We start from the raw sequence: 56,255 nt of genomic DNA on the forward strand, positions 1-56,255 counted from the left end.
GCTGACCGTCGCGCTCGAACCCTGGTTCGCCCGTACGACCGACCGGATCGTCTTCGATGCCGACGGCTGGACGATCCGCTCCGCCGACGGCTCGCGCACGGCCCATTCCGAGCACACGGTGGCCATCACCGAAGGCGACCCGTTGGTACTCACCCGTCGCGAGCACGAGATGACGGCCGCCTCGGGGCAGTGACCAAAACTCCGAATACGGCCCGTGATCGATACCCGGCCGTTAGAGTGAACAGTCGCTGTAGTCATCACCCTTGAGGAGTAGCAGTTCATGATCGCCGAGAGCGCGAACCAGCAGAGCGTGACCTTCCCGCAGGAAGCTACGCCGATCTTCGACCTGGTCGCGAAGATGGTGTCGCGGACGCAGACCGAGGACGAGCACGACTTCGACCGCGAAGCAGGTCTTGCGACCTCGGTGTAGCTTCCTGCGCGGCGATCCGCCGCGGAAGCTCATTCAGGGGGCGTTCCGGCGTGGCCGCGCAGTTCCGCGGCCGTGCGGCGGGCGTGGGCCAGGCCGTCGAGGATCCATTGCGGGGGCTGCCGGTCGTTGGTCGCGATCCGCTCGTAGGCGGCGACGAGCCGTTCCGCGATCTTCAGCCGGGCGTCCGCGGCCGCCGGCTCGGGGGCGCCCTGCTCGGCGGTGACCAGGGCGAGGTGTCCGGCCGGCGAGCGAGCCGCCGACTCGGCGGGTGCGTCGGGTCGCTGTTCCAAGGTGGGCAACTGATGAAGACGGAAGGCTGTCTGCTCGGTGTGCCCCGGCATCCCCTCGTGACGCGAACCCTGCGCGGGGAAGGGGTCCGCCCGGAACCGCGCGACCGAGGGCCAGTACCGGGATCGCGCGGACTTCGGCGTCTCCCCGTCGAGCCCGCGCGCGATCTCCTGCCAGGTCTTTCCGCCGAGCCGCGCGGCGACCACCGCCGCTTCGACGATCTGCTGTGCCATCCCGATCAGGCCGGAGTGGTCCGGCGTGGAGCACGCGTCCACCCTGGCGGCGTTCGCCGCGAGATCGGCCAGTTCCGCCGCGTGCGCGGCGAGGACCAGATGGGCCCGGGTGGCCGCGGCGGGGATGGAGTGGCGCGTGGTCACCGTCCGCTCCTCGCGGCAGGCCGGGGGTTCGACAAGAGGCTCGCGGAATCCCGCATGCCGTGACTCACAGGTGTACTCACCTTCCTGATATGAAAACTTGCATAAATATGCAATTTTTGGCTGTGCGACGGTGTCAAGAACCGCGAGTCGTGCCCTGATCGGGTGCGGTCGCGACCGTTCTGTGTGAGGTGACGTTCGGCGGCCCTTGTCGTCCGGCACGATCAGGGAAGTGCGGACGGCCGGCTCTGCGGGGAAGGGATGCCGATGAACAGCCCCCTGTATCAGGCGACGGCGGAGTTCTTCAAAACGCTGGGGCACCCCGTCCGGATCCGGGTGCTCGAGCTGCTCGGCGAGCGGGACCATCACGTCTCGGAGCTGCTCGCCGACCTCGGGATCGAGCCGGCGAACCTGTCTCAGCAGCTCGCCGTCCTGCGCCGGGCCAACCTGGTGATGCCACACAAGGACGGCACGACCGTGTCCTACTCCCTGGCCAGTCCGTCGGTCGCCGAACTGCTGGCCGTCGCGCGCGGGATTCTGACCGGGGTCATAGCCGGCCAGTTGGAGCTGCTCGACGATCTGCAGAATTCCACCGGTGCGGATTCACCCGAATCAGGATAAAAGTGCCGATCGGCTCATTTTCGATATTCATGACCCCGCGGTGATCGTCATTTATTTTCCTTGCCGGAATCGGCGTTCCGCTCGCTCAATTCGGAATGGTCTTCGCCGTCCCGGGGGAGCGCGCCATTTCCGGAGGCCGCCCTCCGCGTCTCCTCGACCAGGGAGTCGAAGATGGGGGTTCCGCACAGCTCCACATGGTCCTCCGTCGCGCCGGTCCTCGTCCGTCGATCATCTTGCCCTGGAACGGCTTCTTCGATCCAGTTTCGCTGGGCAATGCACTCGAATGAGCTCACCCTCGGGGGTGAGCTATTCGCCGAGGCGAAAAGTCGGAAATAGTTATTCCGCTTTCACTGCAAGCGGGAGAAAAGGATTGCCCGCTCGCCTCGTAGCTGGTCAGCGCGGGGCGGAGAACTCGATGCGGTAGCGGGTCGGCGTCGTGCCCAGCGCGGCGGCGAAGTGCTCGCGAAGTCGTGCGGGCGTGCCGAAGCCGGACTGCGCGGCCACGGCGTCGACGCCGAGCGCGGTCGTCTCGAGAAGGTGCCGCGCTCGCGCGAGCCGTTGCGCGACAAGCCAGTGGTGGACGGTGGTCCCGGTGCGGGCGCGGAACGAGCGGGTGAACGTACTGCGGCTCATATGCGCACGGGCGGCGAGGCCGTCGATGCTGTGCTGCGTACCCAAATGGGACCGCGCCCAGCTCATCACCTCGGCGAGCGGATCCTCGTCCGCGGCGGGCACGGGAAGCTCGATGAACTGGGCCTGACCGCCGGGCCGGTGTGGCGCCGCGACGATCCGGCGGGCTACCCGGTTGGCGACGACCTGGCCTGACGTGCGGGCGAGCAGGTGAAGGCAGGTGTCGATCCCGGCGGTCGCGCCGGCGCCGGTCACGACGTCGCCTTCGTCGACGTACAGCTCCTCTGGGCGCAGCTCGACCGAGGGGAAGCGCCTCCGGAACGTCTCGACCCATTTCCAGTGGGTCGTCGCGGCGCGGCCGTCGAGGATGCCGGCGTCCGCGAGGGCGAAGACCCCCAGGCAGAGCCCGGCGACGAGTGCTCCGCGTTCGTGCGCGGCCCGCAACGCGGCGGACACGGGCGCGGGTGTCGAGGTTTCCGGGGCGGACCACCACGGCACGACGACGATGTCGGCTTCCGGGAGGGAATCGAGCCCCGCGGGGACGTCGATCGTGTATCCGGCACTCGTGCTGAGCCTGCCCGGTTCGACGGAGACGACCGTGAGCGGCCACGGCTCCATGTCGCCCGCCGGGGATTCCGGACCCCAGACGAGCGACGGCACGGCGAGGTGGAACGGGCTGATCCCCTCGAACGCCAGCACGGCCACTCTCGGAGCACTCATCGATCCCTCTTCCCGCGGATGTCGGCCGATCTCGACCATGGCTGACCCGAATCCGTATCTCGATATCGAATCGGGTCAGCCAGGATGGTAACCGTACCGACGGAAAGCGAAGGAAACACGATGGCCAGCACCACTCTCCGCGAAATCAGCTCCCTGCCGACGACTCCCGCGGCGCTCTCGGACGCGACGGTGATCCTCGTCGACTACCAGAACACCTACACGCGCGGCGTGATGGAACTCGACGGCTGGGAAGCGGCGCTCGACGAGGCGGCCACGTTGCTGGCGCGCGCCCGGGCGGCGGGCGCGACGGTCGTCCACGTCGTGCACGACGGTGGCGAGGGCAGCCCGTACGACCTCCAGCAGGACATCGGCCGGATCCACGAGCGGGTCGCCCCCGTCCCGGGTGAGGAGGTCGTGGTGAAGACCGCGCCGAACTCGTTCGTCGGAACCCGGCTGGGGGAACTGGTCGACGCCGCCGGGCATCGGAACGTCGTCGTGGCCGGGTTCATGACCCATATGTGTGTCACGTTCACCGCGGAAGGCGCGTTCCTGCGCGGGAACGCCCCGACCGTGGTGGCCGCCGCCTGTGCCACGCGGCCGCTCCCGTCCGTCGCCGGCGCGGTGAGCGCCGCGGAACAGCACCGTGCGGCGCTCGCCACGATCGGTGATCTCTACGCCGTCGTCGTCGGCTCCTCGGCCGAGCTCGGTTAGGACCTGCGCGGCCGCGCTCGCGCGTGGATCATGAAGGTGTTCCCGCCGCCGCAGCATCGAAGGGGTCCTGATGGCCAAGCCCAACGTCGCCGAGCAGTTCGTGCAAGTCCTGGTTCAGGCCGGGGTCGAGCGGATCTACGGCGTGGTCGGAGACAGCCTCAACCCCATTGTCGACGCCATCCGCCGTACTCCGGGCATCGAATGGGTCCACGTGCGCAACGAGGAGGCAGGCGCGTTCGCGGCGGCGGCCGAGGCCCAGCTGACCGGACGGCTCGCGGTGTGCGCCGGTAGCTGCGGTCCCGGCAACACCCATCTGGTGCAAGGACTTTACGACGCGCACCGCACGGGAGCCCCGGTGCTCGCGCTCGCCTCGCATATCCCGTCCGGTCAGATCGGGACCGGGTTCTTCCAGGAGACCCATCCTGAACGGCTGTTCGTCGACTGCAGTGGCTATTGCGAGCAGATCAGCAGGCCCGCCCAGATGCCGAGGGTGCTGAGGATCGCCATGCAGCACGCGTTGTCCCGTGGTGAGGTGTCGGTGCTGGTGTTGCCTGGGGACGTCGCGCACCTCGACGCCGTTTCGCCCACCGGGAACGGGGCGCCGGTCACCGAGCACGGGACGGTCGTGCCACCCGAGTCGCAGGTGGCCCGGCTCGCCGAGTTGATCAACGACGCCGAGACCGTCACCTTGTTCGCCGGTGCGGGGGTGCGCGGCGCGCACGCCGAGGTGATGGAGCTGGCCGGGACCGTGCAGGCGCCGGTCGGCCACAGCCTGCGCGGCAAGGAGTGGATCCAGTACGACAATCCCTTCGACGTCGGAATGAGTGGTCTGCTCGGCTACGGCGCCTGCTACCGGGCCATGAACGACGCGGATCTGCTGATCCTGCTCGGCACCGATTTCCCTTATGACTCCTTCCTTCCCCAGGCGCGGACCGTGCAGGTCGACCACGACGCGACCCGGCTGGGCCGTCGCACCCCGCTGGAACTGGCGGTGCACGGCGACGTGCGGGAGACCTTGCGTGCCGTCCTGCCGTTACTGCGGCGCAAGTCCGACCGCACGTTCCTGGACCGGATGCTGCGTGATCACTGCAAAACGCTGGAACAGGTCGTCGACGCCTACACCCGCAACGTCGAACGGCACGTGCCCATCCACCCGGAGTTCGCCGCGGACCTCCTCGACGAACTCGCCGCGGACGACGCGATCTTCACCGTCGACACCGGTATGTGCAACGTGTGGGCGGCCCGGTACCTCACGCCCAATGGGCGCCGCCGGGTCATCGGGTCGTTCCTGCACGGCACCATGGCCAACGCCCTGCCGCACGCCATCGGCGCGCAGTTCGCCTATCCCGGGCGCCAGGTCGTCTCGATGTCCGGCGACGGGGGACTGGGCATGCTGCTCGGCGAACTGCTCACCGTGGCGTTGCACGACCTGCCGGTCAAGATCGTCACGTTCAACAACTCGTCGCTCGGCATGGTGAAGCTGGAGATGCTGGTGGACGGCCTTCCCGACTACCAGACCGACCATCGCCCGGTGGACTTCGCCGCCATCGCCAGTGGCGCGGGGCTGCGCGCCGAGCGGGTGACCGACCCGACCCGGCTGCGCGCGGCGCTCAAGGAAGCACTGAGCCACGACGGCCCCGCGCTGGTGGATGTGGTGACGGACGCGAACGCCCTGTCCGTCCCGCCGCATATCACCGCCGGTCAGCTGGGCGGATTCGCCTTGGCCGCGAGCAAGGTCGTGCTCGAAGGTGGGGTCGGCCGGATGATCGACCTCGCGCGGGCCAACCTCCGCAACATCCCGCGGCTGTGAGACCGCCCGCTCAGCGCAGCGGGCGGAACGTGGCGCGCAGGTCTTCGATCCACGCCTCAGGGTTCTCCCACGGTCCGAAGTGGCCGCCCTTCTCGTGGACGTTCACCTGCCGCACGTCCGCGTAGACGGGACCGGCCGCTTCCTTGAACGCGGCGACGCGGCGTTCGCGGTCGTGGGCTCCCGGCGGCGCGGCGTCGCCGAGGTGGAAGGTGAACCCGGCCGGCGCCTCGACGGCCGGCGTCCGGTCGTGCGAGGGCCGCCACGGATGCCGGTTGACGTTCTTGTAGGCGCGGATCGACGAGCCGATGGCTTGGTTGACCCAGTAGATCGTCGCGTTGGTGAGGATGTGGTCGACCGGATAGGAGTCCTCGAAGACCCCGTTCTGGTCGCTCCACTTCTTCCACCGCTTGAGGATCCACGCGAGCATCCCGATCGGGGAGTCGTTCAGGCCGTGCGTGATCGTCTGCGCGTCGAGCATATGAGTCGCGACATGGGAAACGTAGGTGTCGACGAAGTTGACCATGTCGGCGCGAGGACCCGCGGGCAGGTCGTCTATCGGCGCACCGCCGGTGAGATCCCAGTTGCGCTCGCCCTGGAAGATCGTCAGCGGCATCTCGTTGCCGAGGTGGATGCCGTGGAGCGAGCCGGCGTACTTGTGGCCGAGTTGCGCTCCGACCAGTGCGCCGTAATCGGCCGCGCCGACCCCGAAACGCCGGTGGCCGAGCACATCGGTCATCAGCGTGTGGAACCGGTCGGCCATGCTGACGAAGTTCTCCTTGCCGTTCGTCAGCGGAGTGGAGAAGGCGAAGCCGGGCAACGAAGGGACGATGACGTCGAAGGCGTCCGCAGGGTCGCCGCCGTGCGAGGCCGGGTCGGCGAGCGGACGGATGACCTTGCTCCAGTCCCAGAAGGTCCACGGCCAGCCGTGCATGAGCAACAGCGGGATCGGCGCGGGACCTTTCCCGGGCTCGCGGATGAAGTGCACCGGAGTGCCGTCGACGTCGACGCGATGGTGCGAGTACTCGTTCAGCCGGGCTTCGACGGCTCGCCAGTCGAAACCGTCGGCCCAGTACTCCACGATCGGCTTGAGATAGGCGGTACTCAGCCCGAAGGCCTCGTCTTCGTTGTCCGGATCGGGTGCGAACCTGGTGGCTTTGAGTCGTCTCCGGAGATCGTCGAGGACGTCCTGTTCGATGTCGATGACGAACGGGTCGAGGGTCATGGTCGGTTCTCCTTGTCCGAGGTGGTCCAGTCCAGGCGGAGCCTGGTGATGCGTAGTTCGGTGATGAGCCAGCGGCCGTCCGAGCGGGTGAAGCGCACCCGGTAGTGGCCGTAGCCGTGCATTTCGCCGTCTTGCGGTGTGGTCACGATGTCCTCCATGGCCCAGACACCGGCCGCCGAATCCGCCGACTCGATGTCGATCTCGCTGGAGAACAGGTGGTGTATCAGCACGGAATCGGGTTCGTTGTGGGCCTTGAGCCGGGCGGCGATCTCGGCGCGGCCGGTCATCCGCGCCTGGATCGCGCCGTCCACTGTGGAGGCGACGAACGGCGCGTCGGGCGTGAACAGGGCCGCGAGGTCGTCCCATCGATGATGGTCGGCGCTGTAGACGTAGCGAGCCATCACGCGTCGCACGTCCTCCACCGCCACCAGCCGGGCGAGGTCGTCCATCGGCTTTCCTTCGTTCGGTGAGGTTGACCCGGCCGAGGATGCCGCCGAAAAAATGTACCGGCAAGTACAGTCTTGAGGGTAAGGTTCTGTACTTGCCGGTACATTTTGTCCGACCTACGTTGCCCTCATGCACGCGATCCACATCAGCGAATACGGCGGCCCGGAAGTCATGACCTGGACGGAGTTCCCGGACCCGGTGCCGAAAGACGGCGAGGTCGCCGTGCGGCTGGGCGTGGCCGGGGTGAACTTCATGGACACCGGCGCCCGCAAGATGCCGCTGCCCACTTGGTCGGTCCCCACCGTGCTGGGTGTCGAAGGCATGGGCATCGTCACGGCGCTGGGGCCGGGCGTCGAAGACTTCGCCGTCGGCGATCGGGTCGCTTGGCGCTACCACAAGGGCAGCTATGCCGAACGGCTCGCCATCCCGGCGCGGTCACTGGTGCGGGTGCCCGGCGACATCGACGACGAGACCGCGGCCGCCATCCTGATGCAGGGCTTGACCGCGAACCATTTCACGACGGAGACGTACGCGATCCAGCCGGGCGACACGGCCGTCGTGCACTCGGCCGCGGGCGGGGTCGGAGTCATCCTGACCCAGCTGATCAAGGCTCGCGGCGGCACCGTGATCGGGCTGGTGTCACGCGAGGAGAAGATCCCGGTGGCGAAGAAGGCCGGCGCGGACCATGTGCTGGTGTCCGCCGGCAGTGGCTTCGAGCGACAGGTTCGAGAGCTGACCGGCGGCGAAGGCGCGCAGGTCGTGTACGACGGCGGCGGCTCGGCGACATTCCACTCGTCCCAGCTGGCACTGCGCCGCCACGGCGTGCACGCCTACTACGGCGTGGTGAACGGCAATCCCACGTTCCGTCCGGCGGATCTGCCGAACAGCATCCTGCTGTCCTATCCGTCCGTCGTCGACCACGTGCCCACCCGTGAGGCACTGGTGCGGCGGGCGAACGAGCTGTTCGAGTTCGTCAGGAAGGGGCAGGTAACGCCGTATGTCGGCGGTCGTTACGCCCTCGCCGACGCGGCGCAGGCGCATCGCGACATCGAGTCCCGTCGTACCTCGGGGAAGCTGCTGCTGATGCCGTGACGACGACTCGGGTCGGACGAGAGATAATGGACCGCCGAGTACATTCCGGGAGGCTTCCGTGCTCACGAAGAAGGGCGCCGCGACGCGGCAGCGGATCATCGAAGCCGCAGCGGACGAAATCCGTGAGCACGGCGTCGCTGCGGCGACCCTCGACGACATCTGCCGCCGTAGCGGAACGGGCAAGAGTCAGCTGTTCCACTATTTCCCCGAAGGCAAGGAACAACTGCTCGTCGCCGTGGCCGAATGGGAAGCCGGGCAGGTGATCGAGGATCAGCAGCCCTACCTCGGGCGGTTGACCTCGTGGGAGGCGTGGAGGAAATGGCGTGACGTGGTGGTCCGTCGCTACCGGCGGCAGGGGGTGCACTGCCCGCTCGGGGTGCTGATCACCGAGATCGGCAGGCACACTCCCGCCGCGCAGGCGGTCACGAAGCAACTGCTGGAGCAATGGCAACGTCAGGTCCAGGCCGGCATCGAGGAAATGCGGGAGAGCGGGGACATCGGCCGTGACGTCGACCCGGTCCGCGCCGCGGCCGCGTTGATCACCGCGATCCAGGGCGGGGTGACGATCCTGATGTCCACCGGCTCCGCGGATCATCTCGAGGCGGCGCTCGACCTGTACCTGGACTACTTGCGCGGCTGACGCCGTCCACTGTGGATGGTCAGGCTCGGTCGGTGCCCATCCCGCGCCAGAGCAGATCCAGGAGGCTCGCGACGTCGCGCCGCCATTCGCCTTTCGGGTCGAGGTAGAGCAGGCCGCCCAGGCCGCGCAGGACGGTCTCGGGTGCCAGGTCCGCGCGGACGATGCCCGCCTCGACGTTGGCCCGCAGCAAGGTGGAGACCGCGCGGACCATGTCCTGATAGGCCTCCGCCGGCAACTCCGGGCGTGAGGCCGTCGCGGCGCGCAAGGCGTCGGCCAGTCCGCGTTTGGTCATCATGTAATGCGCCAGGTGGTCGGTCGTCCACACTCGGAACGCCTGCTCCGGCGGGTACTTCGCGAGCAGGGTGGGCACGATCTCGACGAGCTGGCGCACCTCGCGCCGGTACACCGCGAGGATGAGGGCTTCCGGGGTGGGGAAGTGCCGGTACACCGTACCGACGCCGACCTCGGCCTGCTTCGCGATGGCGTTGAACGAGACCTCGCCGGTGCAGGCCAACGACTTCGCCGCGGTGGCGAGGATGCGCTCATGGTTGCGCCGGGTGTCCGCACGCCGGGGATTGACCGAGCCCGTCGTCATCTTCCCTCCTGTCCGCCGATCCCGTGCTCCAGTGAATGTAGCCGAGAGAACCGGGGAAACCTGGAGCGACTCCAGGGGCAGGATCGACCTTGCCGGACGGATCGTCATCCGCTAGCTTGAATTGAAGCGGATGAATATCCGCTTCAATTCGCGAACGGACTCCCACCACCACAACCTACGCCGTCGGGGCCACGGCGCGGACGATCTGCGGAAAGAGATCCAGTGGACATCTCATTCGAAGTCAATGGCAGGACGGAACACCTGAGTGTCGATCCCGGGGTGACCCTGCTGGACACGCTGCGGGAGCGGCTAGGCGTCACGGGGCCGAAGAAGGGCTGTGACAGGGGGCAGTGCGGCGCCTGCACGGTGCACGTCGGCGGACGGCCGGTGCTGTCCTGTCTCACCTTGGCCGCCACCGTGAAACAGCCGGTGACCACGGTCGAAGCACTGTCCACTGAGGATGGTCTGCATCCGGTTCAGCAGGCGTTCGTCGATCAGGACGCCCTCCAGTGCGGATTCTGCACCTCCGGGCAGATCATGTCGGCGGTCGCCGCCGTCGAACAGCGTGTCGAGGACGTCCGCGAGTTCATGTCCGGCAACCTCTGCCGGTGCGCGGCGTACCCGAACATCATCGCGGCGGTCGAGCAGGCGAGGAGGGCCGATGCGTCCCTTTGAGCTGCTCGCACCCGAGACCGTCGAAGACGCGGTCGCTTCGCCCGGCACGTTCCTCGCGGGCGGCACCACCCTCGTCGACCTGATGAAACTGAACGTCCTGACACCGCAACACGTCCTGGACATCAACGCGGTACCGCTGCGTGGTATCGACACCACCGACGGACTCCGCTTCGGCGCGCTTGAGCGGATGGGCGACATCGCCGGACACCCCGGTGTGTACCCGGTGATCTCCCGGGCTCTGCTGCTCAGCGCCTCCCAACAGATCCGGAACATGGCCAGCATCGGCGGAAACCTCATGCAGCGCACGCGCTGCTCGTACTTCCGTGACGTCGCCATGCCGTGCAACCGGCGGGTGCCCGGCAGCGGCTGCCCGGCGATCTCGGGCGCCAACCGGATGCACGCGGTGCTGGGCACGAGCGATTCGTGCGTGGCGACCCATGCCAGCGACGTCGCCGTCGCCCTGGTCGCTCTCGACGCGCGGCTCCGGCTGGTCAGCGAGACCGGGACCCGCACCGTCGAGCTGGCCTCGTTCTATCGGCGGCCCGGCGACACTCCCGATGTCGAAACCGATCTGCGGCCCGGCGAACTGATCGCCGAGGTGGAGGTCCCTCGGCTGGACTGGGCGTCGAACTCCACCTACGTCAAGGTCCGCGACAGGCAGTCCTACGAGTTCGCGCTGTGTTCCGCGGCGGTCGCGCTGCGGGTCGAGGACTCGCGCATCGTCGACGCCCGGGTCGCGGCCGGCGGCGTGGCGACCGTGCCGTGGCGGCTGCCCGCCGTCGAAGAGGCCCTGCGGGGTGCGCCCGCGACCGTCACCGCTTTCGAAGAGGCGGCGTCGCTCGCCGCCGAGGGCGCGCGTCCGTTGGCCGGGAACGCGTTCAAGCCGTCGTTGCTGCGGCGGACCATCGTCCGCGCGCTGCTCGAACTGACCGAAGGGAGCCGCTCATGACCAGCAGGGTGGACGGACCGCTGAAGGTCACCGGCCGGGCCGAGTACGGGGCGGACCACACCTTTCCCGGACTGGTCCACGGTTACGTCGTACTGAGCACGATCGCCCACGGCGAGATCGACACGATGGACGTCACGGCGGCGAAGGGCGCACCGGGCGTGATCGGTGTGTACACGCCGTTCGATCCGCTGGAGCTGCGCGCCCCGGCCTCGCCGATATTGGGTGACACCTGGGTTCCCTTGCAGGACAAGGAAGTCACCTACTACGGCCAGCCGATCGGCTTCGTGGTCGCGGAGACGTACGAGCAGGCGCGCGACGCGGCGATGCTGGTCGAGGTCTCCTACCTGGCCCGGCCTGCCTTGACTTCGCTGCAGGATGGCCTCGACTCGGCCGAAGAACCGCCGGCGGCGAGGGACGGGGGCCCCTCGGCCCTCGCCATCCTCGCCCCGGGTGTCGAGTCCATCGAGGACGCGCTCGCGGAGAGCCCGGTGGTCGTCGAGGCCACGTACACCACCGCGGCTCAGAACCATGCCGCGATGGAACCGCATTCCGCGGTCGCGGTCTGGGGTCCCGACGGTCTCACGATCCACAGCGGCAACCAGGGGTCCGATCTCCAGGCGATGGAGCTGGCGATGGCGCTGGGCACGGAGCCGTCCGAGGTGCACGCGGTGAACCCCTTCGTGGGCGGTGCGTTCGGTGGCAAGGGACGCACGTCCACCCCGGCGTTCCTGGCCGCGGCTGCGGCGAGGACGCTGGACAGGCCGGTGAAGGCCGTGCTCAGCCGGGAACAGGTCTTCACCGCGACCGCGGGCCGTGCCGCGACGGTGCAGAAGATCTCCCTCGGCGCGGAACACGACGGCACGCTCAACGCGCTCCAGCACGACTCGTGGTGCAGTACGCCCATGGACCGGTCGTTCGTCGAGCCGACCTCGCACGGCACTTCGCGCGAGTGGTACGCCACCCGCAACCTGGCCATCAGCCAGAAGATCGTGCCGCTGAACATCCCGCCCACCACGTTCATGCGGGCGCCGGGGGAGGCACCCGGGTCGTTCGCGCTGGAGAGCGCGATCGACGAACTCGCGATCGCGCTGCGCATGGACCCGATCGAGCTGCGGCAGCGGAACAACTCGACCGCTCCGCCCGGCAAGGACCTGCAGTGGTCGAGCAAGCATCTCGACGAATGCTTCCGGGTCGGTGCGGCGCGGTTCGGCTGGGCGGACCGCGCACCCGAAGGACGGACCGACGGCGACTGGCTCGTGGGCATGGGCACGGCCACCGCCATGTTCCCCGCCCTGCGGTTCCCGGCCACGGTCGAGATCACCCTGCTGCCCGACGACACGGCCACCGTCGCGACCAGCGGGGCCGACCCGGGAACGGGCCTGCTGACCGTGCTTTCCCTGGTCGGCGGCGAGTCGCTCGACATCTCGCCGGATCGGGTCATGCCGCGGCTCGGTGACTCACGCCTGCCGTCAGGAGGGATGTCCGGCGGTTCGACGGCGACCGCGAGCGCCGGGACGGCCATCATGATCGCCGCCGCCAAGGCGATCGACGAACTGCTGGCCTTGGCCTCGGCTCCGGGCGCGCCGTTCGAAGGCATGGAGGTCGCCTACGCGGACGGCCGTGTGCAGGCCGGGGAACGGGCGATGACCTTCGGCGAATTGCTGCGGGCCCTGGACCGGCCGGCGCTCTCCGTGACCGGTTCTTCGGCGCCCGGCGAGGAGCTGACGAAGCATTCGTTCAGCTCGTTCGGCGCGCAGTTCTGCGAAGTCCGGGTGCACAAGTGGACGCGCGAGATCCGGGTGTCCCGCATGCTCGGGGTGTTCGACGCCGGTCGGATCATCAACCCGACGGCGGCTCGAAGCCAGATCGTCGGCGGCATGATCTGGGGTGTCTCGGCCGCTCTGCACGAGGGGCTGGAGATCGAGGAGAACGGGCGGTTCGCCAACGGGGACCTCGCGAGCTACCTGATCCCGGTGAACGCGGACATCCCCGACGTCGACGTTCACTTCGTCGAGTACCCGGACACGTTGCACAACTCGGTCGGCGCGAAGGGGCTCGGCGAGATCGGCATCGTCGGGATGGCGGCGGCGGTCGCGAACGCCGTCCACAACGCCACCGGTATCCGGGTCCGGCACCTCCCCATCCAGATCGAGGATCTCCTCGACGAATCCTGAGGATCGGCCGCTTACTCGTAGCCGTCTTCGGTCGTGTCGCGAAAGCCACTTTCGGGACGTCAGATGTCTCGAAAGTGGCTTTCGCGACCTGCCCGACGAGCTGACCGGATTCCGGGTATCGAAAGGGTTGCCTCCGGTCGCGCTCCGCCACCGGATCCGGGTCCGGTGTGGGCCGATTCGGGGGCACCACGGCGATCCCGCGCCCCCGGACGGTGGATTCGGCCGGTACCCGCTGGTCTTCACCCCGGTCGCGGACCACAATCGTCCCCCTGTGCGTGCACTGACGGTGGGGAGGATCGGATGTCGCGCCCACGGGCAGCCGTCGCCGTGTCGACGGTCATCCTGCTCGCCTTCGCCCTACCGGCGTCGGCGCAGCAGGACGTCCTCCCCGCGGAGGTTCACCCAGGCTCCGCTCACGAGATCGTCAAGTACGGGGTCGCCGCCGACGAAGACTGCATGCTCTATTTCGGCGGGCAACCCGGTTCTCCGTGCTCAGGTGCGAGCCGGGGGCCGCTCCGTGGCAGGCTCACGGTCGACGCCGGGCAGCCGCCGGGCCCCACCGAACTCCATTGCCAGCCCTGCCACCGCGTGGGTGCCCCCTCGACGTCGGCCCGGAAGCCACCGACCACCTCGACCGGGCCGGTGACCACGAGCGAATCCCCGGTCACGAGCCCACCCACCACGTTCACGAGCCCGATCGTCGAAGAACCATCCGCCGAGCCGTCCTCGAAGTCGCCGGCCGGGTACGCGCGGCGCCCCGCGGGCACCCGGATCCTCCTCGCGACCGTCACCGTGCTGGTCACAACCGGCACAGCCGAGCCGACACCGGCACCGTCCGTGGAGAACACCACGCTTCTCGATCTTCCGCGGCAGACGTGGCTCGCGATCCTCGCGGGGCTGCTGCTGGCGGCGGCCGCCCTCGCCGGGCTGCGCTTCGTCCGTCGTCGCGGCGGCAAGCCGCCGCCCCCTCCGCCGCCGAGTGGGCTGCCGGAACCCGGAATCCGGCCGGTTCGGGTCGGAGTCTCCGACGTCGCCGGAGGTCCGGCGCCGTCGGACGTTCCCCTGACTCCGGACACCGGATACGTGCTGTGGGTGGACATCGGCGAGCTGCCGGGAGCGGACCCGAGCAGAGAGGTGCCTCTCGACGTGGTGGCCTTCGACAGCACCCCGGCCGGGTTACGGCCGATGGTCACGGGGGCGCCGACCCGGCGCGTCAGGCTCGGTGCCGGGGACGCCGGACGTGTCGTGTTCGACCTCCGCACTCCGGCGCGATCAGCGCGAAGACGGCTGCGGGTCGGACTGTACTGCCGCGGCGTCCTTTGGCAGTCGTTCGCCGTCGAGGCGGATGTCGGTTGGCCGGAGGAAAGCGGAGGCTGGCGAGCGGAGCGGGACTATGTGGCCGGGTACGGGCTCGATCCGTCCCTTTTGGACTCGTCCGCGCCGCATGCCCTGAGCATCATGGTCAATCACAACACCGCCGACGAGCACGGGATCCACGTCTTCTTCGCCGACGGGGCGGTGCCGATGGCCGCGGGCATCCCGGCGGCGCATCTGGACCGCCTGCAAGGCCGCGCCCGTGACCTGTACCGGCGGCTCGAAGCGGCGCAGGGATCGCTCGACTCCGCGCTCGGGGCGCTGGCGTTGCACGGCCGGAACGTCTACACCGCGATCCGGCCGCGGATCGACCCGGCGCTCGTGCGGGCCGGGCTGGATCCCGTGCCGCTGTGGCAGCGGCTTCGGGAACGGGTCCGCGTGCAGGTGATCTGGCCGGACGGCTGCGCGCAGCCCCTGCCCGCCGCGATCGTCTACGACTTTCCACTGGCCGAGGTCGGTTCGGCCGAACTGCGTGCCTGCCGCGCATTCCTCGACGACTTGAACGCTCGTGTCGAGCCGCGCTGCTTCGGCGGGCGTTGTCTCTCGGACTCGGACACGGTGGTATGCCCTGCCGGCTTCTGGGGATTCCGGCTCCTCCTGGGCAGCCCGCCGTCGCTGGGCACGGATCTCCCGGTACCGGACCGGTCCGTGGAATCCGTGGATCCGCCCGCACTCGTGCTGGGCAAGGCCATGGATCCCGCTTTCGTGCTGCGGGACAGGCATTTGCGCCGGCTCCGAGGCCTGCTGCCGGGAGTGGCGTGGTACGAGGAGAACCGGCGGGCCGGGCTGCTCGCCCGGCTGCGGGCCGTGCAGCCCAGCCTGATCTACCTGTACTGCCACGGCGGCGTCGACGAGGAACAGGGCATCGGCTGGGTGGAGATCGGCGACGGCGAACGGCTGTCCGCACGCGGCCTGCCCGACGACCTCTACCGGCTGTGGCGCTCGCGGCCGCTGGTCCTGCTCAACGGTTGCAGTACCGCCGCGCTGGGGGACGACCAGCCGAATCCGTTGACGCAACGGTTGTTGTGGGCGGGTGCGGGCGGGATCGTCGGTACCGAGATCGACGTGGGGGAGACGACGGCGTGCCGGTTCGCCGATCATCTCGTCCCGCTGGTGCTCGGCGCGAACCGGGAACTCGGCGACGCGATCCGGGCGAGCCGTCTCGAACTTCTCCGGACCGGCAGCGTCGCGGGGCTGAGCTACCTCGCGCTGGCGCGTCCGGATCTCCGTCTGACGCTCAAGGAATGAGGAAATGGCGATGTGGGAGTTGATCGGTGCCGGCGCTTTCGGCTTCGTGCTCGGCTGGAACCTGTACTTCGTCAACAGGTACCGGACCGGCGAGATCGGCTTGTCCGACCTCGCCGCGCTGCTCGGCGCCGTCGGCGGAGGGGCGGTACTCGCCCTGTTCCCTGCCGGGAGCAGGCTCTTCGGTGCTTACGGCGTCGGGCTCGCGGCAGGCTTCTTCGCCTATCTGGCGGTGCTGCTGATCATGGTGGCCCGCTCCGACGACTTCGGCGTCGAGTGGTTCCTGGACGGGCGTCGCCGGAAACTCGCGGACGAGGACCACATCCCCGCCGAGACCCGGGCCTCCGGCGCGCCGATGTCCCGCGAAGACTCCCGGCTACCGAGCTGACGTTCGAGCGAGCAGGCCGGCGATCGCCCAGTCCTGTATGGCCACCCCGACGGACTTGAAGACCGTACGGCCTCCTGACCGCACGACTCCTTCGGCCAGCGCGGTCCCCAGTTCGAGGAGGTGGTCCTGGGTGATGGCCCGCGCCGCCAGGGCGTGGATGATCTCCCCGGACTCCTCTAGCACCGCTTCTCGTTCGTCGATGACGACGGTCGCCTCGGCGAGCAGGTCGTCCGGGACTTCTCGCATGGTGGGGCGATAGGCGCCGATGGCGTTGACGTGGGCGTGCTCGGCCAGCGACTCGGGCGAGAACAGGGGTGTGGTGGACGTCGTCGCACAGCAGACGATGTCCACGTCCCGAACGGCTTCGTCGGGATCGGCGAGGACCACGGCGCTGATGTCCAGCTCCGCGCCGAGTGCCTTGCCGAGCGCTTCGGCGCGTTCGAGCCCGCGGCTGACGATCCTGAGTTCGGTCAACGGCCGGACGGCGTGCACGGCGCGGACCTGATCGGCGGCCTGCCCACCCGCGCCGATGAGGGTGCACGTCTTCGCATCCGGCGGGGCCAGCAAGTCGGTCGCGACGCCGGTGATCGCGCCCGTGCGGATGCGGGTCATCTCGGTGGCGTCGGCCACGAGCTGACGGCTGTGGCCGAGTTCGCTCCAGACGACGGTGCCGGCGATGGCCGGGTCGCGGTCGAAGTCGAGGCTCAAGGTCTTGATCATCGCCGACGCGGTCGGGCGGTGGTGCGCCGACATCACGAGGAATCCGCCGTCGCGCAACACGGTTCGCGTCGGCATTTCGAACTCGCCGCGGTGCAGGGCGAGGAACGCGTCGCGGACCGCGTCGATAGCGGCGGGCATGGACACGGCGGCCCGGATCTCGTCCGGGCCGAGGGTGACGACGTCCACGAGTCCTCCTTGTCAGCGCAGTACGAAGCCCGGGACCAGGTCGTCGTCGGGGTCCACGACGAACCGGTGGTGACCGGTGCGGAACGCGCGGCCGGTGACGACGGGCAGCACCGCGTTCCGGCCGGCGAGGACGGTCGTGTCCGCGATCCGGGCGGTCCACGTCGAACCGACGATCGACGAGTGGGTGAGAGAGCCGTCCGTCGCCAGCCGTCCGGACGAATGCAGCGCCGCGACGCGTGAGGCGGTCCCCGAACCGCAGGGTGATCTGTCCACCTGCCCGTCGGCGAAGACGGTCACATTGCGCTGGCGGACGTCTCCGTCCTTCTCACCGCCGAGTTCGTCGAAGAAGATCACGCCGTAGATGCCGTTGAGACGCGGATCGAACGGGTGCTCGGCGTACGCGCTCGCGTTGAACCTGTTCTTGATTTCCCGCCCCAGCTCGATCAATCCCGGTAGCGAGGCCTTGTCGACCGAGAGGCCGAAGGTCGCCGCCGGCACGTGAGCGTAGATCGCGCCGCCGAACGCGATCGTGCAAGAGGCGGCGCCGCGCGAGGTTTCCACGACGACCTCGTCGTGAAGGAGATAGCCGGCGACACTGACGAAGTCGACCGCGGTGACCTTCGTTCCGGCCGTGGAGACCCGTGCGGTCACCCGTCCGGACGGCACGTCGATCACCACGTCGGTGACGCCGCCGGGATCGACGGGCACCAGTCCGGTCTGGACTGCCCAGGTGCCAAGGCACATGGTGCCGTGGCCGCACGCGGCGGAGAAGCCGTCCTTGTGCCAGAAGAGAACGCCGAAATGGGCGCCCGGATCGTCCGGCGCCACGACGAAACCGCCGTACATGTCGGCGTGCCCGCGTGGCTCGGAGCAGAGCAGTCGCCGCAGTCCGTCGACCTCGGGGTCGGCCGCGGCCGCGACCCGCTTTTCCGCGACCGTCACTCCGGACGGCCCCGTCGTCGCGGTGACGATCCTGAACGGTTCGCCACCACAGTGGTAATCCACCGTGTCGATCCCGTCGCCTGTCATGGTGGACGAACGTAACATGTGACATTGTACTGCCACAATGCCTGGTGAAGGGGTCGATGATGGCAGTTGGCGCGGTCAAGGGACTGTCCTCGATCGGTGGCCGTCGCAACCTGCGCGACGAGGTCATCGAGAACCTTCGCGGTGCGGTGATCTCGGGCGAGATGCGCCCCGGTGTCGTCTACTCCGCACCCACGCTGGCCGGACAGTTCGGTGTGTCCGCGACCCCGGTGCGGGAGGCGATGCTCGACCTCGTCAAGGAAGGGCTGATGGAAACCGTGCGCAACAAGGGTTTCCGGGTCACCGAGCCATCCGAACGCGAACTCGACGACCTCACCGAGCTACGCGCACTGATCGAGGTGCCCACCGTGCGCCGCATCGCCGAGACGGGAGTCGACGCCGACGCCGTGAAGCGACTCCGTGAGCTCGCGGCCGGGATCGAGCATGCTTCCGTCGAGCAGGACCTCATCGGCCACGTCCGGTTCGACATGGAGTTCCATCTCGCGCTGCTCGGCCTGGCCGGCAACGAACACCTCGTCGAAGTCGTCCGATCGTTGCGCGCCCGATCACGGATCTACGGCCTCAAGGTGCTGGCCGAACGCGGGCAGCTCGTCTCCTCGGCGCGCGAGCACACCGAGCTCGTCGACCTGATCGAGGCCCGCGACGCCGACGGTGCGGAGGCGCTCATGCGGCGTCACATCGGGCATGTCCGCGGTATCTGGGCGGCCGAGCCGTAGTCGACCCTGCCATCAAATAGTGCCGGGCACCGTGCGATCACCCGTTGACTGTGAGTTTAAGAACCTTTTACACTGCGATCGTTAGGAAACTTACCTAACTAAGCGACTCCGGCTGACAGACGCCGCCCGCCGCCGGTACTCGCCGCCTCCGCAACGTCGAGGAGTTCGCATGAAACGGAGAACACCCCTGGTTGGTGTCGCGGTGGCGACGCTGGCCCTGCTGGGGCAGACCTTGATCTCTTCCGGGACCGCCGCGCAAGCGGAATCCCTGCTGTCGGCGGGCAAACCGACCACCACGTCGTCGGTCGAGACCGCCGCGTTCGCCGGCGGCAACGCGGTCGACGGCAACACCACGACCAGGTGGGCGAGCGAGGAAGGCGTCGATCCGCAATGGATCGCCGTCGACCTCGGCGGGACCGCGACCGTCACGAAGGTCAAACTGAACTGGGAAGCCGCCTACGCCAAGACCTACAAGATCCAGGGCTCGGCCGACGGCAGGACCTGGACCGACATCAAGTCGGTCACCGGCGGGAACGGCGCCACCGACGAACACCTCGGCCTCAACGCGTCCGCGCGCCACATCCGTATCCACGGTACGGCTCGCGGGACGTCGTACGGCTATTCGCTGTGGGAGCTGGAAGTCTACGGTGACCGCGCCGGCGGCGGAGACACGCAGGCGCCGACGGCGCCGACCGGTCTCACCACGACGGGCAGCACCACGAACAGCGTGTCACTCGGCTGGACCGCGTCCACCGACAACGTCGGGGTCACCGAGTACGAGGTGCTCCGCGACGGGAACGTCGTCGGAACCACGGCGACGACCACCTACACCGACTCCGGGCTGGCGTCCGGAGCGGAGTTCGGCTACTCCGTGCGGGCACGGGACGCGGCCGGGAACGTCTCCGCGGCGAGTTCGGTGGTCAAGGTCTCGACCCAGCCCGGCGGAACCGGTCCCATCACCATCGCGGTCGGGGGTGACATCGCCAACCCCGAGCTCTTCTCGACGCATCAAGCGACCGCGAACCAGGTCGCCAAGATGAACCCGCAGTACGTGCTGACCGTCGGGGACAACCAGTACCACAAGGGCACCATTTCCGAGTACCGCGCCCACTACGACAAGACGTGGGGCAAGTTCAAGAGCATCACCAAACCCACGACGGGCAACCATGAATGGGACGACCAGCTCAGGGGCTACAAGGAGTACTTCGGCGCGATCGCGTACCCGAAGGGCTTGCCGTACTACAGCTACGACATCGGCGAGTTCCACTTCGTCGCGATGGACTCGAATCCGATCTACGGCGGCGGCGGTTCCGAACAGGTGACCTGGCTGCGCAACGACCTGGCGAAGAACACCAAGGCCTGCGTCATCGGCTACTGGCATCACCCGCGCTTCAACTCGGGAGAATACGGCGACAAGAAGCAGATGGCGCCGTTGTGGAACGAGCTGGCCAAGGTGAAGGCGGACATGGTGATGGCCGGGCACGACCATCACTACGAGCGGACGAAGCCGCTGGACGTCAACGGGCACATCGACGAGGCCAACGGCGTGCGTTCGGTCATCGCGGGCATCGGCGGGGACTACCTCTACACGAACTACAAGGCGCGTGAAGGGGTGGAGAAGATCTTCGCCAAGCACGGGGTGATGAAGCTGATGCTGAACGGGAAGTCCTACTCCTGGGAGATCGTCGACACCAACGGGAACGTGCTCGACAAGGCGGGTCCGTACACCTGCCGCTGACGGCCGTGGTCCGGTGCCGTCCGCGGCACCGGACCCGGTCCGTGGTTCACGACGACGTAGGCCCATCCAGGAGTACAGGTGAATCGAATGGTGAAGCCGGGCACCGCCGCGATCGCGGCGATCGTCCTGCTCGCTCAGCCCGTGATCACTTCCAGCGCCACTGCCGGACCGGTGGAATCACTGCTGTCGGTCAACAAACGGACCACGACGTCCACCGTCGAGAACGATAGCTTCAGTGGCGCGCTCGCCGTCGACGGTGATTCGACGACCCGGTGGGCGAGCCTGGAGGGCGATCCACAGTGGATCGCGGTCGACCTCGGCGGCCCGGCGGACATCAGCCGGATCAAGGTCTTCTGGGAGTCGGCCCACGCGAAGGATTACCAGGTCCAGGCGTCCGACGACGGCCAGAACTGGCGGGATGTGAAGACCGTGGTGGGTAGCGACGGCGGCCTCGACGAGTTCACCGGCCTGAACACCTCCGCCAGGCATGTCCGGATCTTCGGCACGGCACGGGCGACCGTTTACGGGTACTCGCTGTGGGAACTGGAGGTCTACGGCGTCCGGACCGGCGACGGCGACATCCAGCCGCCGTCGGTGCCGACCGGGCTCCGGCAGGCGTCGTCCACCACCGAGAGCATCACGCTCGGCTGGAATCCGGCGAGCGACAACGTCGGGGTCGTCGAGTACGAGATCCTGCGCAACGGCAACGTCATCGGCAGGTCCGCGACGACGTCCTACACCGACACGTCGCTGGCGTCGGGTTTCGACTTCCAGTACGCGGTGCGGGCGCGGGACGCGGCAGGGAATCTGTCCGGATCGACCGCGCCGGTGAAGGCGTCCACGCAGCCGACACCGTCCGACGGCATCGTCATCGCGCTCGCCGGCGACATCGCCAAACCGGAGCTGCCTTCCGAGCACCAGCAGACGGCGGAACTCGTCGCCAGGATAAAGCCGCGGTACGTGCTGACGGTCGGCGACAACCAGTACGTCGACGGCACCATCGAAGAGTTCCGGTCCTACTACGACAAGACGTGGGGCAAGTTCAAGAAGATCACCAAACCCACTCCGGGCAACCACGAGTGGAACAACGAGCTGGCGGGGTACAAGCAGTATTTCGGGAAGATCGCGACGCCGAAGGGGAAACCGTACTACAGCTTCGACGTCGGAGCCTTCCATTTCGTCGCGCTCGATTCGGATCCGGTGTACAACGGCGGCGGCGCCGAGCAGGTGGCGTGGCTGCGCAAGGACCTCGCGAAGACCAAGAAGTCCTGTATCGCCGGTTACTGGCACCACCCGCGCTTCAACTCGGGGAACTCCGGTGACGCGAAGAGTGTGGCGCCGTTGTGGAACGAGCTGGCCAGGGCGAAGGCGGACGTCGTGTTCGCCGGGCACGATCACCACTACGAGCGGACGAAGCCGCTGGACGTCGACGGGCACGTCGACGAGGCCAACGGCGTGCGTTCGGTCGTCGCCGGTATCGGCGGCGACAGCCTGTACCTCGACTACAAAGCCCGCGAAGGCGTCGAGAAGATCCTGGGCAAGCACGGGGTGATGAAGCTGGTCCTCAAGGGAAAGACCTATTCCTGGGAAATCATCGGAACCAACGGCGAACTGCTCGACAAAGCCGGCCCGTACAGCTGCCGGTGACGGGGAAGGAGACGGGGTGAAGCTTCCGGTGAAGTTCGTCGTGGCGCTGGCGGGTGTCGCCGCACTCGTCGCTGCCTCGGTGGTGTACGTGGTGCAGGCCAAGGCGAACAGCCCCGAGCGGCAGACGGCCGACGCGGCGGTCGCGGTGGATTCCTCGGGGCAGGTCGTACTGGGGGAGCAGGGAAGACTGCTGTTCCGCAACGGTGCGCCGGGGCCGGGGTACGGCAATGTCGCCTCGGTCCCCGTCTCCGATCCCGGAGGCCCGCGCCGGATCAGCCCGCTCACTTGTGAACGGTTCTACACCGCGGCGGCGGGAGGCCTGTGCCTGGCGAAGGAGTCGACGCCGATGGCGAGTGCGGTCGCCCGGTTCGTCGATGCCGCGCTCGGCGAGGTCAAGCGGGTCGATGTTCCCGGAATCCCCAACCGCGCGAAGCTCTCACCCGGTGGCCGGATGGGCAGTTGGACCACCTTCGTCACCGGTGACTCCTACTCGACGCCCGGCACCTTCTCGACGCGTACGGCCATCATGGATCGTGAGCTGAACGAGCTGTCGAGCAACATCGAGGGCATCCCGTTGCGGATCGGGGACGTGTCCCATCGTGGCGAAGACGTCAACTACTGGGGTGTCACGTTCGCCGCGGACGAGCGGACGTTCTACGCCACGGTCGCCACCGGCGGACGGACCTATCTGGTGCAGGGCGACAACACGGCGTGGAACGCCCGCACGCTGCGGGAGAACGCGGAATGCCCCTCGCTGTCACCGGACGGGAAGAAGCTCGCCTTCAAGAAGCGGGTGGCGGAGGGCGATGTCCAGCCGTGGCGGGAACACGTCCTGGATCTGGCCACGATGCGTGAGACCCCGCTGGCGGAAACGCGCAGTGTGGACGATCAGGTGGTCTGGCTCGACAACGACACGATCGGCTACAGCCTGCCGCGCGGGGACGGGAAGGAAAGCGACATCTGGGCCGTGCTCGCGGACGGCACCGGCGCGGCGCGGCTGCTGGTTCCGCTCGCGTCGTCGCCGTCGGTCACGGGCGGTTCTCGGTAGGCCGGAGTTGCGGCTCAGCTGAGGTGGATGACGGTACCGAGGCTCTCCGCCCGCGCCTGCGCGGAGACCGCCGCGTACAGCGCGACGTCGAGGACTCCCATGCCGAACGGGTTCAGCACCACATACGGCGACGCGACCCCGTCCGCGCGGTGCCGTCCCGTCAGGACTCCGCCCAAGGTGCCGTCGAGGGGGCGTGCGGACCCGGCGGAATCGGGACGCCCGAACATGCCGTCCGCCATCAGACGGCCCAGCGGCCGACGCGGGTTGTCGGCCACCAGGTCCACGTCGTCGACGTACACCGCCGCCGCGTCACGGAACGCCGCGTCCGTCAGGTCGCCGAGGGAGACGTTGACCAGCAACGCGCTCGGCGAGGCCCAGTCCGGCTCGACGTAACCCACGTCCATCGTGGTCGTGAACACGGCGATCTCGGCCGCGGACACCGCTTCCCGTGCGGTCGAGCAGACCTGCACCGAGATCCCGGGCAGCGTGGTGGCCAGCGCCCGCGCGGCCTCGGGAGACCGGTCGAACAGCGTCACCTTCCGCAGCGACGGCAGCCGTTCGGCGAGCAGCGCCGTGTGCATCCGGCCCTGCGCGCCGCAACCGACGACGGCCAGCGAAACGGCTCCACCGTATCCGAGCACGTCCACCCCCACCGCGCTCACCGCCGCCGTCCGCACCGCGCTCAGCAGGCCGGCCTCCATGATCGTGGTGATCCGCGCGGTCTCCGCGTCGAAGCACAGGCCGATCCCGCCCGCGCGTTCGAGCCCGTTGGCGGGGTTGGACACGCTGGCGTTGATGATCTTCATTCCGTAGGTCGATCGCACCGCGCCCGGCATCCCGATCGACCGGGTGTAGGCGCCTCGCGAGTTCTCCCACCGCAGGTACGCCTCGGCGGGCAGGAGACTGATGCCGCGGTCGTGGTCGGCCAGTGTTTCGCGGACGACGTCGACCGGGTCGAGGTGCGTCAGGCATTTGCGGACCTCTTCACGGGACAGCATCGTCACCTCGCCCGCACCGGACAGGCCGCTGTCGGCCACGTCGAACCAGCTCATGCCAAGTCCTCCCCGCCACACCATTCGAGCGCGGCCATCGCGCTGTACAGCTTGTTCTCCGCCTGGGCGAAGGCGATGGAACGTGGCCCGTCGAGCACGTCGGCCGTGACCTCCTCGCCCCGGTGCGCGGGCAGGTCGTGCAGGAACAGCGCGTCCGGGCTGGTCCGCCACAGGTCCGCCGTCACCTGGAACGGCGCGAAGACCGTGCGCCAGTCCGGGTCCGGTTTGGACGTTCCCGTGGTCTGCCACCGGGTGGTGTAGACGATGTCGACGCCGCCGGGTAGATCGAGGACGTCGTGTCGCTCCACAATGGACGAACCGTGCCTGGCGGCGTGCTTGCCCGCGCGCTCCAGGACGTCCGGGTCGACGCCGTAGCCCGGCGGGGTGCGAAGGTGCAGTTCGGTACCGGGGAAACGGCTGAGCGCCAGTGCCAGTGCCGCCGCCGTGTTGTTTCCCTCGCCGAGGTACAGCATGCGGACGCCGTCGACGTGGCCGAAGCGCTGGACGATCGTCGTCAGATCCGCCAGCGCCTGGGTCGGGTGCTCGTCGGCGCTCATCGCGTTGACGACGGCCATCCGGTCCTGCGCCGCGATGGCCCGGAGCTCCGCCGGGTCGGCCGCCGTACGCGCCACCAGAAAGTCCAACATCGACGACAGCACGCGTCCGGTGTCCTCGATGGACTCCCCGGTGTTGGTCTGCAGGTCGTTCGGACCGTACGCGATGATCCGGGCGCCAAGCCGCAGCGCGCCCGCGGAGAACGCGGTGCGCGTGCGGGTGGAGGTCTTGCGGAAGTGGATACCGACGACCGCACCGTCCAAAGTGGAGTAAGTCGCGCGCGGCCGTTCCGCCAGGCGGACCGCCCGCCCGACGATGGCGCGCAGGTCATCGTCGGTCAGGTCGTCGAGTGAGATGAGGTGACGCAAGGGGGCTCCTCAGGAGATGGTGGCCAGGACGCGGGCGGTCACTTCGGGTATTTCGCCGAAGTGACCGCGGACCCACGCGTCGGAATAGATCGTGTCGAGGTAGCGGTTGCCGTCGTCCGGGAAGACGAGCACGCACCGGGAGCCGGGCGGGATGCGGTCGCGCAGCTTCGCGAGCGCGGCCACGGTCGCGCCTGAGGAACCGCCCGCGAGGATGGCTTCGCGCGCGACGAGCATCCGGCACGCCCGCACACATTCGAGATCGGTCACGTGCACGACCTCGGTCACCGCGGACGTGTCGACCAACGGCGGCCGTCGGCCGGCGCCGTGGCCCGGGATCCGGCGTTCTTCCGTCGGTGCGTGGAAGATCGCGCTGCCGGCAGCGTCGACCGCGACGAGCTTCGTGCTCAGCCCTTCGCGCCGGATGTAGTCGGCGCACCCGCGCATCGTGCCGCCGGTGCTGACCGCGCAGAACAGGTAGTCGACGCGGCCGTCGAGCGCGTCGGCGATCTCGCGCATCGTGTGCTCGTGCGCCGCCGGGTTGAGCGGATTCGCGTACTGATCGGGCCAGAACGCGTCCGGTAGCAGCGTCAGAAGCTCCCGCACCCGGGCGATCCGGGCGCCGAGCAGGTCGCCGTCCACCGGGGCGGTGACGACCTCGACCGTGGCGCCGTAGGCCCGCAGCAGCGCGAGGGTCTGCGCGGTCGTGCGGGTGTCGACCACGCACACCAGGTCGAGCCCGAAGTACGCGCACATCTGGGCGAGCCCGACGCCGAGATTGCCCGACGTGGACTCGACGACCACCGACCGGCCCGGCACGAGGGTGCCGGAGCGGATCTCGCCGTGCAGCATGTTCAGCGCGGTCCGGTCCTTGACGCTGCCACCGGGGTTGAACTTCTCCAGTTTCGCGAACACCCGGGAGCCGGTCAGCGGAACGATCCGGTCCAGGGCGACCAGGGGAGTTCCCCCGATCGTCGCGAGCACTCCGCCGATCTCAGCCGTGCTCAACGAACACCTGCTCTCTCCTTGCCCCCAGTGGTGGCGCGGCGACGTTCCCGCCCGAGACGACGGCGACCGCCGCCTTTCCCGGCGGCCCGGCGCGCCCGGTTAGATGGGCGGCGGCCGCCACCGCGCCACTCGGCTCGGCGACCACGCCGAACCGGTCGAACAAGAACGCCTGTGCGGCGACGATGCTTTCCTCGTCGACCGTGACGACGTCGTCCACGAGCGTCTTGACGTGCTCCCACGCCAGGTCACCGAGCACCGGGGCGCGCAGGCCGTCGGCGATCGTCCGGTAGGTCCGCGACACCGGCCAGCGCGTCAGGCGGCCGGTGCGGAACGAGTCGGCCGCGTCGGCGGCGAGTTCGGGTTCCACGCCGACGACCCGCGTGCCCGGTGAGAACGCCTTGACCGCGACGGCGACGCCGGCGAGCAGGCCGCCGTTGCAGACCGGGACCAGGACGGTGCCCGCGTCCGGCAGGTCCGAGACGATCTCCGCGCCGACCGTGCCGTGGCCTGCGATCACCGCGAAATCGGCCGACGTGATCAGGGTGGCGCCGGTGCGGGCCAGCAGTTCGGCCGTCGCGGATTCTCGTTCGCCCGGTGGCACGACGACGACTTCGGCGCCGAGCGCACGGACCGCGTCGACCTTCAACGCGGGCGCCGTTTCGGGCAACACCACCGTGGCCTTCACTCCGTGCCGGGCCGCGGCGTAGGCGACCGCGCGGCCGTGGTTGCCGGACGACTGGGCCAGCACGTGGCCCGTCAGCCCGGTGACCGCGTTGAGCGCGCCGCGAACCTTGAACGAACCGGTCCGCTGCCGGTTCTCCGGTTTGATCCACAGGTCGCCGACCGGCCCGAGCAGGCGAGTGCGGCGCACGGAGTACCGGATCCGGTCGGCCGCCCGCGCGACGTCGGCCCCGGTCACCAGGCGCGTCATCGGGTCACTCCGCCGAACTCCTTCACCCCAGCCGGTCCGAAGTGGACCTCGGCCGATTCAACTGGGGCAGGACCGGCGCGGTCCATGAACAACCGACCGGAACTTCGGGGGCGGAAGTTCCGGTCGGCGGATCTCGTTCACCGACCGGAACGGCGGACACACGGACCGCGCTCGGTCTGCGTCAGCCCATGACTTTCGACGGATGCGCCGCCAGCGGCGTGACCTCGATGTCCATGTACGGGAACAACGGCAAACCGGACAACAGCGCGTGCAGCTCGTCGTGGTCCGCGACGTCGAGGATCGAGAAGTTGGCGTATTCGCCCGCGATCCGCCAGAGCTGCGGCCACTTGCCTTCACGTTGCAGCCGCTGGCTGTACGCCTTTTCCCGCGTGATGATGTCGGCCCGCTCCGCCGGATCGAGGTCCGGCGGCAGGCGAACGTCCATGCGAACGTGATAGAGCATCGATCACTCCAAAAAGGACGTTGAGTCAGGAACGTTCGGGGTCGAGGACGAAGCCGTACTCGATGGCCTCGCCGTCGCCCGACGGACGCGGGTCCAGCACCAGTTCCGGTTTGACCGCCGAAGCGATGTCGTCGTCGTTGTGCTCATCGCCGGGGAAGTACAGCTGCGCGGTGAGCAGTTCGTGGCCGGGCGCCGACACCTTGACGTGCAGGTGCGCCGGGCGCCACGCGTGCCAGCCCGCCGCGGCGATGAGCTTGCCGCAGGCGCCGTCGGTCGGGATCTGGTACGGGGCGGGGCGCACGGTGTGGATCTCGAACCGGCCCTCGTCATCGGCGGTGAAGCTCGCGCGCAGGTTCCACTCCGGGATGTTCGGCGCGAACTGGGAGTAGAAGCCGTCGGCGTCGGCATGCCACAGTTCGACCCTCGCGCCCGCCAGCGCGGAGCCATCGGTCGAGGTGACCTGCCCGGTCCAGCTGAGCGGCGTACCGGACTCGTCGTCGCGCATCGGGACCGAACCGTGGGCGCCCTGTTCGGGTGCGGCGGGCACGTAGTACGGGCCCTCGATGGTTCCCTTGTTGCCCTCGCGGTGCTCGGTCGCGACCTCTTCGACGACGTGCTCCACCCACACGTCGAGGAACAGCGGCCATTCGCCGTCCTCGCCCACGCTGATCAGCCACGCTTTGAGCGCGTTGTACTCGTCGTAGGTGACCTTGTGCTTGCGGATCGTGCCGTGCACGGCCTCCAGCACCTCGCGTGCCAGCAGGCTGACCCGGTCCTTGGGCGTTCCGGCGACACCGGCGAACTTGTCGCTCTTGAACCGTTCGGTCGCGTTGGCGCCGGACGCGGCCGCGGTGGCGGTCTCGTGGGTGGCGGTCATGAATCCTCCTTGATTCGTGGTGGGCGTCAGTGGTCCTGGCGGTAGCGCCGGAGCTTTTCGGGATCGATTTCGGCACCGAGGCCGGCACCGGGGCGGACGGTGAGTTCGCCGTCGGTGATGCGCAGCGGCTCGGTGAGCAGGTCGTCGCTCATGTCGAGGAAGTTCGAGAGCTCGCCGGGACGGCGGGACGTCAGCTCGTAGGCCGAGCCGAACGCGACCGTGCACAGCGAGCCGAGCTGGCCGTCGATCTGGTTGCCCATCACGACCTCCAGACCGAGTCCCTCGGCGAGGTGGTGCGTGCGCTGCGAACGGGTGAAGCCGGTGCGGGCGGTCTTGATGCTGATCGCGGTGGCGGAGCCGCCGAGCACCTCACGGGTGACGTCGGCCGGGGTCACGGCGGATTCGTCCGCGATGAACGGAACACCGATCTGCCCCACGAGCCAGCGCCTGCCGAGGACGTCGTCGGCAGGGCACAGCTCCTCGGCGAAGAGCAGGTCGAGGTCGGCCATCTCCCGCATCGCCCGCGCCGATTCGGCGGCGGTCCAGCCGCGGTTGCCGTCGACATAGAGGTCGACGGCGTCGCCGAAACGCTCCCGCAGCGCGCGCACGACGGCGGTGTCGAGCGACGCGGGACGGCGGCCGACCTTGACCTTGAAGGTGCTGATGCCGTGGGTGTCGCGTATCCGCTCGGCTTCGGCGACCATCGCGGACGGCTCGTCGAAGCCGAGCATGTGGGACACGCGCATGCGGTCGGTGTAGCCGCCGAGCAGTTCGGTCACCGACACGTCGAGGCTGCGGCCGAGCGCGTCCCAGACGGCCATGTCGATGGCGGATTTCGCGGTCGGGTTGCCGACCGTGCGGGCGAGCCGGGTGTGCACCGTTTCGCGGTCGAGCAGGCTGAGACCGACGACCTGCGGGGCGAACACGGAGTCGATCACCGCGATGATCCCCGCCTGGGTCTCGCCGTAGGTGAATGGCCGCGGGGGTGCCTCGGCCACGCCGACGACGCCGTTGTCGGCGTGCACCCGCACGAGGACGTGCTCGGCGACGTGCACCTCTCCCGAAGCGAATTTCAGCGGCTTTCGGTACGGGATGGCGAACGGGATCGCCTCGACCCGTGTGATCTTCATCAGGTGCCCCCTGTGGACGGTGCGACGGAAGGGAAGATGTCTTCGAGTGCGTCGAGGACGGTCGTGACGAGCGGGGACGGGGTCTCGCGGTGCCAGGCCAGTGCCAGTTCCACGGTCGCCGCTCCGGCGAGGTCGCGGAACACGACACCGGCCAAGCGGAGGGCACGGGCCGAAGCGGGCACCACGCCGACTCCCAGTCCGCCGGCGACCAGTGCGAGCAGGACCGCGGTTCCGGACGCCTCGTGCAGCTGATGAGGCGTGATCCCGGCCTCGCGGCAGCTGCGCGCGACGGCTTCGTACACCACCGAGTTGCGCCGGTCGTAGGTCACGAGCGGTTCGGTCCGCAGATCCGTCATCGTGACGACGGGCTCGACGGCCAGCCGGTGGTCGGCCGGGACGGCGAGGACCAGCGGTTCGCTCTCGATCACCCGGAAGTCGATGTCGTCCCCGGTGACCGGCGGGCGGAGCACCCCGATCCCCAGCGTTCCCGTGCGCAGGCGTTCGCACTGCTCGGCGGTCAGCAGGTCGGCGCGGATCTCCAGCTCCACCTGCGGCACTCGCTCGGCGAGCGCCCTGGCCAGATGCGGCAGATGGGAGAACGCCGCAGTGCCGGTGAACCCGACCCGGAGCAGGCCCAGCTTCCCCTCGCCGATCCGCCGCACCCCGCGGATCCCGACGTCCAGCCCCGCGAGCACGCGCCGGGCTTCGGCCAGGAAGAACTCACCCGCCGGTGTCACGCGGACCTGGCGGGTGGTCCGCGCCAGCAGGACGACGCCCAGTTCGTCCTCCAGTTGGCGGATGGTGTGCGAGAGCGCCGGCTGCGCGACGTGCAGCTGCTCGGCCGCCCGGCCGAAGTGACATGTCTCGGCGACGGTGACGAAGTAACGCAGGTGACGAAGTTCCATGAGACGCCTCCTCCCCGGCCTCTGTCGCCGATTTGTTCACGGTAGGAAGCGAAATCATCGAAGACAAAGACTTTATTCCGGTCTATTGATAAACAGCGGTTATCAATAGCACGCGAGGTTGTGGAGGGGTAAGGCTCAGCGGTGGGCTGAAGGCTCCCTTCGCCCCTGATCAGGCCCGGGAGCAGTCACAGCGGGTGCGCGTGAAGGCCCCCTTCCCGCGGCTCAGCCGAGGAAACTCGACCTTCACGCCTTGCCCGACCGCGGACCGGTTCAGGTGTGATCGGGCGTACGGCGGAGGACGAGCGACACGAAGCCCCGGACCCGCGATCAGGAGAAGGTGACCACCTGCCGGACCGCGGCACCGCGCCGCAGCCGGTCGAATCCCGTGTTGATCTCCTCCAACCCGATCCGGTGCGTCAGCAACGCCTCCACGGGCAGCAGCCCGGACCGGTACAGGGCGACGAACCGGGGGATGTCGCGCCGGGGGACACAGGAGCCGAGGTAGCTGCCGCGTAGCGTCTTCTCCTCCGCCACCAGGCTTTGCGCGGGTAACGCGACTTCGGCGGCGGGGTCGGGTAGCCCCACGGTGACGACGGTGCCGCCCGGCCGCGTCGCCCGATACGCCTGCTGCAGGGCGGCCACCACGCCGGTGGTGTCGATCGCGTGGTCGGCGCCGCCGCCGGTGAGCTCCTTGATCGCCTCGACGTCGCCCTTGAGCGCATGGGTGGCGCCGAGGGAAAGCGCCAGCTCAAGCTTCTCCGCGACGACGTCGACGGCCAGCAGTGTGGTCGCGCCGGCGGCCTTGGCGGCGAGCAGCGCCGCCAGGCCGACACCGCCGAGACCGAACACGACGACGCTGTCGCCCGGACGCACGTTCGTCGCGTTGAAGACGGCACCGGCGCCGGTGAGCACGGCGCAACCGAACAGGGCCGCGACGTCGAACGGGAGCGTCTCGTCGACGGCGACCACCGAACGTGCCGAGACCACGATGTGCTCGGCGAAGGCGGATACGCCCAGATGATGTCCTGGACGACCGCCGGGCGCCGACCAGCGGGTGCCGCCACTGAGCAGCGTGCCGTTCCGGTTGGCGTCGGCCGCCGGAGCGCACAGGGCGGGACGTCCGGTGAGGCACGGGCGACAGTCCCCGCAGGAGGGCACGAAGGACAACACCACATGCTGCCCCGCCGAGAAGCCGGTACCCGGTCCCGGCTCCACGACCTCGCCCGCGGCCTCGTGTCCCAGGACCATCGGCAGCGGCCGGGGCCTGCTGCCGTCGATCACCGACAGATCCGAATGACACAGCCCGGCCGCCCGCACCCGGACGAGCAGTTCACCGGGCCCCGGCGGATCCAGCGTCAGGTCCTCGATCTCCAGCGGACGGCCGACTTCGCGGAGCACCGCGCCCCGCACCGGCGTCACCGCTCGCTCCCGGCCGGGACGCAGGTGGTGACCTGCCGTTCGGTCAGCAGGGGTACCACCTCGCCGAGCACGATGCGCTGGAAATGCTCCGACGCGCAGTGGTCGGCGAAGTCCTGTTCGGACCCGTACTCCTCGACGATCACCACCACGCCGTCCTCGGTTCCGGAGTGGACGGTGTACCGGAGGCAGCCGGGTTCGCGCCGTGAAGCGCCGGCCATCGGCTCCAGCAGTTCGAGGACGCGGTCCCGGTACGCGGTCAGGTACCTGGCCACCACGACGAAACTCATTTCTCTCCCGCGCTCAGCTGGGACCGGGTCAACGACCACAGCCCCGAATCGGACGACGCGGCGCCCAGCGCGCCCATCGCGAGTGAATGGGCCACCCCGGCCCGGTCGGTGACGAAACCGGCCGCCACGAACGGCGACATGACCTCGCGGGCCTGAGCCGACATCCACGGGATGATCGGCGCGGGCATCAGCTCCACCAGGTCCGGGCGGCTGCGTTTCACCGCTTCCAGGCTGCGGTTCAGATTCGACCGGTCGGTGACGAACACCTTGTGCATGGTCAGCATCGAGACCGCGCGTGCCCGTTCGATCGGGGCGACCCTGGTGCTGACCACGCCGGTCGCCCCGATCTCGTGGAGGAAGTCCACGCCGCCGCGATCGGTGGCCAGTCCAGGACAGGAGTCGATGTTCACGAACAGGATCTTCTCCAGCCCGGTCAGCACCGGGACGATCTTGGCCAGCTGCCCGACCGGGACCGCGGCCAGGATGCCGACGCGGGACGCCGCGTTCGCGAAGTCGGCCACCTTGGCGGTGCCGACCACCGACGCGCAGACCGGGACGTCCGCGAACGCCGCCGTGATCCTCTCGTTCATACGGTCCACAGTGATCGATCAGCTCGCGGAGTCAAGGGGATTCGGCCCGAGGTCACTGGGCAGCCCGAGCTTGCCCGGGTTGAGCAGGCCCTGCGGGTCGAGGGCCCGCTTCACGGCGACGAACGTGTCGAACCCGGAGCCGAGCGTGTCCGCGAGATACGGCCCCCGGAGCAGACCGGAACCGTGGTGGTGGCTCAGCGCGGCGCCGTGGCGCACCAGCACGGCGTTGGCCGCGTCCCATGCCGAGCGGTACCAGTGCCGCCGTTTCTCCGGTTCGACGTCGCCGCGGAGCGAGAAGTACAGGCACGCGCCGTCGGTGTAGGCGTGGGACTGGTGCGCGGACGCGGCCAAGGTGCCAGGAACGGCCTCGATCGCGGCCACGACCTCGTCGTAGATCGTGGGCAGCGCCGACCACGCGCCTGCCATTTCGAGTGTGTCGGCGACGAAACCCGGGCCGGGGGTGAACCCGTCGGCCGACTTGCCGACCAGCATCCGCTCGTCCAGCCAACGCTCGAAGACGGCCTGACCGTCCAGTTCGGACCCGGTCGCGGCGCAGACGTCGGAGCTGACCCGGAGCATCGCGTCGACCAGCACCGGGTCGCCTTCGTCGGCGATCAGCAGCAGATTGGTGTCTGGCAGGCCGAAATGTGTCCCGCTCTCCAGCTTGTCGTAGAGCCGCATCGCGGCCGGGGTCGCACCGCGCTGCATGATCAGCCGGCACGCCTCCAGGCCTTCGGCGAAGGTTTCGAAGCCATAAGCGACGGCCTTGGCGTAGCCGGGCAGCGGGTGCGTGCGCAGGCGCACGGAGGTGATCACGCCGAGCGTGCCCTCCGAGCCGACGAACAGCTGGCGCAGGTCGGGGCCGGTGGCGGCCCGCGGATAGTCGCCGAATCGGGCGAGCGTGCCGTCGGCCAGCACGACGTCGAGGCCGACCACCATGTCCTCGATCTTGCCGTAGCGGGTGGAAAGCTGCCCTGCCCCGCGGCAGGCCACCCAACCGCCCACAGTGGACAGTGCGAACGCGGACGGCCAGTGTCCCGTGGTGGCGCCGTGCGTTTTCTGCAGTTCGGTCTCGAACAGGTCGCCGAACATACCGGCCTGCACGTCGACGACCTGGGAGTCCGCGTCGAAGGACAGGATCCTGTTCAGTCCGCAGACATCCAGCACGACGCCGCCGTGGACCGGCAGTGCGGCGCCGGTGACGTTGCTGCGTCCCGCGGACACCGTCAGCGGCACTTTGTGCTCGCCGCACAGGCGGACCACGGCTTGCACCTGTTCCACCGTGCTGACCTCGGCGATCACCGCGTCCGGCGTCGCCGGGTTCCCCGCGGTCTCGCCGATCATCGAACCGGCCCACCAGTCGCGGGTGCGCAGCACCACCTCGTCGTGCTCGGTGTGCACGGCGTCCGCGACGCCTCGCAGCGACTCGGTCAGCGCGGCGGGCACCGAGACGACGGTCGTCTGCAGCGACGCCGGGCCCTGACCAGGAGGCGTCCGGTCGCCCCAGCGGGGCGGCGTCGGAGCCCCGACCACGTACTTCCCCCGGTTGAACGGGTGGGCGATGGTCTGGCTGCTGATCATGCGTTGTCTCCCAACAGAATCGACTTCTCCCGGGCGACGTCCGCCCGATAGTCCTCCACTTGCGACGCCACGGTCTCCGGTGGCAGGCCGAGTTCGGCGCCGAGCAATTCGCCGATGAGCGGCGCTGCCTCGGCGGAGGCGTCCCTGGCGAACAGCCGTAGCCGCGTACGCCGGGAGAGCACATCGTCCACCGAGCGCGCCATCTCCGACCTGGCCGCGAACACCACCTCCGCCTTGAGGTGCGGCTGGCCGGGGACGAGCGGCTCGCCGAGCGTCGGGTCCTCGTCGATGAGCGCGCTCACGAAACGGGCTTCGGTCCCGTAACGACCGCCGAGGTGTGCGGCGGTCCCGCCGGTCGCCGCGGTGGCTTCGGCGTCGTATCCGGCGCCGCCGAGCAGGGGCAGGTTCTTGGTACGGCAGCGGGCCTTGCGGCCCAGTAGCCCGAGCGCCTCGTCCACGACGAGTTCGCCCATATGCCTGCTCGTGGTGAGTTTGCCGCCGGTCACGGTGACCATGCCCGAGGCGACGGTGATGTGGTGATCGCGCCGCATGTCGAGGGTGGTCCCTTCGGAGCCGCCGACCAGCGGGCGCAGACCCGCGTAACTGCCCAGGACGTCTTCGGGACCGAGTTTGGTGTCGAAGGCGATCGTGGCGCCTTCGAGCAGGAACTCCATCTCACCGCGGGTGCAGTGCACGTCGTCGGTCGAACCGTCGTAGTCGGTGTCCGTGGTTCCGACGACGACGACATCGCCCCAGCGGGTGCAGGTCGCCCGCCTCGCGCGGCCCGGGATGGGCACCGTGACGGTGCAGTCGTTGCGGATCTTCGACCAGGGCAGCACGATATGGACGCCCTTCGCGGGGCGCACCTGCGGCCGGTGTCCCGCGGAGGCCATGCCGTCCACGTCGTCGGCCCACACCCCGGTCGCGTTGACGACCACCCGCGCCCGGACGTCGATCCGCTCGCCGTCGGCCTTGACCGTCGCACCGGTCACCCGCCCACCCGTGGTGCGCAGGCCGGTCACCTCGGCCCCGTTGGCCACGACGGCGCCGAGCCGGGCCGCGCTGCGCACGATCGCGAGGGTCAGCCGGGCGTCGTCGGCCCGGCTGTCGTAGTACATCAGGCCGCCACGCAGGTGGTCCGCTCGCAGGGTCGGGGCGTGCGCCAGCACTTCGTCGACCGTGAGCCGCTGGTGCAGCTTGCCGATCCGCCAGCCGCCCGCGAGGTCGTATGTCCACAGCAGACTCTCGAAGGCGCGGGCGATCCGGGCGTCGAAAACCCCGTCCTTGGCCAGGATCGGGAACAGGAAGGGCAGCCGCTGCACCAGATGCGGGGCGTTGCGGCGGAACCGCTGGCGTTCCAGGAGGGAATGCCGGACCAGGTCCAGGTTGCCCTGCTCGATGTAGCGCAGGCCGCCGTGCACCATCTTGGATGATTTGGACGAGGTCCCGGACGCGAAGTCGTCCCGTTCGACCAGCGCGACCGACAGGCCGCGGGCGGCGGCGTCCAACGCGCAGTAGGCGCCGGTGATCCCGCCACCGATCACGAGAAGGTCGAACTCGCCGGCGTCGAGTCCGGTCAGCGCGCTGCGACGGTCCAGTCGCAGCAGCGCCGATGGGGTCGCTCCCGCTGCGACGGCATTCGGCCGCCGGGACGGCAGTGTGAACATGATCGAGGAACCTCTCCACTCAGAACTGGGGTTTCACGACAGCGAGACGGCGAGCACGTCTTGCCAGCGCGCCCGTAGCTTCAGCCGGTCGGTTTCGGCGATGGCGGGCTCGAAGATCCGGCCGGGTCGCTGGTGGGCGACGGCCTCGGCCAGCGACGGCCACAGCCCGAGCCGGGTGCCGGCGAGATAGGCGGCGCCGCGCAGGCTGGCGGTGGCCGAATCCGCCACTCGTTCGATGGCGAGACCGGTGAAATCGGCCTGGCTCTGGAGCAACGCGTCGCTCGCCGCCAGACCGCCGCCGACCCGGAGATGGGTCATCGGCCGGTCCATGGTGGTGCGCAAGGCGTCGGCGGTGTCGCTCACCGCGTGGGCGATCCCGTCGATCACCGCACGGGCCAGTACCTCCCGCGTGGTCGCCAGGTTCAGCCCGGCCAGCATGCCGCGGGCGTCGGGCCGTAGCACCGGAGTGCGCAGTCCGGCCAGCGTCGGCACGAACCACGTCGCCTCGCCACTCGGCTGCGCCGCGGCCAGCGCGCTGATCTCGGCCGCCGAGGCGAACAAGCCGAGGTCTTCGATGAGCCATCGCAGGGCGGAGCCGGTGGTCGAGGTGTAGGACTCGAGGCTGAACCGGCTGTGGCCGCCGCTGCGCCAGGCGACCAGGCACAATACGCCGTCGAGGCCGCCCACCGCGTCGGGTGGTTCGTCACCGGCGAGCGCGCCGACGAACGTGCCGGTGCCGTGGACGCAGGTGGCCTGGCCGGGCGCGAGCGCGCCCAGCGCGATCAGGGACGCGTGCTGGTCACCCATCACCGCCGCGATCGGCACGCGGATGCCGAGCAGATCCGGGTCCGTGTAGCCGTAGTCGCCGTCGTCGTCCAGTGGCGGCGGTGCCGACTCGGTTGGAAACCCCAGTGTCTCCAGCCAGTTCGTGTCCCAGCCGTGCTCCCGCAATCGGTAGCCGCCGAACGCGACGGCGTTCGTCGCCGAGATGGCGTATCGCTCGCGGCCGCTGAGATGCCACACCAGCCAGGTGTCCACCGAGCCGAACAGCACCCGCGCGGCTGGAACACCGAGCTTTTCGAGCTGCCTGGCGGCCCACAGGAACGGGGCACGGGTGCCGACCGGGCGCCCGGTTTCCGCCCACAGATACCGGTCCCACTCCGGGGCGAGCTTCGCCAGTTCGGCGGCGTAGCGGCTGTCCTGCCACACCACGGCGGGCGCCAGCGGCCGCCCGGTCTCGCGGTCCCAGAGCACGGCGGTCGCCCGCTGGGTGCAGATCGACATCCCGGTGATCTCCACGCCGTTTTCGGCGGCCCACGTCACCGCTTGGCGCGCGACGTCGACAGTCCGCTCCAGCAGCTGCATGGCGTCCTGCTCGACCTCGGCCGGCCGGGGGTGGCTCACGTCGATGGCGGTGTAGAAGGAGGGCCCGCACCGTCCGTCCTCGCCCACGACGGCCGCCCTGGTGCCGGTCGAACCCTCGTCGACGGCCAGGATCCCGCGCCACATCACGCGCTCCCGAGCTTGAGGTCGATGGTTTCGTCGTCGGGATCGACCCCGCTGCGCGTGGGGTCCCAGCGGACGATCAGGCAGGAGACCAGGCCGAGGAACGGCACCACCGCGAGCAGGGCGATCGTCGGGCCGAGCCCCATCGATTCCTTGATCTGCGGGAACACGTAGAGCCCGACGACACTGCCGAAACTGCCGAGCATCCCGGTCACCCCGGTGCCGAGGGTGCGGATGTCGCTGCGGTAGGACAACGCCGCGATCGATTTGCCGTTCGCGCCAGGTCCGGCCGAGTGGAAGAAGATGAACAGGAACGGGAGCAGGAAGCCGACGGCGATCGGCAGCTTGCCGAAGCCCAACCCCATCACCAGCAGGATGGCGAACGCGAAGGCGTAGCCGATGGCGGAACTCGTCCGAAGGCCGATCTTCTTGCCGAAGTACGCCGAGAGCGCGCCGCCGATGATCCCGGCGATGTTGAAGATCATCGAACCCAGCGTCGCGGTCTGGAACGCCTGCCCGAAGATCGCCAGGCTGATCACCGGCAGGTACCACCCGACGGCGAAGTACTGCATCGACTGGGTCAGGGAGATCGCCGTGGACAGGAAGGTCCGCGGCAGATACGGCTTGCGGAACAGCACCCCCGCGTGCCGGAACCCGATCTTTCGTTCCTGGGCCGGGTTTGGCCCGCTGGTGGTTCCCGGTGTCACCTGGAAACCGTAGATCCGGCGAAGGTTGACGGCCGCTTCCGCGAGCCTGCCCTTCGCCGCGAGCCACGACGGGCTTTCGACGAGGAACAGCAGCTGCAGCACCAGCAGGACGAGCGCGAAGACACCGGCCGACCCGACGGACCATCGCCAGATCCCCACTCCGGCGTCGAGCTGGAAGAACACCAGCGTCAGTCCCAGGTTCACGGTGGTGGCGACGTACCAGACGGACTGCCAGAGATTGAGCCGTCCGCGCAGCTTCGCGGGGGTGTACTCCGCGAGCATGGCCATGGCCACCGCGAAGTCGATCCCGTAGGCGACACCGACGAGGCCGCGTCCGAACCAGACCTCGCCGAACCCACCCGCCGTCGCGGTGAGCACGGCCCCGATCGCCGCGATCGCCTTGGCCGCGATCAACGGTTTGACCCGGCCGATCCGGGCGGCCAGCCAGCCGCCGATCGGGTTGAACAGGATGGCCACCGCCGGCGCGGTCGCGGTGAGCACACCGACCTGGGTGGAGCTGAGGCCGAGCTCCTTGATCATCGGGGAGAGGCCCGCGCCGAGGGCGGCGTTGGAATAGGCGTCCAGGAAGAGCCCGCCCAGCACCAGATACCACAGCAGATTGGCCTTGCGCGGCAACCTCGAAAGCCCGTTGACGAGCGCGGCTACCTGGGAGACGTTCGAGATCGAGCCTGTCGGGCTGAGCGTCGATGAACTCATGGACCGCCAACTTTCTGCGCTGGCTGTCAGCGATCCGACACAAAAAAACAGACACGACGAAGACCGCTGACAGTGGCTCTTCGTCTGTGCCTGTCTGAAGGGAGAAGAGTAGATCCCGATCCTGGGCCCGTCAAGACGGCGCCCGGTCCGGCTACAAAGGACACTCGCGCGGAAAGATCTTCGCGAGGTCCCGCGGTTACGCCTGCGGGGAGCTCAAAGAGGGGTTCCTGGCCTGCCCCCGTTGATGAGTCCTCGTCCGATGGCGTCCAGTACCTCGGTCGACGCCCTGACCGCGCGGAAACCCCGGTCGGTCATCTCCTTCTCGTAGTCGCCGACGGCCGTCACCAGCGGCGTCCCCTCCTCGAGCACCGACCGCAAACACCGGGTCAGGGTGCCCGCGTCCGCCAGCGCGGTGTTGGCGCCGGAACCCTTGGCGGGCGGCATGGCGTGAATCGCGTCGCCGAGCAGGGTCACGTTGCCCGGCTCCCAGGCGGGGACCGGGACCGAGGTGGCCATGCGCAGGAAGAAGGTGTGCTCCGGCCAGGCCTGCTCGACGATCGTGCGCAGGCCGGGGTGCGAATGCCCGGTCAGCACGATCGCGCGCCGGTGCAACGCGGCCGGGTCGAGAGTGGACAGTGCGGCATCGCCGCCCGGCAACCGGTCGGCCGTGATGGTGATCGCCCACATCACGAAGTCCGTCCGGTCGGTCAGGCGCAATCCCGGCCAGAGCCGGTCGGCGGCCTGCTGCGGGTCGTTCGAGAATCGCAGCAGGCCGATCCCCATCGCCGGTTCGGTACCGGTGATCGCCGCGAACGAACCGCCGAGCCCGGGCGGCAGTGTCGCGCTGCTTTCGGGGGTGATCGGCGACTTTCCGCCGATCCACCGGATGCCGGTGTCACGTGGCCCGGCATGGGGCAGGTAGCGGCGGCGCACGGCCGAACCGATGCCGTCCGCGCCGACCAGCAGATCGCCTGTCGCGTCGCCGCCGTCGCGGAAACGCACCCGGACCCTGGCGCCACTCTCGAACCGTTCGACCGCCTTGCCGAAGTGGACGGCGTCATCCAGTCCGGCGAGGAGGATCTCGCGCAGCGTCAGCCGGCTGACGGCCGTGCCGGGGTTGATGATCGCCTCTGGGGCGGGTCCGGGTATCGGCACCTCACGGATCCGGTGCCCGGCCGCGGAGAGCACCATGAACCTTTCGTTCGGTTGTCCGCGCGTGTCCAGATAGAGCCGGTAGAGCGGTGCCGGAAGGCACGTTCGCAGTGCGTCTTCACCACGATCGTCGATGTGGACTCGATGCCCTTGCGCCCGGTGACGAGGCGACGGGTCCTGCTCGAAGACGGCGACGTCGATTCCCGCTCGCCGTAGCCCTTGCGCCAGGCACAGTCCGCCGAGCCCTGCTCCCGCGATGAGTACTCGCATGATTTCACTCCTCTTGGTCACTTGTTCGTCATCGGCCCGGCGAGCTGTGCAGCCTGGCCAGTACGTCCGGCACGAGTCGCCAGGACTCGGGGCCCGCCCGTTCGGCGCGCCATGCGACGACACCGTCCGGACGGACCAGCACCAGCCCGTCGGCCGAGATGCCGTATCGGCACAGGGATTCGCCGCTCAGTTCCCGGATTTCAAGGGGGCGGCCACCGGTGTCCGGCCGTGTGGCCGGTATCGACGGCACGGCGTCCGGCCCGGCCAGCATGACGAAGCCGTCGCCGAAAGAGTCTATTGTGGACTCTCCGTCGGCGAGCCGCGCGTAAGCGGCGCGGGTGCCCGGCCGTCCGGTGGGTACCAGGGGATCCTCCTCCGCCTCGCCGTCGTCGGACCGGGAAAGTACGGCCGTCGACCGGTACCTGGACCCCAGTCCGTCGGTCGATCGGTCCATCGAGGCTTCAGCGCCCGGCCCTCGTTCTGCGTCATAACTGTCGAGCAGGCCGAGACCGGCCTCGCCCCGCGAGATGGCGGCGATCTTCCAAGAAACGTTGTGCGCCTGTCGGATATGCGTGTCGCCGCTCATACCCGGCGTCGGCGGCGCGACACACGCGGCGTCGCCGATCAGGACCAGCCTGCCGTCGGTGAACCGGTCGGCGGTGCGCGCGGCGATCTCGAACGGCGTACGGCCGATGATCGTGACGTCCACATCGGATCGTCCGATCGCGGTGTGGATCAGCTCGACGCTGCGTTCCTCGGTCAGCTCGGCGATCCGCGACGGCTCAAGGGAAACGACGAGTGCCCAGCGATGCCGCCCCGGTTCCGGCAGCACCATGCCGTCCACGGCGCGGACCAGGTAGCCGCCCGCTTCCGGGGACGGTGACACCTCGTCGAGATCGGCGCGGAACGCGATACTGAACCGGTGCCCGAGCGTGCCGGGGCCATGGACACCGATGTCTGCCGCGGCGTCGTCCGGGGATCCGGCCGCCAGTACCAAGAACTCGCTTCTCACGGTGCGTTCCGAGCCGCCCGCGGCACGCAGCACCGTGGTGACGCCGTCGGCGTCCTTGGCGTATCGGACGAGACGGGTGCTCATCCGTATCTCGGCACCGAAGTTTCCGGCGGCCCAGTGCAGAACGTCGGACAACTCGCCGTCGTTGCAGTAGCACGGCCGCATCGGGCTGACCGATTCCGGTATGGACGGCCACGGCGGCGGCTGCATCGACAACACCGGGCCGGCCAGCGTTTCCACGGTGGCGATCGCGCGGGGCGTTGTGTCGTCCAGCGCGATGGCGAGCACCGGACCGGCGAATCCCGCGCTGTGCAACGCTTCCATCGTACGAATGGTGAGCCGGTGGTTTCGAGGCGAACGCGGCCGCCGGGGGAGTGGGTCGACCACGAGCGCGGGTACGCCGTGCCGTCCGAGGAACGCGGCCGCGGACAAGCCCGCGATGGTCGCTCCCACGACGAGTACCGGGATGTCGGTGTGTCCCCGGTTCACCGCTCGGTCTCGCCGCCGGCCGGGGCCAGGATCCGCTTCTCGCGCACGCGTTCGGGGCGGATCCCGTAGGCGATCAACCGCCCCATGAGCTTGCCGACCAGCCCGGCGCCGTCTTCGGCCGCGGTGTCGGTTCCGGCCGTCGCACCGTTGAGATCGACCCGGAGCGCGGCGCGTTGCAGCAGTTGGATCGCGGCCGTGGGCGGGGTCCTGCGCCGCTGGACCGCCGCCAGTGCCGATCGGGGTACCGGGATCCCCTCGCGACGGCATCGCAGCAAGGGTGCGGTGAGGGCGTTGGCCGCGGCGACCGCGTCCTGCACGGCGAGGTTCACCCCGACTCCACCGACCGGGGACATGCAGTGCGCGGCGTCGCCGATCACCAGCATGCCCGGCACATGCCAGCGGCGTAGCCGATCGACTCGCACGTCAAGGAAGCTGAGCGCGTCGATGGACTCGAGTTCGCCGACCCGGTCGGCCAGGAACGGGGCGAGCCGCGCGACGGTGTCGCGGAACGCCTCGATACCGGCCGCGCGCAACGCCCGGATCCCGTCGCCTTTCGGGATCTCGACGAAGGATTGCCAGTAGGAACCTCGATCGATCAGCCCGAGGATGTCCCCGCCGTCGAGCCGGAGGGTGATCCCCTCCGTCGGATCGTCATCGCGCCGGGACAGCCGGAACAGCACGACGTCGATGGAGACACCCATCGCCCGGGGGTGCAGACCGGCCGCGGCACGGGTGACCGACCGCCGTCCGTCAGCGGCGATCACCAGATCGGAGCGGAGCTCATGGTCCTCTTCGCCGCTCCGGTAGCGGACACCGCATACGCGGCCGTTCGCCCACAGGACGTCGTGGAGCGACGAGTTCATCAGCAGCCGGAAGTTCGGGTATCGCGCCGCCTCACCGGTGATGAAGTCGAGGAAGTCCCACTGCCCGATCATCGTGATGAACGGGAACTTGACCTTCAGCCGCCGGAAGTCGGCCAGTTCGCGGCGCTTGCCCGCCCTGATCATGCTCATCGAGCCGATCTTGTGATGCGGCCGGGCGTGGAGCTTCTCGGCCAGCCCCAGCTGGTCCAGTACATCGAGCGTCGCCGGGTGGACGGTGTCCCCGCGGAAGTCGCGCAGGAAGTCGCCGTGCCGCTCCAGCAAGGTCACTTCGACGCCGGCGCGGGCCAGCAGCAGCGCCGCCATGGCACCGGCCGGACCGCCTCCGACGACGCACACGGTGGTGGATCGATTCTCGGTCACGAGGCACGCCCCTTTTCTTCAACAGTGACGAAGAAAAAGTAGCAGCCGACGAGCCGATACTTCAACACTGTTGAAGATATGGGTGCCGCGACTATGCTGGCGCGCGATGAGCATCGTGGAGAGCCCCGATCCGGGGGCACGGCCGAACCGGCAGGGCCGATGGCGGTCCGGACAGGAAAGCAAGCGCAGGATCCTGGCCGCCGCCAGGGCGAACTTCGCCGCCAACGGCTATCAACGAGCGACCGTCCGGTCCATCGCCGCGGACGCCGAGGTGGACCCCGCGATGATCCACTACTTCTTCGGGCGCAAGGATCAGCTCTTCGCCGCGGCGATGAGCATGACCGACAGCCCGCGCGAACCGATCGGCGCCTTGCTCGACCAGGGACTGGACGGGCTCGGCCCCCGGCTCGTCCGCCGTTTTCTCGAGGTGTGGGACGCGAACGGGCACGTCGAGCCCTTGCTGATCATGGCGCGTTCCGCGAACGACAGCGAGTCCTCGGCCTCGATGCTGCGGGAGTTCATCGACCAGGAGTTCACCGCGAGACTGGTCGCGGCGCTGGACGCGCCGGACGCCGCGTTGCGAGGTGACCTGGTGAGCGCCCAGTTGCTCGGGCTGGCCGTGGCCAGGTACGCGATGCGACAGGAGCCGCTGGCGTCGGCCGACCACGACACTCTGGTCGCCTGGCTGGGTGCGATCGTTCAAGGCCTGCTCACCGGGCCGTCGCCGGGCGGTGGCGGATGATTCGAATTCGGGCGTCTTCACCATTCTCTATTCGCCCGGAAAGGCGAGAGTTCCAGCGAATTCCGATTTGCGTCATCATGGAAAGGTAAATCGCGGGTCGCTTCCCTTGATCGTCACTGTTAGCCTGAAGTCGTGACGCTCCAAGTATTCACTCTACTCGTGGGTGCGGGGTTCGCCGCCGGTCTGTCCGGGACGATCGCCGGACTGGCGTCGCTGTTTTCTTATCCCGCGTTGCTCGCCGTCGGCCTTTCTCCGGTGTCCGCGAATGTGACGAATACGATTTCGCTGGCCATCGGCAGTATCGGTGCCGTGCACAGCTCTCGCGAAGAGTTGTCCGGTCAGGGCCGGGTCCTGCTGCGGCTCGCGCTGGTCTGTGTGCTCGGCAGCGCGGCGGGCGCGGCGCTGGTCCTGGTCACCCCGCCCAGCCTCTTCGAAAAGGTCGTGCCGTTCCTTGTCGGTGGCGCCTCGATACTGATCCTGGTGCGACGGCGGAGCGCGGAAACCGCCGGGGACGAGCGTTCCGGGGCAGGGCATCGCCACGGATGGCTCGCCTTCTGCGGTGTGTTCGCGGTTTCGGTGTACAGCGGCTATTTCGCCGCGGCGGCCGGGGTGATGGTGCTGGCCGTGCTGCTCGCGACCATGCGCGAGACATTGCTTCGCGCCAACGCGCTGAAGAACGTGCTGATGGTCGTGGCGGATGTGGTCGCCGCGGCCGGTTTCGCGTTGTTCGGTCCGGTGGACTGGACACTGGTGCTCCCGCTGAGTATCGGTTTGCTCGCCGGTTCATGGCTGGGCCCCGTGGTGGCGCGCCGGTTGCCCACCGATGTGCTGCGGATCGGTATCGCGCTGGCGGGTGTCGGGCTCGCGATCAAGCTGGGCTTCGACGCGTTCTGACCGGCCGAGCGCCTCGGTGATCGCCCAGGCGAGGGCCTGGTTGCTCGTGACCACGGGGCGGCCGATGATGCTCTCGATCTTCCCGATCACCGGGGTCGCCCGTAGCGAGGTGCAGCAGATCAGCAGGCCGTCGGCGCTCGGCGTGCAGGTTTCGCGGGCCGCGTCCACGATCGCCGACGGTGGCACGCGGGTGATGTCGGGATCCTGCCGGAGTTCGAAACCGGTGATGTTGTCGACGTCGAACTCCTCGTTCGCGAAATAGCCGGCGATGGCTTCGTTGAGCCGCCGGACATTGGGCGTGAGGATCGACAGACGCCTGATCCCCCGGTGCCGCAACGCGGCGGCGGCGGCGCTCACCGGGGAAAGACATCGGGCACCGGGCTTGGCGGCCCGGAGAAGCCGTTCCACCGTGTCGTTGCCGATGACGGCGGCTCCCGCAGTGCACCCGTAGACCAGGACGTCGAGATCCTGACCGGGCAGGATGCCCGCGGCGGCCGGGGTAATCCTGGCCGACGTCGCGCGCAGGCTCTCCGCGGTGATCGGATTCGTGTTCGCCATCCGCGTCGTGCACAACCTGATGGCGGAGGGGAGCAGCCCTCGAAGATCGTCTTCGATGTTGACGTCGGTGGCGAGTGCCAGCAGTCCCGCGGTGCCTGCCGGTCGAGTGTCGTCGAAGTCTTCGTCGGCCCAGTCGGTGCGTGTCCGTATCCGGGTCATCGGATCGGCATGTCCTCCTGCACGGTGGTTCGGTGGATGACCCGCTTGTACCTCTTGGTGTCGAAGGTCGTGGCGGCGTGGACCACCCGCCGGTTGTCCCAGAGGACCACATCGCCCTGGCGCCATTTATGCCGATAGACGAACTGCGGCCGGCACGCGTGTTCCGTCACCGTGCGAATGAGATCGCGGCTCTCCCGCTCGTTCATGCCGACCGCGCCGACGCACATCCGCGCGCCGAAATAGAGCGCCTTCCGGCCGCTTCGAGGGTGGGTGCGGACGAGTGGCCAGCGCTGCGGTGGTTCCTTTTCGAGTTCCAGCTCCGCCACGCTGATGATCTCGGGTTTGCCCAGCTCGCGAAGGAAATCGTTCACCCCGCGGACGGAGTGCAGGAGTTCCACGTCGTCGAATTGCTTCTTCGTCACCTCGTCCAGCGCCTCATAGGACGAGTACGTGCAGGCGAACAGGGTGTCACCGCCTTCGGGTGGGACCTTGACGCCGTACATCATGCTGATCCAGGTCGGTGCCGCGTATTGCGAATGATCGGCGTGCCACTCGAGTTCCCGTGCGTCCGGTTCGCCGTTCTCGTCGGTGGGGGCGAACAGGACGGCCTTCTCGGAGGGGTTGCCAATGACGAAGATCTCCGGGTTCCCGGCCTGCCGGTCTTCGAAGCGAGGGGGGAGGTCGAGTTCGCCGAAAGCGCGACAGAACCGAACCTGCTCTTCCGGCGTTATCTCCTGATCCCGGACGAGAAGTACCCCGAACTCCTCTAGCCCGGCCTGTATCCGTTCGCGGGTGCTCTCACTCGGCACCTCCCCGACATCGAGATCGATGACGCGGGCGCCGAGTGGCGCGTCCAGCGGTTCGAAGCGAAGCTGTGTTCCGTTGCGGGTGTTCACGAGTTTCACATCCTTTGGTAGGCGTGGGCCACGGCAGTGTGTTCCTCGGCCTTCTCCGACAGCATCTTGGCCGCCAGCGACCAGATCTCCGGGCGGGCCTCACGGAAGGTCGGCCCGCCGGCCGGTGGTTGGTCGGTCAGCCTCGCCTCGCCTCGGACCAGCAGGTCGAGGGCGGCTACGACGACATCGCCGCATGTCTCGTTGATCTGGAGAAGCAACTGGGGCAGCGTCGTGACCGCGGGTGGATCGATATCGCGGACGAGGATCACCGGACCGAGATCGACTCCGGAGTCGATGAGATGGGCGCTGACGCCCTGAGGCAGGTCGTGGATGACGGCCCAGATGTACGGGTTGTTGCCTCGGACGTCGGGTAACCGTCCAGGATGGACATTGACGATCCCGCCCGGTACGGCGTCCATCACCGGCGTCCGCAGGATCCGGGTGTCGCCGAGTACACCGAGATCGAGGTTCGCGTCGAGTAGCGCTTCTCGCGTGGCCGCGTTGTTGTGATCGTCCACCGTCACCAGTTCGATGCCATGTTCGGCGCAGAGCAGCTCCGTCGGCTTCGGCGGGCTGAATCCGACAGCCTGCCGTAACTTCCCGAGCTGGGATACGCGGCCCTTCTCGGCAAGCGGGGAGTCTTCTTCGATGATCAGGCTGGGAACGAAGCCGGTTTCGACGAGCCGGTTCAGCATCATCTCCCCACGCGGGTGAGCTTTGAGATTCAGGTAGGCGAAGCGCAGGTCCTCGTGCGACGAGAAGTCGCGGATCTCGAACGGTCGTGACTGAGCCACGTTCAGAACTCCCATCTCGGTTCTCCTGGTCGGATTCGGTCAGCGCGGCAGGCCGAGCGCGTCCGCCACGCGGTCCAGGTGGGTGTCGGCGTCACCGAAGGCGAGGGCCGAACTCGTCGCGTGGAGGAGATAGAGGTGCAGGTCGTGCTCGGCGGTGAAGCCGATGGCACCGTGTACCTGATGTCCCAGCGCGCATACTCGCTGATACGCGTCGCTCACCCAGCTTTTGGCGGAGGAGACGGTCATCGCGGTGTCGTCGGTGAGGACAGGGGACGACGACAGGCTCCAGACCGCCTCGTAGGCGATGAATCTCGCTGTCAGCACGTCGATGGCGATGTTCGCGCAGTGGTGCTGCACCGCTTGGAAGGTCCCGATCGGCTTGCCGAACTGACGGCGCCGACAGGCGTGTTCGACGGTCATGTCGAGTACGCGCCGCGCGCCACCGACCATCTCCGCGCAGGCCGCGGCGGCACCGAACGCCTCGGCGGTTTCGAGGACTTCGTGCCCGCCCCCGGCACTTCCCAGCACGGCGTCGACGGGCACCGTGACGTCGTCGAACCGGACCCGGCAGTACGGGGTCGGCCCGATGGACGGCTGACTGTCCGCGGTGATCCCCGTCGTCTGCGCGACATCGACCAGGAACGCCGTCGACCCCGTACCGGTTCGTGCGACTACGAGGAGTCCGTCGGCCGTGGCGGCGAACGGAACGAGATCGGCGGTCCCGATCAAGGTGAAGTGATCGGTGTCGGCGATCGCGGTGACGATCGGGCCCGCGGCGTCCCCGTCCTGACGTGGCGCGGCCGGCGCATAGGTGACTTGCCCGCCGGAGGCAAGCCGGGTGAGCCAGGACGCTCGTTGCCCGTCCGTGCCGAAGCGGTCGATCGGCATCTCGGCGCAGGCCGTCGTGGTCGGCAGCGGGCTCGGAACCTGCGCGGCGCCCAGTTCCTCGAACAGCAGGCAGCTTTCCAAGAACCCTTCGCCGACGCCGCCGAACTCTTCCGGTATGGACAGTCCCGGCCAGCCGAGTTCGATCATGTCCTTCCACAGGCCGGCGGAAAAGCCGTCACCGGACCGGACTGCGCGGACTCCCGCCGTCGCGGCGTTCGCCCGCAGTACCTCCCTGGCGGTGGTTTGGATGAGCTCCTGCTCCGGGGTCAGGGTCAGGTCCATGCTCACTGCTCCCGCGCAGGCGGAATCTTGTCGGAACGCACCCAGACTCCTGGCTCCGCCTCCCAGAACAGCTGGACGAGCACACCACCTGTGTGCTTGGGGTGGATGAAGGTGTGTTTCCAAGCGGCGCCGTCCTTCACGCCTTCATCGAGCCCGAACGTCGGCACCAGATGCGCTTCGCAGGCGGCCATGGCGTCGTCCCAATCGGAGACCTCGAAGGTCACGTGGTGCACCGCGGGCCCGTTCCGTGCCAGGAACCTGTCCACAAAGGAATCCTCGCCACGCCCGGTGATCACCTCCCAGCAGATCGTGGAGCCTGGGATGTTGAGCACCAGGTCGGCCATGTCCGGGATCTCGTCGTCGGGTGTCCGCCAGATCTGAACGAAATCGGCCAGCCCCTCGTACCAGCCCGCCAGTTCATCACGGTCGTGAAAGGCCTGGCAGATGTGGTCGATGCTCACGATGCCGAGCGTCGGTCCCTCGGCGGTGGTCGAAGGGACCGCCGTGGCGTCGTCGTCGCCGACCATCGCCAGATGCCCCGGACCGCGCAGGCGCCACAGGACACCGGGTTTGTGCTGTGGTGGCGACAGTGAGGCCTCCACCCATCGGCCCGGTACGGAATCGGTGATCTTCAAACCGTGCCGTTCCAGTTCCAGCACGGCCTCCTCGAGATCCGGCACCTCCGCTCCCACGTGGTGCACCCCGCCGCGGTCGCCGCGCTCGTCAAGCCATTCACGGAGCGGTGAGTCCTGGTCGGACGGGGCGAGAACGACCCAGTACTGGCCGTGCGCGCCGGGCACCGCCATGCTCACTCCCTGGACCCCCTCACGGCGGTTGTCCCAAGTGCGCAGGGGCCGGAAGCCGAAGACGTTCGCCATCAGCGCGGTCTGCCAGGCCAGATCGTGCGTGACCACCGCGATGTGGGCGATCCGGTAGATACGGAGCACGAGTCCTCCTCCGGGAGTCAAACAGGATGTGGTTCGATCCAGTCGTAGCCGCCGGTCACCAGTTCCTTGACCAGGCGCAGGTTGTACCGATTCATCGCGGCGATCCGCTCGGCGAGCGCGGCGACCTCGGAGTCGAAGTCCGCGGCCGGGAACAGTTCGTTCACCAGTCCCCACTCGAACGCGCGTCGTGCGTCCAGCCGGATCCCGGTGAACAGCATCTGCTTGGCGCGTGCCCGGCCGATACGTGCCGGTAGCCGTTTCACACCGCCCCATCCCGGAGCGTTGCCGCCGGCTTCGGGCTGGTCCGGGTCGCCGTCCTCGGTCATCTTCGGCCGGAACGGCGGCCTGGCCGACAAGGTGATCTCGACCAAGCCCAGCTTCGCGTCCTCGTGGGCGACGATGAAGTCGGCGGCGAGCGCCAATTCCAGACCGCCGCCGAGGACGTAACCGTGCACGGCGGCGAACACCGGGATCGAAAGCCGCTCCATCATCGCGAAGGTCCTGGAGCCGAGCCTGCCCTGCTCCACGCGATCGGCGTTCGTCAGTGAACCTGCCCACTGGAGGTCCATCCCGGCGCAGAAGGCCCGGTCGCCCGCACCGCGCAGGACGGCCACACAGACGTCCGGGTCGCCGTCGATCTCGGTGAAGACCCGGTGAAGGGCGTGAAGCATATCCGGGGTCACCGCGTTGAGCTTGTCCGGCCGGTCGAGCGTGATCCAGCACACCCGATCCTTCACCGTCGCGTTCAGTCCGTCGTACATCGAATCCTCCTCGCGTCTGCTCAGCCCCGGGGTAGACCGAGGCCCCTGGTCGCGATGACGTTGCGCTGGATCTCCGAAGTGCCGCCGAGGAACGTGGAAGCGACCGCGTCGAGCCGCGAGCGGGTGAAGGCGCCATCGAGTGGTGCGGACCGGTTCGCGTCCCCGCGCCGCAGGACGCTGTGACCGCCGAAGACCCGGGCTCCGGTCCTCGCCAGCCGCTGATGCAGTTCGGCGCTGAACACCTGGTTGACCGAGGCCTCGTAGCCCGGGACGGCGTCCGGCCGTGACGCCGAATAGCGCGCGACGTTGTACAGCGCTCTGATCTCGACGTAACGGCGGGCTACCGAGGCTCGGGCGCCGTGCGTCCACTCCGGCCGCAGGTACGTGGCTCCCCGCCGGGACTTGAGGAACTCGACGAGGCGCTTGAGGTCCTGCTCCAGCTTGACCGTCGCGCCGATACCCGCGCGTTCGAAACTCAGGGTGTCCATGGCGACGTACCAACCCCGGTTCTCTTCGCCCACCCTGTTGGCCACCGGGACGCGGACGCCTTCGAAGAAGATCTCCGAGTAGGGGCGCGCACCCCGGAGGTCGTTGATCGGGCGGACGGTGATCCCCGGGGTCTTCACATCGACCAACAGGAACGTGATGCCGCGGTGGCGCGGTGCCCCGGCGTCGTCCCCGGTGCGGACCAGGACGAACAGCCAGTCGGCGTGTTGTCCCAGCGAGGTCCACACCTTTTGCCCGTCGACCACGTAGTGCCCGCCGTCCCGCACCGCGCGGGTGCGCAGGCCCGCGAGATCGGAGCCGGCTTCCGGCTCGGAGAATCCCTGTGCCCAGGTCCGCTCGCCGCGGGCGATCGGCGGCAGGTGCGCGGCCTTCTGTTCCGGCGTGCCGTGTGCGAGCAGTGTCGGCCCGAGCAGGAAGACACCGAGCCCGTTGACCGCCGGTACACCCGCTCGCATCAGCTCCTCGTAGAGCACGAACTCCTCGGTCGCCGACAGCTCCGCCCCGCCGTACTCGCGTCGCCAGCGCGGTGCGATCCAGCCGCGTGCGGCCAGGGTAGAGGCCCATTCGCGGGCTCCGCGGGCCCGGGCAGGATCCGCGCTCCGGCGGTCGGCCATCCAGTCGTAGCCCCGGACGTCCTCCGGTTCCAGACCTTGCTCGGCGTCCGGATCTGGCCGGTAGGCGTCCGGAAAGCGGTTCCGGACGAATTGTCGTACCTCTTCGCGGAACGCGGCTTGCTCGGGGGTGTCGTCCCAGTTCATCCGACCCCTTCCGTCGCCGGTTCCGGGACGCCTGCGAGGCCACGACTATCCCAAGTGGACGGTGTGATCCCGCGATCGCCGGCGGCTCGCAGTTCGTGCTTGGCCACCTTGTCGGTCGGCGTGCGGGGCAACGTGCGAACGAACTCGACGTAGCGGGGAACCATGAAGCCCGGCAGCTTCCGCCGGCAGTAGGTCAGCAGATCTTCATGGGTCAGTGCCGAGTCCTGCCGCAGGACGACCGCGATCTTCACCTCGTCTTCGCCCAGGTCCGAAGGAACCCCGAAGACGGCGCATTCCTGTACGGCGGGGTGCGAGTTCACCTGCGATTCGATGTCGAACGCGGAGATGTTCTCTCCGCGGCGCCGGATCGCGTCGGCCATGCGGTCCAGGAAATAGAAGTAGCCCTCATCGTCCTGCTCGACCCGATCGCCGGTATGGAACCACATATTGCGGAAGGCGTGCGCGGTGGCATCGAACCGGCCGTAGTAGCCGGCCGTCAAGACATAGGGCTGTTTGGGACGAAGGACGAGTTCACCGGCGGAACCCGGTGGCAGAGGCCGGTCTCTGTCATCGACGACGGCCGCTTCGAAACGTCTCGAGTTGACCTGCCCGCACGATCCGGTGCGCCAATGGCCGAACGGGCTCGCGATCGGCACGCCCGCCTCGGTGCTGGTGTACGCCTCGACCGACCGTACGCCGAAGCGCTCGTGAAACTTCGCGTCCAGCGCGGACTTCCCGGTGTAGAAGACCTTCAGCGGATGGTCTCTGTCGCGTGGAGTGGGTGGCTGGTTGAGCAGGATGGGCAGCATCGAGAACACCGAGATCGCCACCTTGGCGTCGAAATGACGGACGTCGTCCCAGAACCGAGAGGCGCTGAAGCGTTCGACGACGGCGATCGTCCCGCCGGTCAGCAGTGCCGACATCATGCCGTCCCACAGCCCGGCCGCGTGGAACAGGGGGAGCGGGCAATAGATCTTCTCACCGTCCGGGTTCACGAAGTCCGCGACGTCCTGCGCGCATGCCAGCGCCAGCGCGTGCGGCACCAGTGCGCCTTTGGACGGCCCCGTGGATCCCGAGGTGTACATGATCGCGAGAAGATCGGAGAAGCAGGCGGTGTGCTCGGGCCGGACGTCCGGGTGAGCCAGGAGGCTCGTCAGGGTGGTCGTGTCCCAGGAGACATGGACATCGGGAGGGGCGCCCGCCTCGGTGCGCACGATCACCCGGCGGAGATCCGGCAGGAGGTCCGGAGCTGCGGGAAGACGGCTCGCGAGTGGCTGATCGATGATGACCGAAGAGCACTCGGAACTTCCGAGAACGTGTCTCAGCAGGTCGCCACGGTAGGCCGTGTTGACCGGTACCGCGACGGCTCCGAGTTTGGCCAGTGCGAAGACGGTGAACACGATCTCCGGGCAGTTGGGCAGCATCACGGCGACGTGGTCACCGGCCTCCACACCGGTCGCGGCCAGCCCGCGCGCGAGCCGATTCGACCGAGTCTCCACCTGGCCGAAAGTATAGGTGACATCACGGAATTCCAGGAACGGCTCATGCCGGTGCGACTCCGCGCGCTCTTCGAGAATTCTTCCCAGTACCAGTTCTTCCACGGATCCTTCGGGCATCACGTCTCCGAACGCCACCGATCGGTGGCACAGCTACGTCGACCGCCGCCGGCTCAGGAAATGAGACCGGCCGGACCGGGTTCTCCGGGGCGTGGCGCCACCGGCGGAACGTGGGCGGCCCTGTCATTGCCGGACATATCTCTGTGGTCCACTCGGGACTTTGTCCTGACGAGACGACTTGTCGTCGTGAACGACGATTCCTGTCGTCGACTCCAGGCTTGCGCTCGATCGGTCGCGCTGTACATCCGCCATTCGAGGGTTCTGCCGATCACCCCGGGCGTCGGCCGGCTCGTGGCAGACCCTGTCGTCGAATCGGCCGCAAGCGCTTACCAGGCTACGCATATGAAAGTCCGGACTGAAATAAATAACGAAATTCAGACTTCTCGACGCCGGGTCGGAATGATCTTCGTAGCGACTACGATATTCGTAGGTATGGGATGAGTTCGAGCCTTTGCCGTCACCCGGTCGGCGGATGGGTCATCCGATGATGGGCACTATGCTCGGCGAGCGCCAGACTTAATTCGTCGCAGACGCTATGAGCCGCGCGGCGAAATAGTGACGAGCAGATGTGCGGCCGGTATGGCGATAATTGTGTCGCCCAGCGGGGTACGCGGCCGCCGAGTCGTTCAAGTTCGGAAGGTTTCTCGATGGTTGGCCAGGCGGCAGAGGCAGGTTTGAGTCGTTACACCGCCAATATTGCCGCCTACCTGGATCATTGTGGCAGTAGCGACCGGGTGGGCAGACTCGCGGCGTCGATCAGGTTCGGTATGGACCTGCGTCGAGCCGACGGCCTCGTCGCGGTTTCGCATCACAACTTCCCGCTCAACCGCCTCGGCGACGGCTCCCGGCTTCTTTACGGCGGCTGCGTCGATTTCGCCGAGGTTCGGCGGATTCTGTCGCGTGAAATCGAACGGCACGGTTGTGCGCTGGTGGTGGGACGTCGACCCGCGGAGTCGCGTCGGCCGGGTAGGGAAGCCGGCTTCTTGCTCATCGACGGTCTCGACGCTGATCGTTGGCACGTCGAGGATCGCTTCGTCGAGGCGGGTGGTGAAGGAACTGCTGCGCCTTTCCGTGACTGGATCCGGGAAAGTGAACTCGCGGAGCTCATGGCCGTTCCCCATCGCGGCTCCGAACCGAATCGTATTCGCACCGTGATGGCCTTCGGTTATGCGACGCCGGTGCCCGCCGGAACGCGGTATCTTGTCGTTCGAAGACGTTCGTCGGCCGCCACCGTGGAACCGCCGGACCGCTGGAACGACGACAGTGCGGCGGCGTTGGATCGTCTTGGAGACCGTATCTCCCGTGATCCTGACCTGCTTTCCGATCCCTGCGTACTGCACGGCTGCTGGACCGCCGCGCAACACCATTTGTTTCGTTGCCGTTTTCTCGGAGAGCAGCTTCGGTTCGGAACGACGAGGGTCTGTCAACGTCGAGTGCTGCACGCCGCCGCCCGTCGATGGTCGCGGTTGCCATATGTTGTCCGGTCCGCCGCGATTAGTTCGCGTGAGGTGTCTCGCGTGTCGGCGGCGTGCGACGCACTCCATGAGCTCGCTGAAGCCGAGACCGAGGTCGACAGTTCCGCCGCCGGCGCGCTGACGGTCCTGCGGGGAACCGGGGACTAGGCCGTCATGACAGCTGTACATGGAGCCGATCACCAGTTTGGGGTAGTGGTGCGGGAAACAGCCGAGAGCACGACGGATCTCGTGCTCAGAAAACCCGATGTGCCGGATGCGGCGTCGATGTACGAACTCGCGTACCGCTCCGAGTGGACGGAGGCGGAGCCGCTCGGCACATATGTCAACTTTTGCCGGGATTTCGCTGCCACCTCCTTGGTCGCCGTCGAAATGACCGGGCTGACCGGTTTCCTGCTCGGCTACGTCAAACCCCGCGACCCTTCCAGCTATTTCGTGTGGCAAGCCGCCGTTCGACGAGGAGCCGCTCCCGGTAACGTCGCATACGCGATGCTGGCGGACATGGTCCTGCGGGTCCGGAGCGATGCGGTGCGGTACTTCGAGGTGGCGGTAGGTGCCGACGATCACGTCCTGGCCGAGATCGTGCACAGGCTCGCCCTGGATCAGGCCGTCGAACTCGGGGTGACCGAATTGTTCTCGGACGGCGAGACCGGATCCGGTCATGGCGCGAAGATGCTGTACAGGTTCGCGATGCGTGAAGCGGCGCAGGCGCGGCAGGGCGGTCGTGCAGACAGGGGCTGATGCCGCCGTGGCTGGTCCTGCCGCTCGCGAAGGATGTGACCAGTCCTGCGAACGACCCGACATGACGGCCTCCGCGGCAGGCGGGACGATCTGTGGGCTTCGCGGATATCGGTGACGTCGTCGCTCAGAACGGTGGTTTCACCCCGCCCGCGTGTTGAGACCCGGCGGGGAACGTGAGTGGCGGAACTCGTGCCGTGAAGGCCTCCTCGATAGCCCGAATCGCCGGCTGGTCACGCGGGCAGGGTGAGCCCGGCCTGGATCGCGTAGACGATGAGCTGCGCCCGGTCGCGGGCATGGAGCTTCACCATGGCGCGGCTGATGTGGGTGCGGATCGTCTCGCTGCTGATGACGAGTTGCCGGGCGATCTCGTGGTTGGACATGCCGGTGGTGGCCCAGCAGAGGACCTCGCGTTCGCGATGCGTCAGCCGGGCGATGTCCGGGTGCGCCGTCGCCGGCTGGCCGGTGCGGCGGAGCCGGTCGATGACGCGGTGGGTGACGGCCGGGGAGAGCAGCGATTGGCCGTCGGCGACGGCCCGGATGGCGCGGAGCATGTCGGCCGGTTCGGCGTCTTTGAGCACGAATCCGCGTGCCCCGCGGCGCAGTGCCTCGAAGATGTACTCGTCGAGGTCGAAGGTCGTCAGCATCACCACCCCGACCGCGGCCAGTGCCGGGTCCGCAGTGATCTTCCGCAGCGTGACCAGGCCGCTCGTTCCCGGCATCCGGATGTCCATGAGGACGACGTCGGGAACGATGTCGCGGATCATCGCGAGACCGGCACCGCCATCGGCCGCTTCTCCGACCAGCTGGGTGTCGGGCTCGGTCTTCA

General features: G+C 68.5%; 54 protein-coding genes (2 of these 54 only partly in view). 20 read left to right on the top strand and 34 right to left on the bottom strand.

All coding sequences use genetic code 11. From position 1 onward, the window contains the following. Both map and ACIBTM_RS26455 read left to right on the top strand, forming a co-directional pair. Positions 1–193 carry the final stretch of a type I methionyl aminopeptidase gene (gene map, locus ACIBTM_RS26450; protein WP_395879819.1) on the top strand. Its footprint begins 602 nt before the window's first position, so 193 of the gene's 795 nt are visible here — the last part of the coding sequence; its start codon lies off the left edge, out of view; the stop codon is at positions 191–193. An 87-nt stretch (positions 194–280) separates the two neighbouring features. Further along, positions 281–430: a hypothetical protein gene (locus ACIBTM_RS26455; RefSeq protein WP_360131784.1), complete on the top strand. Its 150-nt coding sequence runs from the start codon at positions 281–283 to the stop codon at positions 428–430. A gap of 29 nt (positions 431–459) precedes the next feature. Here the strand turns inward: ACIBTM_RS26455 and ACIBTM_RS26460 are convergent, their stop codons facing one another. Next, on the bottom strand, positions 460–1,095 hold the full coding sequence (locus ACIBTM_RS26460; RefSeq protein WP_395879820.1) for a hypothetical protein: 636 nt from the start codon (positions 1,093–1,095) through the stop codon (positions 460–462). 264 nt (positions 1,096–1,359) lie between these two features. Between ACIBTM_RS26460 and ACIBTM_RS26465 the strand changes: the two genes are divergently transcribed. Beyond that, positions 1,360–1,713: an ArsR/SmtB family transcription factor gene (locus ACIBTM_RS26465; RefSeq protein WP_395879821.1), complete on the top strand. Its 354-nt coding sequence runs from the start codon at positions 1,360–1,362 to the stop codon at positions 1,711–1,713. Between the two features lie 393 nt (positions 1,714–2,106). Here ACIBTM_RS26465 and ACIBTM_RS26470 read toward each other — a convergent pair whose 3' ends face one another. After that, a complete protein-coding gene (locus ACIBTM_RS26470) occupies positions 2,107–3,063 on the bottom strand; it encodes a helix-turn-helix domain-containing protein (RefSeq protein ID WP_395879822.1) in 957 nt (318 codons plus the stop codon). Positions 3,064–3,183: 120 nt separating this feature from the next. Here ACIBTM_RS26470 and ACIBTM_RS26475 point away from each other — a divergent pair, with 120 nt between their 5' ends. Both ACIBTM_RS26475 and ACIBTM_RS26480 read left to right on the top strand, forming a co-directional pair. After that, positions 3,184–3,774 (top strand): isochorismatase family protein, encoded by a 591-nt coding sequence (locus ACIBTM_RS26475; protein WP_395879823.1) that lies wholly within the window; start codon positions 3,184–3,186, stop codon positions 3,772–3,774. Positions 3,775–3,844: 70 nt separating this feature from the next. After that, positions 3,845–5,584 (top strand): pyruvate dehydrogenase, encoded by a 1,740-nt coding sequence (locus tag ACIBTM_RS26480; protein ID WP_395879824.1) that lies wholly within the window; start codon positions 3,845–3,847, stop codon positions 5,582–5,584. A 10-nt stretch (positions 5,585–5,594) separates the two neighbouring features. On the opposite strand, the gene ACIBTM_RS26485 is transcribed toward ACIBTM_RS26480, so the two are convergent. Beyond that, positions 5,595–6,806, bottom strand: a complete 1,212-nt coding sequence (locus ACIBTM_RS26485; protein WP_395879825.1) for an epoxide hydrolase family protein — start codon at positions 6,804–6,806, stop codon at positions 5,595–5,597. Then, entirely contained in the window at positions 6,803–7,255 is a 453-nt protein-coding gene (locus ACIBTM_RS26490; RefSeq protein ID WP_395879826.1) for a nuclear transport factor 2 family protein, read from the bottom strand. Before ACIBTM_RS26490 ends, ACIBTM_RS26485 begins: the two co-directional genes overlap by 4 nt. A 127-nt stretch (positions 7,256–7,382) precedes the next feature. Here ACIBTM_RS26490 and ACIBTM_RS26495 point away from each other — a divergent pair, with 127 nt between their 5' ends. Together ACIBTM_RS26495 and ACIBTM_RS26500 are read left to right on the top strand one after the other, a co-directional pair. Beyond that, positions 7,383–8,345, top strand: coding sequence for a quinone oxidoreductase family protein (locus ACIBTM_RS26495; RefSeq protein WP_395879827.1), 963 nt, complete (start codon positions 7,383–7,385; stop codon positions 8,343–8,345). Positions 8,346–8,403: 58 nt separating this feature from the next. Next, the gene (locus ACIBTM_RS26500; RefSeq protein WP_395879828.1) at positions 8,404–8,985 is read left to right on the top strand and encodes a TetR/AcrR family transcriptional regulator; all 582 of its coding nucleotides are present in this window, start codon (positions 8,404–8,406) and stop codon (positions 8,983–8,985) included. Positions 8,986–9,004: 19 nt separating this feature from the next. On the opposite strand, the gene ACIBTM_RS26505 is transcribed toward ACIBTM_RS26500, so the two are convergent. Further along, positions 9,005–9,580: a TetR/AcrR family transcriptional regulator gene (locus ACIBTM_RS26505; RefSeq protein WP_395879829.1), complete on the bottom strand. Its 576-nt coding sequence runs from the start codon at positions 9,578–9,580 to the stop codon at positions 9,005–9,007. 222 nt (positions 9,581–9,802) lie between these two features. On the opposite strand from ACIBTM_RS26505, the gene ACIBTM_RS26510 reads away from it, so the two are divergent. The 5 genes from ACIBTM_RS26510 (at position 9,803) to ACIBTM_RS26530 (ending at position 16,385) form a co-directional block, all read left to right on the top strand. After that, complete coding sequence (locus ACIBTM_RS26510; protein WP_395879830.1) at positions 9,803–10,255, top strand: (2Fe-2S)-binding protein; 453 nt, start codon at positions 9,803–9,805, stop codon at positions 10,253–10,255. Further along, positions 10,242–11,204 (top strand): FAD binding domain-containing protein, encoded by a 963-nt coding sequence (locus tag ACIBTM_RS26515; RefSeq protein ID WP_395879831.1) that lies wholly within the window; start codon positions 10,242–10,244, stop codon positions 11,202–11,204. The genes ACIBTM_RS26510 and ACIBTM_RS26515 overlap by 14 nt, the downstream gene beginning before the upstream one ends. Further along, positions 11,201–13,378, top strand: coding sequence for a xanthine dehydrogenase family protein molybdopterin-binding subunit (locus ACIBTM_RS26520; RefSeq protein WP_395879832.1), 2,178 nt, complete (start codon positions 11,201–11,203; stop codon positions 13,376–13,378). The genes ACIBTM_RS26515 and ACIBTM_RS26520 overlap by 4 nt, the downstream gene beginning before the upstream one ends. A gap of 300 nt (positions 13,379–13,678) precedes the next feature. Then, positions 13,679–16,000 carry a CHAT domain-containing protein gene (locus ACIBTM_RS26525; protein ID WP_395879833.1) on the top strand — a complete coding sequence of 774 codons (2,322 nt, stop codon included), beginning with the start codon at positions 13,679–13,681 and terminating at the stop codon, positions 15,998–16,000. A gap of 10 nt (positions 16,001–16,010) precedes the next feature. Beyond that, positions 16,011–16,385, top strand: coding sequence for a hypothetical protein (locus tag ACIBTM_RS26530; RefSeq protein WP_395879834.1), 375 nt, complete (start codon positions 16,011–16,013; stop codon positions 16,383–16,385). Here ACIBTM_RS26530 and ACIBTM_RS26535 read toward each other — a convergent pair. After that, positions 16,374–17,291 (bottom strand): ornithine cyclodeaminase family protein, encoded by a 918-nt coding sequence (locus ACIBTM_RS26535; RefSeq protein WP_395879835.1) that lies wholly within the window; start codon positions 17,289–17,291, stop codon positions 16,374–16,376. The genes ACIBTM_RS26530 and ACIBTM_RS26535 overlap by 12 nt on opposite strands. Before the next feature lie 12 nt (positions 17,292–17,303). Continuing rightward, a complete protein-coding gene (locus tag ACIBTM_RS26540) occupies positions 17,304–18,320 on the bottom strand; it encodes a proline racemase family protein (RefSeq protein WP_395879836.1) in 1,017 nt (338 codons plus the stop codon). Between the two features lie 59 nt (positions 18,321–18,379). Between ACIBTM_RS26540 and ACIBTM_RS26545 the strand changes: the two genes are divergently transcribed. From ACIBTM_RS26545 to ACIBTM_RS26560, 4 genes are all read left to right on the top strand, one after another. Continuing rightward, positions 18,380–19,054: a GntR family transcriptional regulator gene (locus tag ACIBTM_RS26545; protein WP_395879837.1), complete on the top strand. Its 675-nt coding sequence runs from the start codon at positions 18,380–18,382 to the stop codon at positions 19,052–19,054. A 169-nt stretch (positions 19,055–19,223) separates the two neighbouring features. Then, positions 19,224–20,792: a discoidin domain-containing protein gene (locus ACIBTM_RS26550; RefSeq protein ID WP_395879838.1), complete on the top strand. Its 1,569-nt coding sequence runs from the start codon at positions 19,224–19,226 to the stop codon at positions 20,790–20,792. 87 nt (positions 20,793–20,879) lie between these two features. Further along, positions 20,880–22,439, top strand: a complete 1,560-nt coding sequence (locus tag ACIBTM_RS26555; RefSeq protein ID WP_395879943.1) for a discoidin domain-containing protein — start codon at positions 20,880–20,882, stop codon at positions 22,437–22,439. A gap of 16 nt (positions 22,440–22,455) precedes the next feature. Further along, positions 22,456–23,487, top strand: coding sequence for a hypothetical protein (locus tag ACIBTM_RS26560; RefSeq protein WP_395879839.1), 1,032 nt, complete (start codon positions 22,456–22,458; stop codon positions 23,485–23,487). A 14-nt stretch (positions 23,488–23,501) separates the two neighbouring features. On the opposite strand, the gene ACIBTM_RS26565 is transcribed toward ACIBTM_RS26560, so the two are convergent. The 18 genes from ACIBTM_RS26565 to ACIBTM_RS26650 form a co-directional block, all read right to left on the bottom strand. Next, positions 23,502–24,539: an ornithine cyclodeaminase gene (locus ACIBTM_RS26565; RefSeq protein WP_395879840.1), complete on the bottom strand. Its 1,038-nt coding sequence runs from the start codon at positions 24,537–24,539 to the stop codon at positions 23,502–23,504. Then, the gene (locus ACIBTM_RS26570; RefSeq protein ID WP_395879841.1) at positions 24,536–25,462 is read right to left on the bottom strand and encodes an ornithine carbamoyltransferase; all 927 of its coding nucleotides are present in this window, start codon (positions 25,460–25,462) and stop codon (positions 24,536–24,538) included. Before ACIBTM_RS26570 ends, ACIBTM_RS26565 begins: the two co-directional genes overlap by 4 nt. A gap of 9 nt (positions 25,463–25,471) precedes the next feature. After that, on the bottom strand, positions 25,472–26,467 hold the full coding sequence (gene sbnA, locus ACIBTM_RS26575; protein ID WP_395879842.1) for a 2,3-diaminopropionate biosynthesis protein SbnA: 996 nt from the start codon (positions 26,465–26,467) through the stop codon (positions 25,472–25,474). Continuing rightward, positions 26,454–27,398 carry a threonine/serine dehydratase gene (locus tag ACIBTM_RS26580; protein ID WP_395879843.1) on the bottom strand — a complete coding sequence of 315 codons (945 nt, stop codon included), beginning with the start codon at positions 27,396–27,398 and terminating at the stop codon, positions 26,454–26,456. Before ACIBTM_RS26580 ends, sbnA begins: the two co-directional genes overlap by 14 nt. Before the next feature lie 181 nt (positions 27,399–27,579). Continuing rightward, positions 27,580–27,861: a muconolactone Delta-isomerase gene (catC, locus tag ACIBTM_RS26585; protein ID WP_395879844.1), complete on the bottom strand. Its 282-nt coding sequence runs from the start codon at positions 27,859–27,861 to the stop codon at positions 27,580–27,582. A 25-nt stretch (positions 27,862–27,886) separates the two neighbouring features. Beyond that, a complete protein-coding gene (catA, locus tag ACIBTM_RS26590; protein ID WP_395879845.1) occupies positions 27,887–28,738 on the bottom strand; it encodes a catechol 1,2-dioxygenase in 852 nt (283 codons plus the stop codon). 26 nt (positions 28,739–28,764) lie between these two features. Next, the gene (locus ACIBTM_RS26595; protein ID WP_395879846.1) at positions 28,765–29,868 is read right to left on the bottom strand and encodes a mandelate racemase/muconate lactonizing enzyme family protein; all 1,104 of its coding nucleotides are present in this window, start codon (positions 29,866–29,868) and stop codon (positions 28,765–28,767) included. Then, positions 29,868–30,773, bottom strand: a complete 906-nt coding sequence (locus ACIBTM_RS26600; protein WP_395879847.1) for a LysR substrate-binding domain-containing protein — start codon at positions 30,771–30,773, stop codon at positions 29,868–29,870. Before ACIBTM_RS26600 ends, ACIBTM_RS26595 begins: the two co-directional genes overlap by 1 nt. Positions 30,774–31,100: 327 nt before the next feature. Further along, the gene (locus tag ACIBTM_RS26605) at positions 31,101–32,192 is read right to left on the bottom strand and encodes a zinc-binding dehydrogenase (protein ID WP_395879848.1); all 1,092 of its coding nucleotides are present in this window, start codon (positions 32,190–32,192) and stop codon (positions 31,101–31,103) included. After that, complete coding sequence (locus ACIBTM_RS26610) at positions 32,189–32,479, bottom strand: putative quinol monooxygenase (RefSeq protein ID WP_395879849.1); 291 nt, start codon at positions 32,477–32,479, stop codon at positions 32,189–32,191. Before ACIBTM_RS26610 ends, ACIBTM_RS26605 begins: the two co-directional genes overlap by 4 nt. Continuing rightward, entirely contained in the window at positions 32,476–33,069 is a 594-nt protein-coding gene (locus tag ACIBTM_RS26615) for a glycerol-3-phosphate responsive antiterminator (protein ID WP_395879850.1), read from the bottom strand. Before ACIBTM_RS26615 ends, ACIBTM_RS26610 begins: the two co-directional genes overlap by 4 nt. Positions 33,070–33,087: 18 nt before the next feature. Beyond that, positions 33,088–34,650: an FAD-binding oxidoreductase gene (locus ACIBTM_RS26620; protein ID WP_395879851.1), complete on the bottom strand. Its 1,563-nt coding sequence runs from the start codon at positions 34,648–34,650 to the stop codon at positions 33,088–33,090. Then, positions 34,647–36,317, bottom strand: a complete 1,671-nt coding sequence (locus ACIBTM_RS26625; protein ID WP_395879852.1) for an FAD-dependent oxidoreductase — start codon at positions 36,315–36,317, stop codon at positions 34,647–34,649. The genes ACIBTM_RS26620 and ACIBTM_RS26625 overlap by 4 nt, the downstream gene beginning before the upstream one ends. Before the next feature lie 33 nt (positions 36,318–36,350). Then, positions 36,351–37,826 carry an FGGY family carbohydrate kinase gene (locus ACIBTM_RS26630; RefSeq protein ID WP_395879853.1) on the bottom strand — a complete coding sequence of 492 codons (1,476 nt, stop codon included), beginning with the start codon at positions 37,824–37,826 and terminating at the stop codon, positions 36,351–36,353. Further along, a complete protein-coding gene (locus tag ACIBTM_RS26635; protein ID WP_395879854.1) occupies positions 37,826–39,247 on the bottom strand; it encodes an MFS transporter in 1,422 nt (473 codons plus the stop codon). The genes ACIBTM_RS26630 and ACIBTM_RS26635 overlap by 1 nt, the downstream gene beginning before the upstream one ends. 213 nt (positions 39,248–39,460) lie before the next feature. Beyond that, positions 39,461–40,669 (bottom strand): FAD-dependent oxidoreductase, encoded by a 1,209-nt coding sequence (locus tag ACIBTM_RS26640; RefSeq protein ID WP_395879855.1) that lies wholly within the window; start codon positions 40,667–40,669, stop codon positions 39,461–39,463. 28 nt (positions 40,670–40,697) lie between these two features. Then, positions 40,698–42,170, bottom strand: a complete 1,473-nt coding sequence (locus ACIBTM_RS26645) for an FAD-dependent monooxygenase (protein WP_395879856.1) — start codon at positions 42,168–42,170, stop codon at positions 40,698–40,700. Then, a complete protein-coding gene (locus ACIBTM_RS26650; RefSeq protein WP_395879857.1) occupies positions 42,167–43,414 on the bottom strand; it encodes an FAD-dependent oxidoreductase in 1,248 nt (415 codons plus the stop codon). Before ACIBTM_RS26650 ends, ACIBTM_RS26645 begins: the two co-directional genes overlap by 4 nt. Positions 43,415–43,520: 106 nt before the next feature. Between ACIBTM_RS26650 and ACIBTM_RS26655 the strand changes: the two genes are divergently transcribed. Continuing rightward, positions 43,521–44,156, top strand: a complete 636-nt coding sequence (locus tag ACIBTM_RS26655) for a TetR family transcriptional regulator (RefSeq protein ID WP_395879858.1) — start codon at positions 43,521–43,523, stop codon at positions 44,154–44,156. Between the two features lie 132 nt (positions 44,157–44,288). Then, positions 44,289–45,050 (top strand): sulfite exporter TauE/SafE family protein, encoded by a 762-nt coding sequence (locus tag ACIBTM_RS26660; protein ID WP_395879859.1) that lies wholly within the window; start codon positions 44,289–44,291, stop codon positions 45,048–45,050. Here ACIBTM_RS26660 and ACIBTM_RS26665 read toward each other — a convergent pair. The 8 genes from ACIBTM_RS26665 to ACIBTM_RS26700 are packed head-to-tail and all read right to left on the bottom strand — an operon-like array spanning position 44,940 to position 53,216. Then, positions 44,940–45,767, bottom strand: coding sequence for a hypothetical protein (locus tag ACIBTM_RS26665; protein ID WP_395879861.1), 828 nt, complete (start codon positions 45,765–45,767; stop codon positions 44,940–44,942). The genes ACIBTM_RS26660 and ACIBTM_RS26665 overlap by 111 nt on opposite strands. Then, on the bottom strand, positions 45,764–46,663 hold the full coding sequence (locus ACIBTM_RS26670; protein WP_395879862.1) for a TauD/TfdA dioxygenase family protein: 900 nt from the start codon (positions 46,661–46,663) through the stop codon (positions 45,764–45,766). The genes ACIBTM_RS26665 and ACIBTM_RS26670 overlap by 4 nt, the downstream gene beginning before the upstream one ends. Before the next feature lie 5 nt (positions 46,664–46,668). Next, complete coding sequence (locus ACIBTM_RS26675; RefSeq protein WP_395879863.1) at positions 46,669–47,472, bottom strand: formyltransferase family protein; 804 nt, start codon at positions 47,470–47,472, stop codon at positions 46,669–46,671. A gap of 24 nt (positions 47,473–47,496) precedes the next feature. Beyond that, entirely contained in the window at positions 47,497–48,627 is a 1,131-nt protein-coding gene (locus ACIBTM_RS26680) for an acyl-CoA dehydrogenase family protein (protein WP_395879864.1), read from the bottom strand. Between the two features lie 2 nt (positions 48,628–48,629). After that, positions 48,630–49,574 carry a VOC family protein gene (locus ACIBTM_RS26685; RefSeq protein WP_395879865.1) on the bottom strand — a complete coding sequence of 315 codons (945 nt, stop codon included), beginning with the start codon at positions 49,572–49,574 and terminating at the stop codon, positions 48,630–48,632. A 17-nt stretch (positions 49,575–49,591) separates the two neighbouring features. Continuing rightward, positions 49,592–50,335 carry an enoyl-CoA hydratase/isomerase family protein gene (locus ACIBTM_RS26690; RefSeq protein ID WP_395879866.1) on the bottom strand — a complete coding sequence of 248 codons (744 nt, stop codon included), beginning with the start codon at positions 50,333–50,335 and terminating at the stop codon, positions 49,592–49,594. A gap of 20 nt (positions 50,336–50,355) precedes the next feature. Continuing rightward, entirely contained in the window at positions 50,356–51,600 is a 1,245-nt protein-coding gene (locus tag ACIBTM_RS26695) for an acyl-CoA dehydrogenase family protein (RefSeq protein ID WP_395879867.1), read from the bottom strand. After that, the gene (locus ACIBTM_RS26700; RefSeq protein ID WP_395879868.1) at positions 51,597–53,216 is read right to left on the bottom strand and encodes an AMP-binding protein; all 1,620 of its coding nucleotides are present in this window, start codon (positions 53,214–53,216) and stop codon (positions 51,597–51,599) included. Before ACIBTM_RS26700 ends, ACIBTM_RS26695 begins: the two co-directional genes overlap by 4 nt. 647 nt (positions 53,217–53,863) lie before the next feature. Between ACIBTM_RS26700 and ACIBTM_RS26705 the strand changes: the two genes are divergently transcribed. Together ACIBTM_RS26705 and ACIBTM_RS26710 are read left to right on the top strand one after the other, a co-directional pair. Beyond that, positions 53,864–54,838, top strand: a complete 975-nt coding sequence (locus ACIBTM_RS26705) for a hypothetical protein (protein WP_395879869.1) — start codon at positions 53,864–53,866, stop codon at positions 54,836–54,838. Between the two features lie 45 nt (positions 54,839–54,883). Next, the gene (locus tag ACIBTM_RS26710) at positions 54,884–55,429 is read left to right on the top strand and encodes a hypothetical protein (protein WP_395879870.1); all 546 of its coding nucleotides are present in this window, start codon (positions 54,884–54,886) and stop codon (positions 55,427–55,429) included. 230 nt (positions 55,430–55,659) lie between these two features. Here the strand turns inward: ACIBTM_RS26710 and ACIBTM_RS26715 are convergent, their stop codons facing one another. Continuing rightward, positions 55,660–56,255, bottom strand: partial view of a response regulator gene (locus tag ACIBTM_RS26715; protein WP_395879871.1) — the 3' portion only. 61 nt of this gene lie beyond the right edge of the window; the window shows 596 of its 657 coding nt (coding positions 62–657); the start codon falls outside the window, past its right edge — the gene reads right to left on this strand; the stop codon is at positions 55,660–55,662.

The organism is Amycolatopsis sp. NPDC049868 (genome assembly GCF_044461365.1).
GTDB lineage: Bacteria > Actinomycetota > Actinomycetes > Mycobacteriales > Pseudonocardiaceae > Amycolatopsis.

Bases quoted from the DNA above. Each gene is read 5' to 3' on its own strand.
- ACIBTM_RS26455 (WP_360131784.1), top strand. From the start codon at position 281: ATGATCGCCGAGAGCGCGAACCAGCAGAGCGTGACCTTCCCGCAGGAA.
- ACIBTM_RS26465 (WP_395879821.1), top strand. From the start codon at position 1,360: ATGAACAGCCCCCTGTATCAGGCGACGGCGGAGTTCTTCAAAACGCTG.
- ACIBTM_RS26470 (WP_395879822.1), bottom strand. From the start codon at position 3,063: ATGAGTGCTCCGAGAGTGGCCGTGCTGGCGTTCGAGGGGATCAGCCCG.
- ACIBTM_RS26475 (WP_395879823.1), top strand. From the start codon at position 3,184: ATGGCCAGCACCACTCTCCGCGAAATCAGCTCCCTGCCGACGACTCCC.
- ACIBTM_RS26480 (WP_395879824.1), top strand. From the start codon at position 3,845: ATGGCCAAGCCCAACGTCGCCGAGCAGTTCGTGCAAGTCCTGGTTCAG.
- ACIBTM_RS26485 (WP_395879825.1), bottom strand. From the start codon at position 6,806: ATGACCCTCGACCCGTTCGTCATCGACATCGAACAGGACGTCCTCGAC.
- ACIBTM_RS26490 (WP_395879826.1), bottom strand. From the start codon at position 7,255: ATGGACGACCTCGCCCGGCTGGTGGCGGTGGAGGACGTGCGACGCGTG.
- ACIBTM_RS26495 (WP_395879827.1), top strand. From the start codon at position 7,383: ATGCACGCGATCCACATCAGCGAATACGGCGGCCCGGAAGTCATGACC.
- ACIBTM_RS26505 (WP_395879829.1), bottom strand. From the start codon at position 9,580: ATGACGACGGGCTCGGTCAATCCCCGGCGTGCGGACACCCGGCGCAAC.
- ACIBTM_RS26515 (WP_395879831.1), top strand. From the start codon at position 10,242: ATGCGTCCCTTTGAGCTGCTCGCACCCGAGACCGTCGAAGACGCGGTC.
- ACIBTM_RS26520 (WP_395879832.1), top strand. From the start codon at position 11,201: ATGACCAGCAGGGTGGACGGACCGCTGAAGGTCACCGGCCGGGCCGAG.
- ACIBTM_RS26525 (WP_395879833.1), top strand. From the start codon at position 13,679: ATGTCGCGCCCACGGGCAGCCGTCGCCGTGTCGACGGTCATCCTGCTC.
- ACIBTM_RS26530 (WP_395879834.1), top strand. From the start codon at position 16,011: ATGTGGGAGTTGATCGGTGCCGGCGCTTTCGGCTTCGTGCTCGGCTGG.
- ACIBTM_RS26540 (WP_395879836.1), bottom strand. From the start codon at position 18,320: ATGACAGGCGACGGGATCGACACGGTGGATTACCACTGTGGTGGCGAA.
- ACIBTM_RS26545 (WP_395879837.1), top strand. From the start codon at position 18,380: ATGGCAGTTGGCGCGGTCAAGGGACTGTCCTCGATCGGTGGCCGTCGC.
- ACIBTM_RS26550 (WP_395879838.1), top strand. From the start codon at position 19,224: ATGAAACGGAGAACACCCCTGGTTGGTGTCGCGGTGGCGACGCTGGCC.
- ACIBTM_RS26555 (WP_395879943.1), top strand. From the start codon at position 20,880: ATGGTGAAGCCGGGCACCGCCGCGATCGCGGCGATCGTCCTGCTCGCT.
- ACIBTM_RS26565 (WP_395879840.1), bottom strand. From the start codon at position 24,539: ATGAGCTGGTTCGACGTGGCCGACAGCGGCCTGTCCGGTGCGGGCGAG.
- ACIBTM_RS26580 (WP_395879843.1), bottom strand. From the start codon at position 27,398: ATGACGCGCCTGGTGACCGGGGCCGACGTCGCGCGGGCGGCCGACCGG.
- catC (WP_395879844.1), bottom strand. From the start codon at position 27,861: ATGCTCTATCACGTTCGCATGGACGTTCGCCTGCCGCCGGACCTCGAT.
- catA (WP_395879845.1), bottom strand. From the start codon at position 28,738: ATGACCGCCACCCACGAGACCGCCACCGCGGCCGCGTCCGGCGCCAAC.
- ACIBTM_RS26595 (WP_395879846.1), bottom strand. From the start codon at position 29,868: ATGAAGATCACACGGGTCGAGGCGATCCCGTTCGCCATCCCGTACCGA.
- ACIBTM_RS26600 (WP_395879847.1), bottom strand. From the start codon at position 30,773: ATGGAACTTCGTCACCTGCGTTACTTCGTCACCGTCGCCGAGACATGT.
- ACIBTM_RS26610 (WP_395879849.1), bottom strand. From the start codon at position 32,479: ATGAGTTTCGTCGTGGTGGCCAGGTACCTGACCGCGTACCGGGACCGC.
- ACIBTM_RS26615 (WP_395879850.1), bottom strand. From the start codon at position 33,069: ATGAACGAGAGGATCACGGCGGCGTTCGCGGACGTCCCGGTCTGCGCG.
- ACIBTM_RS26620 (WP_395879851.1), bottom strand. From the start codon at position 34,650: ATGATCAGCAGCCAGACCATCGCCCACCCGTTCAACCGGGGGAAGTAC.
- ACIBTM_RS26625 (WP_395879852.1), bottom strand. From the start codon at position 36,317: ATGTTCACACTGCCGTCCCGGCGGCCGAATGCCGTCGCAGCGGGAGCG.
- ACIBTM_RS26630 (WP_395879853.1), bottom strand. From the start codon at position 37,826: ATGTGGCGCGGGATCCTGGCCGTCGACGAGGGTTCGACCGGCACCAGG.
- ACIBTM_RS26635 (WP_395879854.1), bottom strand. From the start codon at position 39,247: ATGAGTTCATCGACGCTCAGCCCGACAGGCTCGATCTCGAACGTCTCC.
- ACIBTM_RS26640 (WP_395879855.1), bottom strand. From the start codon at position 40,669: ATGCGAGTACTCATCGCGGGAGCAGGGCTCGGCGGACTGTGCCTGGCG.
- ACIBTM_RS26655 (WP_395879858.1), top strand. From the start codon at position 43,521: ATGAGCATCGTGGAGAGCCCCGATCCGGGGGCACGGCCGAACCGGCAG.
- ACIBTM_RS26665 (WP_395879861.1), bottom strand. From the start codon at position 45,767: ATGACCCGGATACGGACACGCACCGACTGGGCCGACGAAGACTTCGAC.
- ACIBTM_RS26675 (WP_395879863.1), bottom strand. From the start codon at position 47,472: ATGGGAGTTCTGAACGTGGCTCAGTCACGACCGTTCGAGATCCGCGAC.
- ACIBTM_RS26680 (WP_395879864.1), bottom strand. From the start codon at position 48,627: ATGGACCTGACCCTGACCCCGGAGCAGGAGCTCATCCAAACCACCGCC.
- ACIBTM_RS26690 (WP_395879866.1), bottom strand. From the start codon at position 50,335: ATGTACGACGGACTGAACGCGACGGTGAAGGATCGGGTGTGCTGGATC.
- ACIBTM_RS26695 (WP_395879867.1), bottom strand. From the start codon at position 51,600: ATGAACTGGGACGACACCCCCGAGCAAGCCGCGTTCCGCGAAGAGGTA.
- ACIBTM_RS26700 (WP_395879868.1), bottom strand. From the start codon at position 53,216: ATGCCCGAAGGATCCGTGGAAGAACTGGTACTGGGAAGAATTCTCGAA.
- ACIBTM_RS26705 (WP_395879869.1), top strand. From the start codon at position 53,864: ATGGTTGGCCAGGCGGCAGAGGCAGGTTTGAGTCGTTACACCGCCAAT.